Source organism: Bacillus sp. HY001, from assembly GCF_007558965.1.
GTDB classification, from domain to species: Bacteria; Bacillota; Bacilli; order Bacillales; family Bacillaceae_G; genus Bacillus_A; species Bacillus_A mobilis.
On record NZ_VLTE01000030.1, the window covers coordinates 1 to 57671 of the forward strand.

Annotated in this window: 63 protein-coding genes and 2 pseudogenes (1 of these 65 running past the window's edge); 24 read left to right on the forward strand and 41 right to left on the reverse strand. The window is 36.1% G+C overall.

Features of this window, described 5'->3' with window-relative positions:
- Together FOT98_RS14860 and FOT98_RS33560 are read right to left on the reverse strand one after the other, a co-directional pair.
- Window positions 1-296 (reverse strand): helix-turn-helix domain-containing protein (locus tag FOT98_RS14860; RefSeq protein WP_483861238.1); only part of this gene is annotated, 296 nt, incomplete at its 3' end.
- Window positions 259-339: pseudogene (locus FOT98_RS33560) on the reverse strand (IS607 family transposase); the annotation flags it as partial. The pseudogene FOT98_RS33560 and the gene FOT98_RS14860, both read right to left, overlap by 38 nt.
- A gap of 385 nt (window positions 340-724) precedes the next feature.
- Between FOT98_RS33560 and FOT98_RS14865 the strand changes: the two are divergent.
- The 7 genes from FOT98_RS14865 to gerPF all read left to right on the forward strand — a co-directional run bounded on the left by FOT98_RS14865 (window position 725) and on the right by gerPF (window position 2986).
- A complete protein-coding gene (locus tag FOT98_RS14865; protein WP_000462840.1) occupies window positions 725-904 on the forward strand; it encodes an aspartyl-phosphate phosphatase Spo0E family protein in 180 nt (59 codons plus the stop codon).
- Between the two features lie 96 nt (window positions 905-1000).
- Window positions 1001-1222, forward strand: coding sequence for a spore germination protein GerPA (gene gerPA / locus FOT98_RS14870; protein ID WP_001111187.1), 222 nt, complete (start codon window positions 1001-1003; stop codon window positions 1220-1222).
- A 14-nt stretch (window positions 1223-1236) separates the two neighbouring features.
- Window positions 1237-1443: a spore germination protein GerPB gene (gerPB, locus tag FOT98_RS14875; RefSeq protein ID WP_001012508.1), complete on the forward strand. Its 207-nt coding sequence runs from the start codon at window positions 1237-1239 to the stop codon at window positions 1441-1443.
- A gap of 67 nt (window positions 1444-1510) precedes the next feature.
- Window positions 1511-2125 (forward strand): spore germination protein GerPC, encoded by a 615-nt coding sequence (gerPC, locus tag FOT98_RS14880; RefSeq protein ID WP_063263235.1) that lies wholly within the window; start codon window positions 1511-1513, stop codon window positions 2123-2125.
- A 6-nt stretch (window positions 2126-2131) separates the two neighbouring features.
- Window positions 2132-2326 carry a spore germination protein GerPD gene (gerPD, locus tag FOT98_RS14885; RefSeq protein WP_001052807.1) on the forward strand — a complete coding sequence of 65 codons (195 nt, stop codon included), beginning with the start codon at window positions 2132-2134 and terminating at the stop codon, window positions 2324-2326.
- Window positions 2327-2341: 15 nt separating this feature from the next.
- Window positions 2342-2728, forward strand: a complete 387-nt coding sequence (locus FOT98_RS14890; protein ID WP_061676293.1) for a spore germination protein GerPE — start codon at window positions 2342-2344, stop codon at window positions 2726-2728.
- Between the two features lie 42 nt (window positions 2729-2770).
- Window positions 2771-2986: a spore germination protein GerPF gene (gene gerPF / locus FOT98_RS14895; RefSeq protein ID WP_001141570.1), complete on the forward strand. Its 216-nt coding sequence runs from the start codon at window positions 2771-2773 to the stop codon at window positions 2984-2986.
- A gap of 260 nt (window positions 2987-3246) precedes the next feature.
- Here the strand turns inward: gerPF and FOT98_RS14900 are convergent, their stop codons facing one another.
- Together FOT98_RS14900 and FOT98_RS14905 are read right to left on the reverse strand one after the other, a co-directional pair.
- Window positions 3247-3627: a hypothetical protein gene (locus FOT98_RS14900; protein ID WP_063263236.1), complete on the reverse strand. Its 381-nt coding sequence runs from the start codon at window positions 3625-3627 to the stop codon at window positions 3247-3249.
- Window positions 3628-3637: 10 nt separating this feature from the next.
- Window positions 3638-4806: pseudogene (locus tag FOT98_RS14905) on the reverse strand (hypothetical protein).
- A gap of 58 nt (window positions 4807-4864) precedes the next feature.
- Between FOT98_RS14905 and FOT98_RS14910 the strand changes: the two are divergent.
- Both FOT98_RS14910 and FOT98_RS14915 read left to right on the forward strand, forming a co-directional pair.
- Window positions 4865-5242, forward strand: a complete 378-nt coding sequence (locus tag FOT98_RS14910) for a DUF1433 domain-containing protein (protein ID WP_132133744.1) — start codon at window positions 4865-4867, stop codon at window positions 5240-5242.
- A gap of 146 nt (window positions 5243-5388) precedes the next feature.
- On the forward strand, window positions 5389-5766 hold the full coding sequence (locus FOT98_RS14915) for a DUF1433 domain-containing protein (RefSeq protein WP_144291083.1): 378 nt from the start codon (window positions 5389-5391) through the stop codon (window positions 5764-5766).
- An 85-nt stretch (window positions 5767-5851) separates the two neighbouring features.
- Here FOT98_RS14915 and FOT98_RS14920 read toward each other — a convergent pair whose 3' ends face one another.
- The 6 genes from FOT98_RS14920 to FOT98_RS14945 all read right to left on the reverse strand — a co-directional run bounded on the left by FOT98_RS14920 (window position 5852) and on the right by FOT98_RS14945 (window position 15606).
- Window positions 5852-6139 (reverse strand): RNA polymerase alpha subunit C-terminal domain-containing protein, encoded by a 288-nt coding sequence (locus tag FOT98_RS14920; RefSeq protein ID WP_063263213.1) that lies wholly within the window; start codon window positions 6137-6139, stop codon window positions 5852-5854.
- A gap of 12 nt (window positions 6140-6151) precedes the next feature.
- On the reverse strand, window positions 6152-9877 hold the full coding sequence (addA, locus tag FOT98_RS14925) for a helicase-exonuclease AddAB subunit AddA (protein ID WP_063263212.1): 3726 nt from the start codon (window positions 9875-9877) through the stop codon (window positions 6152-6154).
- Window positions 9874-13389, reverse strand: coding sequence for a helicase-exonuclease AddAB subunit AddB (addB, locus tag FOT98_RS14930; protein WP_063263211.1), 3516 nt, complete (start codon window positions 13387-13389; stop codon window positions 9874-9876). The genes addA and addB overlap by 4 nt, the downstream gene beginning before the upstream one ends.
- A 116-nt stretch (window positions 13390-13505) precedes the next feature.
- Window positions 13506-14069, reverse strand: coding sequence for a signal peptidase I (lepB, locus tag FOT98_RS14935; RefSeq protein WP_061676503.1), 564 nt, complete (start codon window positions 14067-14069; stop codon window positions 13506-13508).
- Between the two features lie 56 nt (window positions 14070-14125).
- Window positions 14126-14719: a TVP38/TMEM64 family protein gene (locus FOT98_RS14940; protein WP_048526648.1), complete on the reverse strand. Its 594-nt coding sequence runs from the start codon at window positions 14717-14719 to the stop codon at window positions 14126-14128.
- A gap of 305 nt (window positions 14720-15024) precedes the next feature.
- Window positions 15025-15606, reverse strand: coding sequence for a competence protein ComK (locus FOT98_RS14945; RefSeq protein WP_063263210.1), 582 nt, complete (start codon window positions 15604-15606; stop codon window positions 15025-15027).
- Between the two features lie 284 nt (window positions 15607-15890).
- Here FOT98_RS14945 and FOT98_RS14950 point away from each other — a divergent pair, with 284 nt between their 5' ends.
- The gene (locus FOT98_RS14950) at window positions 15891-16076 is read left to right on the forward strand and encodes a hypothetical protein (protein WP_063263209.1); all 186 of its coding nucleotides are present in this window, start codon (window positions 15891-15893) and stop codon (window positions 16074-16076) included.
- 119 nt (window positions 16077-16195) lie between these two features.
- Here the strand turns inward: FOT98_RS14950 and cspA are convergent, their stop codons facing one another.
- A complete protein-coding gene (gene cspA / locus FOT98_RS14955; protein ID WP_000301522.1) occupies window positions 16196-16399 on the reverse strand; it encodes an RNA chaperone/antiterminator CspA in 204 nt (67 codons plus the stop codon).
- A gap of 365 nt (window positions 16400-16764) precedes the next feature.
- On the opposite strand from cspA, the gene FOT98_RS14960 reads away from it, so the two are divergent.
- Window positions 16765-17556, forward strand: a complete 792-nt coding sequence (locus FOT98_RS14960) for a phosphotransferase (RefSeq protein ID WP_063263208.1) — start codon at window positions 16765-16767, stop codon at window positions 17554-17556.
- A gap of 269 nt (window positions 17557-17825) precedes the next feature.
- On the opposite strand, the gene aceA is transcribed toward FOT98_RS14960, so the two are convergent.
- The 8 genes from aceA to FOT98_RS15005 form a co-directional block, all read right to left on the reverse strand.
- The gene (aceA, locus tag FOT98_RS14970; RefSeq protein WP_000787360.1) at window positions 17826-19103 is read right to left on the reverse strand and encodes an isocitrate lyase; all 1278 of its coding nucleotides are present in this window, start codon (window positions 19101-19103) and stop codon (window positions 17826-17828) included.
- 23 nt (window positions 19104-19126) lie between these two features.
- A complete protein-coding gene (gene aceB, locus FOT98_RS14975; RefSeq protein ID WP_063261969.1) occupies window positions 19127-20716 on the reverse strand; it encodes a malate synthase A in 1590 nt (529 codons plus the stop codon).
- Between the two features lie 192 nt (window positions 20717-20908).
- The gene (locus tag FOT98_RS14980) at window positions 20909-21565 is read right to left on the reverse strand and encodes an S-layer homology domain-containing protein (RefSeq protein ID WP_063261970.1); all 657 of its coding nucleotides are present in this window, start codon (window positions 21563-21565) and stop codon (window positions 20909-20911) included.
- A gap of 322 nt (window positions 21566-21887) precedes the next feature.
- Window positions 21888-23153, reverse strand: a complete 1266-nt coding sequence (locus FOT98_RS14985) for a M48 family metallopeptidase (RefSeq protein WP_063261971.1) — start codon at window positions 23151-23153, stop codon at window positions 21888-21890.
- A gap of 134 nt (window positions 23154-23287) precedes the next feature.
- Window positions 23288-23476, reverse strand: a complete 189-nt coding sequence (locus FOT98_RS14990) for a hypothetical protein (protein ID WP_016088942.1) — start codon at window positions 23474-23476, stop codon at window positions 23288-23290.
- 11 nt (window positions 23477-23487) lie between these two features.
- Entirely contained in the window at window positions 23488-23787 is a 300-nt protein-coding gene (locus FOT98_RS14995) for a hypothetical protein (protein WP_001006046.1), read from the reverse strand.
- 31 nt (window positions 23788-23818) lie between these two features.
- A complete protein-coding gene (locus FOT98_RS15000) occupies window positions 23819-24175 on the reverse strand; it encodes a hypothetical protein (RefSeq protein WP_063261972.1) in 357 nt (118 codons plus the stop codon).
- A gap of 1 nt (window position 24176) precedes the next feature.
- Window positions 24177-25031: a CPBP family intramembrane glutamic endopeptidase gene (locus tag FOT98_RS15005; RefSeq protein WP_080467710.1), complete on the reverse strand. Its 855-nt coding sequence runs from the start codon at window positions 25029-25031 to the stop codon at window positions 24177-24179.
- 135 nt (window positions 25032-25166) lie between these two features.
- On the opposite strand from FOT98_RS15005, the gene FOT98_RS15010 reads away from it, so the two are divergent.
- Window positions 25167-25871, forward strand: coding sequence for a response regulator transcription factor (locus tag FOT98_RS15010; protein ID WP_063261974.1), 705 nt, complete (start codon window positions 25167-25169; stop codon window positions 25869-25871).
- Between the two features lie 9 nt (window positions 25872-25880).
- Window positions 25881-27623, forward strand: coding sequence for a sensor histidine kinase (locus tag FOT98_RS15015; RefSeq protein ID WP_063261975.1), 1743 nt, complete (start codon window positions 25881-25883; stop codon window positions 27621-27623).
- Window positions 27624-27916: 293 nt separating this feature from the next.
- On the opposite strand, the gene FOT98_RS15020 is transcribed toward FOT98_RS15015, so the two are convergent.
- Complete coding sequence (locus FOT98_RS15020) at window positions 27917-28819, reverse strand: AraC family transcriptional regulator (RefSeq protein ID WP_063261976.1); 903 nt, start codon at window positions 28817-28819, stop codon at window positions 27917-27919.
- Window positions 28820-28956: 137 nt separating this feature from the next.
- On the opposite strand from FOT98_RS15020, the gene FOT98_RS15030 reads away from it, so the two are divergent.
- Both FOT98_RS15030 and FOT98_RS15035 read left to right on the forward strand, forming a co-directional pair.
- Window positions 28957-29442: an RNA polymerase sigma factor gene (locus tag FOT98_RS15030; RefSeq protein WP_063261977.1), complete on the forward strand. Its 486-nt coding sequence runs from the start codon at window positions 28957-28959 to the stop codon at window positions 29440-29442.
- A 5-nt stretch (window positions 29443-29447) separates the two neighbouring features.
- Window positions 29448-30566 (forward strand): anti-sigma factor, encoded by a 1119-nt coding sequence (locus FOT98_RS15035; protein ID WP_063261978.1) that lies wholly within the window; start codon window positions 29448-29450, stop codon window positions 30564-30566.
- Window positions 30567-30600: 34 nt separating this feature from the next.
- Here FOT98_RS15035 and FOT98_RS15040 read toward each other — a convergent pair whose 3' ends face one another.
- Complete coding sequence (locus FOT98_RS15040) at window positions 30601-31578, reverse strand: HD domain-containing protein (protein ID WP_063261979.1); 978 nt, start codon at window positions 31576-31578, stop codon at window positions 30601-30603.
- A gap of 334 nt (window positions 31579-31912) precedes the next feature.
- Between FOT98_RS15040 and FOT98_RS15045 the strand changes: the two genes are divergently transcribed.
- Window positions 31913-32281, forward strand: a complete 369-nt coding sequence (locus FOT98_RS15045) for a DUF5412 family protein (protein WP_063261980.1) — start codon at window positions 31913-31915, stop codon at window positions 32279-32281.
- A 33-nt stretch (window positions 32282-32314) separates the two neighbouring features.
- Here FOT98_RS15045 and FOT98_RS15050 read toward each other — a convergent pair whose 3' ends face one another.
- The 9 genes from FOT98_RS15050 to FOT98_RS15095 form a co-directional block, all read right to left on the reverse strand.
- Window positions 32315-33421 carry a metallophosphoesterase gene (locus FOT98_RS15050; protein WP_063261981.1) on the reverse strand — a complete coding sequence of 369 codons (1107 nt, stop codon included), beginning with the start codon at window positions 33419-33421 and terminating at the stop codon, window positions 32315-32317.
- A 134-nt stretch (window positions 33422-33555) separates the two neighbouring features.
- Window positions 33556-34416 (reverse strand): alpha/beta hydrolase, encoded by an 861-nt coding sequence (locus FOT98_RS15055; RefSeq protein ID WP_063261982.1) that lies wholly within the window; start codon window positions 34414-34416, stop codon window positions 33556-33558.
- Window positions 34391-34618, reverse strand: a complete 228-nt coding sequence (locus FOT98_RS15060; RefSeq protein ID WP_063261983.1) for a hypothetical protein — start codon at window positions 34616-34618, stop codon at window positions 34391-34393. The genes FOT98_RS15055 and FOT98_RS15060 overlap by 26 nt, the downstream gene beginning before the upstream one ends.
- Window positions 34619-34750: 132 nt before the next feature.
- Window positions 34751-34933, reverse strand: coding sequence for a hypothetical protein (locus FOT98_RS15065; RefSeq protein ID WP_063261984.1), 183 nt, complete (start codon window positions 34931-34933; stop codon window positions 34751-34753).
- A 6-nt stretch (window positions 34934-34939) separates the two neighbouring features.
- The gene (locus tag FOT98_RS15070) at window positions 34940-35191 is read right to left on the reverse strand and encodes a hypothetical protein (RefSeq protein ID WP_000435468.1); all 252 of its coding nucleotides are present in this window, start codon (window positions 35189-35191) and stop codon (window positions 34940-34942) included.
- A 112-nt stretch (window positions 35192-35303) separates the two neighbouring features.
- Complete coding sequence (locus FOT98_RS15075; protein ID WP_063261985.1) at window positions 35304-36836, reverse strand: fatty acid--CoA ligase family protein; 1533 nt, start codon at window positions 36834-36836, stop codon at window positions 35304-35306.
- 161 nt (window positions 36837-36997) lie between these two features.
- Window positions 36998-37426, reverse strand: a complete 429-nt coding sequence (locus FOT98_RS15080; protein ID WP_063261986.1) for a hypothetical protein — start codon at window positions 37424-37426, stop codon at window positions 36998-37000.
- 252 nt (window positions 37427-37678) lie between these two features.
- The gene (gene lplA, locus FOT98_RS15090; protein ID WP_063261987.1) at window positions 37679-38668 is read right to left on the reverse strand and encodes a lipoate--protein ligase; all 990 of its coding nucleotides are present in this window, start codon (window positions 38666-38668) and stop codon (window positions 37679-37681) included.
- 9 nt (window positions 38669-38677) lie between these two features.
- The gene (locus tag FOT98_RS15095) at window positions 38678-39412 is read right to left on the reverse strand and encodes an MBL fold metallo-hydrolase (protein ID WP_063261988.1); all 735 of its coding nucleotides are present in this window, start codon (window positions 39410-39412) and stop codon (window positions 38678-38680) included.
- Window positions 39413-39592: 180 nt separating this feature from the next.
- Here FOT98_RS15095 and yhfH point away from each other — a divergent pair, with 180 nt between their 5' ends.
- Complete coding sequence (gene yhfH / locus FOT98_RS15100; protein WP_000567010.1) at window positions 39593-39721, forward strand: protein YhfH; 129 nt, start codon at window positions 39593-39595, stop codon at window positions 39719-39721.
- Window positions 39722-39760: 39 nt separating this feature from the next.
- On the opposite strand, the gene FOT98_RS15105 is transcribed toward yhfH, so the two are convergent.
- Window positions 39761-40777 carry a LacI family DNA-binding transcriptional regulator gene (locus FOT98_RS15105; RefSeq protein ID WP_000103724.1) on the reverse strand — a complete coding sequence of 339 codons (1017 nt, stop codon included), beginning with the start codon at window positions 40775-40777 and terminating at the stop codon, window positions 39761-39763.
- A gap of 197 nt (window positions 40778-40974) precedes the next feature.
- Between FOT98_RS15105 and FOT98_RS15110 the strand changes: the two genes are divergently transcribed.
- Window positions 40975-41916: a helix-turn-helix transcriptional regulator gene (locus FOT98_RS15110; protein WP_144291084.1), complete on the forward strand. Its 942-nt coding sequence runs from the start codon at window positions 40975-40977 to the stop codon at window positions 41914-41916.
- Between the two features lie 92 nt (window positions 41917-42008).
- Window positions 42009-42509 carry a DinB family protein gene (locus tag FOT98_RS15115; protein ID WP_063261989.1) on the forward strand — a complete coding sequence of 167 codons (501 nt, stop codon included), beginning with the start codon at window positions 42009-42011 and terminating at the stop codon, window positions 42507-42509.
- Between the two features lie 118 nt (window positions 42510-42627).
- Here the strand turns inward: FOT98_RS15115 and FOT98_RS15120 are convergent, their stop codons facing one another.
- Window positions 42628-43137, reverse strand: a complete 510-nt coding sequence (locus tag FOT98_RS15120) for a GNAT family N-acetyltransferase (protein WP_063261990.1) — start codon at window positions 43135-43137, stop codon at window positions 42628-42630.
- Window positions 43138-43260: 123 nt separating this feature from the next.
- Between FOT98_RS15120 and FOT98_RS15125 the strand changes: the two genes are divergently transcribed.
- The gene (locus FOT98_RS15125) at window positions 43261-43623 is read left to right on the forward strand and encodes a PH domain-containing protein (protein ID WP_144291085.1); all 363 of its coding nucleotides are present in this window, start codon (window positions 43261-43263) and stop codon (window positions 43621-43623) included.
- A gap of 28 nt (window positions 43624-43651) precedes the next feature.
- Here FOT98_RS15125 and FOT98_RS15130 read toward each other — a convergent pair whose 3' ends face one another.
- Complete coding sequence (locus FOT98_RS15130; protein ID WP_063261992.1) at window positions 43652-43957, reverse strand: DUF2087 domain-containing protein; 306 nt, start codon at window positions 43955-43957, stop codon at window positions 43652-43654.
- Window positions 43958-43993: 36 nt separating this feature from the next.
- Complete coding sequence (locus tag FOT98_RS15135) at window positions 43994-44209, reverse strand: hypothetical protein (protein ID WP_063261993.1); 216 nt, start codon at window positions 44207-44209, stop codon at window positions 43994-43996.
- Window positions 44210-44315: 106 nt separating this feature from the next.
- On the opposite strand from FOT98_RS15135, the gene FOT98_RS15140 reads away from it, so the two are divergent.
- Entirely contained in the window at window positions 44316-44762 is a 447-nt protein-coding gene (locus FOT98_RS15140; RefSeq protein ID WP_063261994.1) for a PH domain-containing protein, read from the forward strand.
- 152 nt (window positions 44763-44914) lie between these two features.
- A complete protein-coding gene (locus tag FOT98_RS15145) occupies window positions 44915-45634 on the forward strand; it encodes a hypothetical protein (protein WP_063261995.1) in 720 nt (239 codons plus the stop codon).
- Between the two features lie 28 nt (window positions 45635-45662).
- On the opposite strand, the gene FOT98_RS15150 is transcribed toward FOT98_RS15145, so the two are convergent.
- The 4 genes from FOT98_RS15150 to FOT98_RS15165 all read right to left on the reverse strand — a co-directional run bounded on the left by FOT98_RS15150 (window position 45663) and on the right by FOT98_RS15165 (window position 51890).
- On the reverse strand, window positions 45663-48476 hold the full coding sequence (locus tag FOT98_RS15150; RefSeq protein ID WP_063261996.1) for a YhgE/Pip domain-containing protein: 2814 nt from the start codon (window positions 48474-48476) through the stop codon (window positions 45663-45665).
- A gap of 215 nt (window positions 48477-48691) precedes the next feature.
- A complete protein-coding gene (locus tag FOT98_RS15155) occupies window positions 48692-49264 on the reverse strand; it encodes a TetR/AcrR family transcriptional regulator (RefSeq protein ID WP_000963378.1) in 573 nt (190 codons plus the stop codon).
- Window positions 49265-49536: 272 nt separating this feature from the next.
- Window positions 49537-51486 carry a M56 family metallopeptidase gene (locus FOT98_RS15160; protein WP_063261997.1) on the reverse strand — a complete coding sequence of 650 codons (1950 nt, stop codon included), beginning with the start codon at window positions 51484-51486 and terminating at the stop codon, window positions 49537-49539.
- A 2-nt stretch (window positions 51487-51488) separates the two neighbouring features.
- Window positions 51489-51890, reverse strand: coding sequence for a BlaI/MecI/CopY family transcriptional regulator (locus FOT98_RS15165; RefSeq protein WP_044792665.1), 402 nt, complete (start codon window positions 51888-51890; stop codon window positions 51489-51491).
- A gap of 229 nt (window positions 51891-52119) precedes the next feature.
- Between FOT98_RS15165 and FOT98_RS15170 the strand changes: the two genes are divergently transcribed.
- Entirely contained in the window at window positions 52120-52974 is an 855-nt protein-coding gene (locus FOT98_RS15170) for a hypothetical protein (RefSeq protein WP_063261998.1), read from the forward strand.
- Between the two features lie 82 nt (window positions 52975-53056).
- Here the strand turns inward: FOT98_RS15170 and FOT98_RS15175 are convergent, their stop codons facing one another.
- Window positions 53057-53356 (reverse strand): hypothetical protein, encoded by a 300-nt coding sequence (locus tag FOT98_RS15175; protein WP_063261999.1) that lies wholly within the window; start codon window positions 53354-53356, stop codon window positions 53057-53059.
- 137 nt (window positions 53357-53493) lie between these two features.
- Window positions 53494-55860 carry a DUF6359 domain-containing protein gene (locus tag FOT98_RS15180; protein WP_063262000.1) on the reverse strand — a complete coding sequence of 789 codons (2367 nt, stop codon included), beginning with the start codon at window positions 55858-55860 and terminating at the stop codon, window positions 53494-53496.
- Between the two features lie 241 nt (window positions 55861-56101).
- Between FOT98_RS15180 and FOT98_RS15185 the strand changes: the two genes are divergently transcribed.
- Entirely contained in the window at window positions 56102-57454 is a 1353-nt protein-coding gene (locus FOT98_RS15185) for a DUF4026 domain-containing protein (RefSeq protein WP_063262001.1), read from the forward strand.
- A gap of 39 nt (window positions 57455-57493) precedes the next feature.
- Here the strand turns inward: FOT98_RS15185 and hemY are convergent, their stop codons facing one another.
- Window positions 57494-57671, reverse strand: partial view of a protoporphyrinogen oxidase gene (gene hemY / locus FOT98_RS15190; protein WP_063262002.1) — the 3' portion only. 1244 nt of this gene lie beyond the right edge of the window; only the last 178 of its 1422 coding nucleotides appear in the window; the start codon falls outside the window, past its right edge; it ends in the stop codon at window positions 57494-57496.

Sequence of the window (57671 nt, forward strand, 5' to 3'; positions counted from 1 at the left end):
TGAGAACCATTTTTGTACTTTTCGAAAGAATTTTTCCTCGCCGTATCAAAATCTTTTGAAGCCTGTTTGGGAACTTGTGCATTGATGTCTTTTAACCACTCATATCTCTTTCGCTTCTTGATCTTTGTAAATCGTTTTTGTAAAGCTAACTGTGAAGCAGATTTTCCAAATAGCTTATAGTATCTATCACTCATTCTTTTACAATAGTTATAAGCGAACCTTGCAGCACCGGCATGATTTCTAAGCACTTTTTCTTGTTCAGGCGTTGGAATCAGTCTGACTTTCTTCGCCAATATCATCAGAAGTCAACTCCTTAATCATCTGATTGATTTTTCTACTCTCGCAACATTCACGCTCACCATTTCTAGCCACGTTGTAGTTCAATCAGCTTTAGGGATTGCCTGCAGTTAAACCTCACTACTGGCCAATCACTTGACTAGCTGGTCTTACTGACATATTTAATTAACTTTAGTTATAATTGGTTAAATAAATCGTAACAGTTAGTTACCCTTTAATTGTATTCGCATCCGTAAGAAAAAAACCTTCTCATGCACGCTAATTTTTACAATATTCTTCTCCTATCCTATTTGTTACTCCTTCATATTTGACATAAAATGTAGAAAATTTACTTTTTTTAGCGAAAGTATTTCTTTTTTATGGGGTTTTTGTATAATATGTACTACATATATACTAAAAATTTCATTTAGAGATGGAGCCGATTTCAATGTTTGAGCAAGCGATTGAAAAAAAACGTGAAAAAATGATTTATTTTGCGGAACGCTACGGAATGACTTCTCAAAAAACAGTGGATTGTAGCCAAGAACTGGACAGGCTCTTAAATGCAATTTGGCATGTACATACGGATTTTCACCCTAATCAAACACTCGATACACACACGCAATAACGCGTGTGTTTCTTTTATTTCAAAAAAACACACATTTTATTGAAAACGCCCATACAATAGTAGAAAAGAAAATTTTAAAAACGAAAGGTGTTTTGTATGCCAGCTATGGTCGGACATATTCGTATCGTCAATATTGGATCAAGTGGTATTTTTCATATTGGAGATGTATTTGCGATTAGGCCTATTAGTTATTCACGCGCTTTCGCCGGGGCCGGCTCTTTTAATGTTGGAGATAACGTTTCTGTCTACAATTATCAAAGCGCAACGACTGTTAATGACTCCGATGTAATTGATCAAGCGATAATTGGTTCAACTTAGAGGAGGCGATTGCATTGAATTTTTACGTAAACCAAAGCATCATCATTAACAGCATTAAAATTGATAGCATTACAACCTCTTCTGTATTTCAAATTGGTACTGCTGGAAGTATTAAAGCTCTATCTAAGTTCTCTAATACTGGCGGATTTACAGAACCCCTTCGCCCATTACAGGCGAAAGGACAAATTATTTCTATCAAACCATCAACTAGTTCTTCTTAAGACATCCTTGTCATAAATATATAGCAGGAATATATTTACCCTCCCTATTGAAAAGGAGGTTTCACAAATGAATCAAGATATATATACTTACTTACACCAACTTCAGCAAGCTCTTCAAACACAACAAGCAGCCATTCTGAATTTAGAAGAACAAGTGCGTCAGCTCCAAGAAGAGCTTAACGAATTAAAAAATCGCCCCTCCTCTTCTGTAGGAAAAGTGGAATACAAATTCGATCAATTAAAAGTAGAAAACTTAAATGGCACTTTAAATATTGGTTTAAACCCATTTTCAGCAAAAGGACAGCAAATTGAAGATTTCCAAGTAGATACAGAAACTTTGAAGGTCAACCCTGAGACTGACACAAATCCAGACTTTTACCAAGGGATTCTTCAAGAAATGCATCGTTACTTAGATGAAGAAGCATATAATCGAATTCTCCATTTTGAACAAGAAGAGAGAACGCCGCTCGATGAAATGTATCGACAAATGATGGTTGATGACATAAAAAAACAGATGGAGCATAGACTTCCTTATTATTTAACACAAGCGCAATCATATGAAGGAATTTCAACAGATCCAGACTATTTGCGAGATATTATTATTCAAGCAATGAAACATGATATCGACAAAGCCTTCCTCTCTTTTATTCAACACATACCGGGCAATTTCCGAAAGGAGTAAGTATGTATGAATCTTAACGTTGTAAATCGTGAATTAAAGGTCGGCCAGATTAAAATGAACGGTGTATCGTCATCTGCACTCTTTTTAATTGGGGATGCGAACCTCCTCATTCTATCTTCTATTCTTGATACACCATTTGAAACTGTAACAGAGGGGCCGTTTGTACCGTTAGTAACAGATGTCCCTCCTACCCCAGGTTAAGGAGACTGAGAAATTATGTTACATCATGTGTCTGTTGTCCAAAATGTTTCTATTATTTCTTTAGGGATTACTGCCGTGTTCCAAGTTGGAGATGCAAATCAAATGGAGTTAAAAAGTAGGGCTCTTGCCGTCCACCGGGAAATTCCTTGTTATATAAAAGGCGAAGGTCGCTTAGATGCATTTGAAATTTTTACTGATGAACATGTCACAATCCCAAAACGAACGACAGATGTAAAATTAAACATTGTAAATGAATGTCCTTTTATTGAAGTGAATGACGTTGAATTACGAACACTCTTAAATTCTGGTTGCTTTCAAATTGGAAATGTTGATTATGCTTTCAATAACTCTCGTATTATGCAAATCCGCCAATATATTACTGATGAACCTTCCGCTCCATAATTCATATAGTAATTAAAAAGCTTAGTAAAGTAGGTGGATGGTATGCCTTCCGTTGTTGGAAATCTCGTCGTTCAAAACAGTAATGGTTCTTTTAATTTAGGGGATTTTTATAACGTATCTCCGAAAGAAAATACGAAAGCTTATAATGGATCCGGAGCTTCCAATGTTGGATTTGTCGTGAATACTTTTAGCGGCGTTAGTGCAACAAATACGTTTGATTCTGATGTGGCCGATCAAGATCAGATTGGAACAGCGTAAAAAAAGAGGTGTTCCTTTGCAGTACCTCTATAGGTAGACAGTAAAAAAAGTGTCTCCGCTGCCTTTGGCACCAGAGACACTTTTTTAATCTTTGAATAAAACTCTGTATTTTTGCCATACGCAAACAAAATTCCCTTGATTTATATTTTATGAAGCCCTCGGAAATTGCTCCGTTGATCTCTAGTACAACCGTGCCTATTCTTACTCATATCTTAACAGAACCCGCTGAGCACTGAACTAGGATGATTGAGCAAAATACGTCATCTTTTCCCACAACTATTTGATAGTTGAACATATTGATTTAATAGGTTATGAGCTGTTTCTTTTTCATGTTTTTTTAATACCTCTTGTATTCCAGTACCTGTTTTACTTTCAAAACTTCCTTCTAATTTTGATGCGATATTACGGATACTAGTTTGTAGAACGTGAAATTCCCTAATATTTTTTTGTAAAGTAAGGTTGTCTTCCTTTATAATATCTAAAGATTTCAAGTCTACCTCTGTTTTTAGCATTACACGCTCCATTTGTCTTTCGAGTTGTTTTTTAGTGGCTTGTAATTCATCAATCATTTGATTGGCTAAGTCCCCTGTTGTATTAGCAATTTGACTTTCTATTTTTCTTATTTCTTCAATGAAATTCATTTTTCAACCCTCACTTTACCAATCCTTTGAAATTTTTATTCAATTGACCATCTTTGTCTCTTAACGAATTAGCTGCATGGATAATCTCTTCCCCAAACTGCTGTAATTCTCTTTGTTTCTTTTTTAAATTATGTATTAATTCTTCTGCAAGCTGGACATTATAAAAATATTCTTGCCCATTTTGAGTCGCCTTTGCGACTTCTCGAATTGCATCGTCTATTTCATATTCTGCTAAAAGATGATATTTCCCACCTGGTTGTGTTTCATATTTTAATTTTCTTTTTAATTGTGAGATTCCCTCCGCTTCTTTTTGTTGAAACTCCTCTATATTTCTAATTACAGTAGATAATACATCGCCTAATTGTTGTAATTCTCTTGCATGTTTCATAATTTCATCAGGCTCTAACTCTAATCGGACACTACCATTTTTACGGAACATATCTTTAAAAGTCTTCATAGGATGTTCCCCCATAAATAACACTGCAAGAACTCTATCTACTCCATTACTTTTTGTTGTAAATTGTTTACCAATCATAGGTGCTCCGAACTGTTCAAAATTTCCTACAGCATCTTTTTTATGTGTATAATCTACGGCCTTATTTTCCATAACTCCTTCATCTACCCGTTTTTTTGCTTTATCACTAAGTAAGCGATAAATATTTGGTGCAGCAAATGTTGTTGTATAGAAATTCCTCTCTGCAGCTACATATTGAGCTTCTGCGGCCCCTTTACTGTGTCCGGTAGTATGAACAGAAGTTGGTTCATATTTTTTATTCACTTTATCTACAAATTCTAGCGCACTATCAAATGATGTAGGTAGATTTTGTACCTTTCCATCTACCATACCTAAGTTTTTTTCATCCCAGCTGAAATCTGAAATGTGTCTGTAGACAAGTCTCCATCAAATTTCCCGAACTCTGTTCCACGGAATGAATAGATTATATTTTCGTAACGTTTTTTATTTGGTTTATATTCTTCTGCAGGCACTACAGCGATTGCTTGCAATCCGTTTTTTATTTTCTCTTTATCTGCATCTATCGTTTCTATAATTTTCCATTCCCGACCATTAAATCCTGTTATTTTTGCTCCCTTTTTTAAAATTTCGTCATCATAAACTTGATCTGATAGCTCAAAATAATCTTCATCTGTCGCAATTGGATTCTTTTTAAATTCATTCATATGTTCCAACTCATTTCATGGTATATTTTAACTATACTCAAATTCAAGGGGATATCCTATGAAAATTAAATTGGTAATTTTTACATTTGTTATTTTCATTATAGCAGGAGGGTATTTTACTATGGAATACTTAAAACATAAAGAACAAGAAGAAAAGTTTTGGAAAGTGCAAGAAGCAAGAGTAGAAAAGTATATACATTATAATATTAAGGATGTAAAAACAATTACATTTAAGGAACACAGTGTAAGTCCGATGGGTGTTCCTAGATTAAAAGGTTATATAAACAATGATGAAAAATTAGATTTTATAGCACGTATAAGCACGACCGAAAACTTTGAAGACAAATTCACATGTTCTGGAGAATTAGATGAATTGATAAAAAAACCAGCAAAATCTGTATCTGAAATTGAAAAACAAGAGAAAAGAGAAGAGTAGTCTTTGCACTACTCTTCTCTTTTGCGTCCTATAGCCCGTTTTTTTGCTATATCACTAAGCAAACGATAAATATTTGGTGCAGCAAATTAGGTCCCAACTCGTTTCATGGTATATTTTAACTATATTCAAACTCAAGGGGATATCCTATGAAAAATAAATTGGTAATTTTTACACTTGTTGTTTTCATTATAGCAGGAGGGTATTTTACTATGGAATACTTAAAACATAAAGAACAAGAAGAAAAATTTTGGAAAGTACAAGAAGCAAGAGTCGAAAAGTATATACATTATAACGTTAAGGATGTAAAAACGATTACATTTAAAGAACACAGTGTAAGTCCAATGGGTATTCCTAGATTAAAAGGTTATATAAACAATGATGAAAAATTAGATTTTATGGCCTATATTAGTACTACAGAAAATTTTGAAGATGATTTTACATGTTCCGGAGAATTAGATGAATTGATAAAAAAACCAGCAAAATCTGTATCTGAAATTGAAAAACAAGAGAAAAGAGAAGAGTAGTCTTTGCACTACTCTTCTCTTTTGCGTCCCGTTTTAAGAAGCATGCAACGGTACGTTTTTTATAAGGACTAAGGAAGTTATCTTTTTATTTAAATGATAACCCAGCGTCCTCCAAAGCCTTTCTAAGCTTCGGCATAGACGCTGGTCCAATACCGTGCAGTTTTAAAATTTCTTTTTCACTATACTTTGATAGTTCTTCTATCGTGTGAATTCCATGATGCTCTAGCGCATTTCGTGCTGGTGATGAAAGAAGTGAAAGAAATCCTGTTTTTGGCTTCTTTTCTTTCTCACAAGTCGGGCAAGTTGGACAATCACTACTTTTGTAGTATTCATGTCCTTTTTCACACGTTCTTAACGTTTTTTCTGTTGCCATTTTCAAGTCCCTCTATTCTTCAATTTCGACAACATGATTGCCATCAAAGAAGTATAAGCATTTCTCTTTCACTGGGTGTTGCAAGCTTTTCTCAAGTGCCTTTGCATATAACGAAAGCTGTACTTTGTATCGATCTTCTAAAATTGGCTTCGCTTGCTCGAATCCGCCTGGGAATTTCCCTTCAATCGTATCTGTTTTAAAGTCGATTAACGTAATGCCGTCTTCCTCTTCAATCATACAGTCGATAACCCCTTGGACAAGAATTGATTCCCCGCTCTGCCCTTGCCAATCTTGATATGCTTCTTCTGCTGCAAGCATCATCGTAAATGGTACTTCACGCTCAACACTTTTCGCCGCTAATACCCTTTTACCTAGGTCACTGTCAAAGAATGAAATGACTTTTTCAATTGCTATTTCTTCGGCTTGTTCGAATGTTAATAGTTCTTTATTAACCATGCCACTAATTTGTTCCCGAATTACTTCTTCTGTAATCGGCTTCTTCAAATCAACATGCTGCATAACAGCATGAACTGCCGTACCTCTTTCAGCGTATGTTAATCCTTTTTTCTCCATAAAACGAGGGCGCGTTTGAATTGGTGCACGCATTTTTTTAATAAAGGCGTTATCGCTACCTTCTTCAGATTGATAATTTCTCTTTATTTCCGTAACAGATTGTTTCGCACGGTGAGATGTTGCTTCCTCATATCCGTACTTCCACATTAATCTGTCATACACTTCTTCTTTTCGTTCACCTTGCAGGGGAACAGCTTTTTTCTCACGAAGTGCTTCTAGTAATTCTTGTTTCTCTTCTTGAACCGGTTCCGGCGCGAGTAACGTGCTACCGTCAACAACTTCTACTTTCCAGCTCGTGTCGTAGTCATAAATTTCACCTGGAATACTCCCTTGTCCTAATTCAAGAAGCATTTCACTATCACGATGTCTATATAATGAAGGTGCAATCCAATCTAAATAACAAGACGCTCCGGCACGTATATGGTCTGGCAATAACCATTCACTATGCTCCCTCGCATCAAGCCATTTTTCCATTTCCTTATTTGCATCCTTAACCGTTCCGATTAAAATTAACTTCTCTTTTGCACGAGTTAACGCTACGTATAATACGCGCATTTCTTCCGCGATTAACTCCATTTTCATTTTACGCTTAATTGCTAGTTGCGATAATGTCGTATATTTAATACGTTTACGAGGATCGATAAATTGCGAACCGAAACCGAAGTCTTTATGAAGTAAGAAGCGTTTCATTAAGTCCTGTGTATTAAAACGACGACCAAGTCCCGCTACGAATACAACTGGGAACTCTAATCCTTTACTTTTATGAATCGTCATAATACGAACGACATCTTCTTGTTCACCTAAAGCTCTCGCCGTACCCATATCGTCACCGCGTTCTAAAATACGCTCAATAAAGCGTAAGAAGCGGAATAATCCTCTAAACGATGTTGCTTCATATTGTCTTGCCCGGTCATAAAGTACACGTAGGTTTGCTTGCCTTTGCTTTCCAGCTGGTAAACCGCCAACAAAGTCGTAATAACCTGTCTCACCGTATACTTTCCAAATTAAATCAGAAAGTGACTGTTGGCGCGCGAATTCACGCCATCCTTGCAGTAAATTATAGAACCACTCTAATTTATCATGTAGTTCTTGCTCTTCCTCAAGCGGTGCCCCTTTTAAGAATGAGCTCATTACTTCATAAAACGAACCTTTCTTTCCGTGAGCACGAAGCGTCGCAAGTTCTTCATCATTTAATCCAACGATTGGTGAACGAAGCACTGCAGCAAGTGGAATATCTTGCATTGGATTATCAATCACGCGGAATACGTTCATCATAATATTTACTTCTGTCGCTTCAAAGTAACCAGTCGCAAGATCAGCGTATACTGGAATTCCTTGCAGCTTTAACTCTTCCATAATTTGCGGCGCCCACGGCATAGAGCGAAGTAAAATAACGAAATCGCGGTATTGTACAGGGCGCATACTATCCGTTTTACGATCGTACACTTCATAACCTGAATCAACCATCGCTTTAATGCGCTGCGCCATAAGACGGGCTTCAAGTTGCGCTTTTTCTACTTCTGCACCTTCTTCACCGTCTTGCACTTCTTCTTCTGTTTGCTGAATGCATAGTAGTTCTGCCGCTACATCTTCACCTTCTGGATAGCTAGCACCTAACTTTAATTCAGCGTCTGCATCGTAGTCGATTTCTCCGACTTCTTCACCCATAATTTGTTTGAAAATAAAGTTCGTACCCGCTAACACTTCATGACGACTACGGAAGTTTTTCGCTAAGTCTATCTTCATTCCGCCGCCCGATCCTTCTTGTGTGAAGCGTTTATACTTTCCTAGGAACAGGCCTGGTTCTGCTAGTCGGAAACGATAAATCGACTGCTTCACGTCACCTACCATGAACAAGTTCCCTTCACTCTCAGAATCTTTCGTTACGAATTTAATAATGGATTCCTGCACAAAGTTCGTATCTTGATATTCATCGACTAGTACTTCAGCAAATTTATTACGATATTGAAGCGCTACTGCTGATGGCTTCATTTCACCGTTTTCACTTTGTTCACTTAAAATTTGTAAACAGAAATGCTCTAAATCTGTGAAATCGACCATTCCTTTATCTCGTTTCATCGCTTGGAAACGCTCTGTAAATACTTTTACAAGCTGTACGAGTTTTTCTAATACAGGATGCATATCTTGAAAATCTCGTAAGAAACTTTCAGGTTTGCGGCTAAATAACTCTTCTTGTAATTTCTTCACTTCATCTTTCGCTTTATTACGAAGAGAGTCTACTTGTTTTACAATATCTTCATTGTAATCACTTTTCTTAATACGCTTTAACGTTTGCCACGATACGTTTTGCATCGCTTCATAAACGCTTGTCCACGATTCACGAGCAGCTGATGATAACGTTCCAAGTAAAACTGCATCAGCTTGCAAGGTTTCAACGCGAGGCGCCGGGCCGTCAGGAAGCATTGCGAGTTCGGTTGCTTTACGAATATGCTGTTCTGCTGTTTCAAGCTGGAATTTCACATCTTCCAATAAGTAAGAAGCATACACTAAATCTTCAATTGTTTTTCCTTCCACGTCGTATGCTTCTACTAATTTATCGAGCCATTTTTCCGGATTTGGATGCGCTCTTGATTCTGTATGAAGCGCTAAAATCATACGCTGTAAGTCATCATCACTACGATCACTCGTATAACGATCAACGAGTTCAAAGAATATCGTATTATCTTCAATTCCATACTCTGCTTCTAATATGTCATCTAATACTTCTTCTTTTAATAATTCGTTTTCTGTTTGATTCGCAATGCGAAAACGAGGATCAACATCAAGCATGTAGTAGTATCCTCTAATTACTTGTAAACAAAAGGAATGGATCGTCGAAATAGATGCTTTATTTAATAGGCTCAGCTGCTTTCTTACGTGCTGAGAGCCTGGCTCATCAATTAATACTTTTTCTAACGCTTCCCCAATTCTATTTTTCATCTCTTGCGCCGCTGCATTCGTAAATGTTACAACGAGCAGGCGGTCGACATCGACTGGATTTTCTTCACTTATAATCTTTTTAATAATACGTTCAACTAATACCGCTGTTTTCCCTGATCCAGCTGCTGCTGCGACTAAAATATCACGTCCGTTCGCTACAACTGCTTTCCACTGGTCATCTGTCCACTGACTACCTTCTGGTTTTTCAGGCCAATTTTCAATCATTCTCCGCCAACCTCCTCTCTAATTTTCTCCATCGCTTCGCTATCTTTCATATCTTTTAGCGTACGGAATTGATTATCTTCAAGTGATTCATCGAACTGACAAACAGATTTGAAGTTACAGAACGTACATGCCGCTTTATTCCCCTTTTTGTAAGGAGCAATATCGATAACGCCTTCTGTAATATCTTTTCCGATATTTTCAAACGTATGGTGTACGTATTTTTGCAATACGTTAAACTCTTGTTCACTTGCAATGCTCGAACGCGCACTAAAGCTACCGTCTTTTTTCAGACCCGCAGAAATAATATCAGAGCTTCCTGTTGAAAGTTTGTTATCCATTAAACGAACAACATCAGCATCGCCTAGCACGAGTCCTTTCATTTTAAATTTCTTTAAAATTTCTTTTTCGATTTCCGCTTCAGATGCATCACCCTTCATCTCAACAATCGGGTTATGAATATGGAAGTACAGTACACCAGCAGGTGAAGCCGTGCCACCTTTTTTCATCCACGTATGTGCATTTGAAGTAACAACATCTAAATACGTTAACATTTGAAGTGCCAATCCGTAATACACTTCCGTTAAGTCTAATGCTTTTGAGCTTGATTTATAGTCAATAATACGTAGGAACGTACCACTTTCATCTTCTGCCTTATCAACACGGTCAATACGGCCAACTACTTCCATCTTCACACCATTTGGTAATGAGAATTCCATTGGCGGAAGTGATCCTGTACCGCCCATACCGAATGGCACTTCTAAATCAACTGGTACGAAACCACTTGATTTCGCGTGCTCACGAAGAATGATTGAGGTACGGAAAATGATTTGTTGTAGTTTTTGCTTTAAATAGAAATGACGGTTTGAACTTAATAAAATTTGTCTTTGTAATAACGGTGCAATCTCTTCTATTACTACAGCAGAAAGATGCTCACACTCTTTTATTGATAAATCCGCCCAAGTACGGTTTTCACGTAATAGCCTGTCTGCAATTCTCTTCAGCGCTGCATGGAATAGCTCGCCAATATCCGGTGCATCCAGCTTGAAAATATCACGCTCTCTTAATGATAAACCGTGCTGCGCGAAATGAGCATATGCGCAACGGTTAAATAGTTCCATACGAGAGACGCTTCCTTTTATTGTGTCTCCGTATAAATCTCTACTTACAACTGAACTTAGCTTTTGCGCACGATTTCGGTAAAATAGGCTTGATAATACGCGGCTACTTTTTTGCTTCCATTCATCTGAAGTAACGTAGAAGTTATATACGTCCCACCAAAAGTCTAAATTCCCTTCAAATCCGTATCGCTTCCACGTTTGAAGTTGCTGCATTACATATGACAACGTTACTTCTGGCGTTGCTACGTATGAAATTTGTTCCGAACGTGATAAATCATTTACGTCATTCGTAATAAATGTATCTTTCACATCAGGGAACATTCTTTTTATTTTCTTAATAAAGCTAGACGCAAGTAACGTCTTTCCTTCTTCATCTGCTAGCGGACAAGAAATATATAATTTCTCAGTCGCTCTCGTTACCATTTGGTACATAACGAACTGTTCTTCTAATAAAGTTTGTCTCGTCGTTGGTGCTAATTCGATACCTGCAGCACTAAGAACATCTCTTTCTTCATCAGACAGCATACCTTCATCCATAGGTGCTGCTGGAATTACTCCTTCATTCACGCCAATGACAAATGTTGCTTTCACATTTGATAATCTAGAACGATCAATATTCGCAATTAACACTTGATCTAATGACGGTGGAATGTTTGCGAATTGAAGCGCCTCAAGACCTGTCGACATAACATCTGTGAACATAGAAAGTGACATTTTCTCTTCGCCAAGCATTTCAACGAACGTATCAAGAAGACTCATTACTTCTTCCCATACTTGCTCATGATCTGTCGCGAATAAGAAATCTCCACTCTCTTCTGCACGAATACGTAATGCTTCTAGTTTTTTCGGAACATCAAGCTCTTCTAAAAATAAGTAAACCGCTTCGCACATTTGCATAACTGTTCCAGCACGCTTCAGCCTTTTTTGCATACGAATCACAGGCGTTCTTACAACGTCGCGTAGTCGATTTATTTTCTCTTCCATTTCACGTTCACTGTCTGTAATCATCCCGTCTGTATCGTCAAGAGAACGATAGCGACGATACATCCACGGATCCTCAGAAGTCCATCTCTTCCCTTGTACACCGTACGCTAAACAGTAGTTTTCAAACTCATCCATCTCTTCGCGCATCGTTTCTTTTCTTACGTCTAATGGATATAAAAGCTCTGTTTTCACGCAGCGAAACACTGCATCATAACGCCAATTCCCGCTAATAATCTCTAGTGCAGAACGAATACATTCTACTAGCGGATGATGTGACATCGGGCGTTTTTCATCGATGAAGTGCGGAATATTATAATCTGTAAATAACGTTCGCATCACATCGTAATAACTTTCTCCATTACGAAGAAGAACCGCAATATCTCGGTAACGATAGTCTTCATCCGCCACAAGTCTACGAATTTCACGGGCAACACCCTCTACTTCAGCTCGTAAATTCGCTGCTGTATGAATCGTTACACTTGCTTCCCCGTGAAACTTTTCATTCGGACGCGCTTCATAATGCGTTTCTAAATGCGCTAATGCTTGCGAATGAAAACGTGGTTGTTCCATAAGTGGAATCGTTTTTTCAATTTCTATCTTCTCTTCACGCGCCACTTGCTTTATTTTTTCATACGTTAATGTCGTTTCATAAAATAAATCTAGTTCATTTACTGGCTGCGCTAACGTTTTTTCATCTATCGTTAACGTGATTGTAACCCTCGCTCCGCAAATCATAAGCTGTCTTACAATTTCTAGCTCTTGCGGTGAGAAAGAATGAAATCCATCTATATAAATTTCAGCCCCATTTACATATTCAGATTGCGGAAGCTTTTCCACTAGCAATTGCAGGTAGTCTTCTGAATCTAAATATTTTCCGATTAAAGCACGCTCGAAATCATCATATAATAGTTGTAAATCATACACTTTATTCGCTAATAGCTTTTGTTCGGCACTGCTACTATGTGCATCTAATTGTTGCCACATTTCATATACGTTAGATGGCGTCACGTTATAACGTTTAAACTCCGCAATCATACTACCAAGATGTTCAAAGAAACCGTTTTGCTCCGCTGCTTTTTGGAACACTGATAATCCATCTTTACGAGACTCTACAATTTTACGAAGTAGCATATGTACGCCCGCTTCATCAATGTGAAGACGACTCGCTCCGCCAACTTCTTGCAGTACCTTCCACGCTAACCGTGAAAAACTAAAAACTTGTGCCCGAATAGAACCTCTAACATCCTCACTACCAATTAACGCCTGCTGCGTTTGGAATGTCATCTGTTCTGGCACAAGATATAATATTGTTTCCCCTCTTGGGCGCTGCTTTAACTCTTCTTGCACTTCGTGTAAACAAAGTGTACTTTTTCCACTTCCCGCTCTACCAATCACAAATCGAAGTGACATGTAACCCCACCTTTCACTTACATAACGAACGTTAGTTTGCTACCATAATTGTATTATAGGACACGAAAAAAGACAAACGGAGTAGTTTGTCTTTTACTATACTTCTACCTATTATATCAACCTTTTGAAAAATTCGTTTGCACCTCTTTAATTGGCCAATATCGTAAATCAACTTTACCGACAACTGTATCAGCTTTTACAAATCCAAAGTGTCTACTATCCCAGCTTCCGAGGCGGTTATCGCCTACTACAAAAATATATCCAGGTGGCACCGACTTTTCTTTCGTCAACTCTTCTAGTTTAAAATCACCTGTTAGTTGTCGTCCATTTATCTCTTTCTTATACGTCTCTAAATAAGGTTCATCCACGAATTGTCCGTTTATATACAGTTTATCATGCTTATATTCAATTTGATCCCCAGGTAAACCGATAATTCGTTTTACATAGTCCTCTTTTTTATTCGCATGAAACACAACAACATCAAACCTGTTCAAGTCCCCCACTTGATAACTCACCTTATTTACAACGAGCATATTGCCATCTTGCAATGTCGGCATCATTGACTTCCCCTCTACAACGTACGTTGAAAAGAAAAACGTTCGAAAAAATACAGCTAATAATACACCAATTAAAATTGTTCGTATCCACTCTATGCCTTCTTTTTTCAAAGTTTTCTTCATCCGCTTCTCCCCTTATCCTTTAATAATGAAGCTTTCCTTTACAAAGAAGACTATTCTTAATGTAGTTCTAACTTTACTTCGATTTTCTTGCCGACATACCATAAAATAAAAATACCAATTGCTACAATGACTGATTTCACCGGATTATGAATAAATGACATTAAATCATGACCGATATACGTTAAAATAAAAATCATCACAAGTTTTCCGAACGCGAGTGCAAGGCCAAACTGTTTTACACTAATGCGAGATAAACCAGCAACAACATTTATAAGCGCAGACGGTGTAAACGGAAAACAAAATATAACGAAAATCGGCGCAAACCCTTTCCTTTCAATCCATCCCATTGCCTTTCGCACTCTCTCATGCTTATTTACAAAAGAAAAGAAACGACTTCGGCCAAAATGGCGGATAATGAAAAACACAAGTAAAGCACCTATTACTGATCCAAGCCAAGAATAAAGAAAACCGAGCCAAAATCCAAATGCAACAGCATTCGCCAGTACAAATACGATGAGTGGCAATGCCGGAATCAATGCTTCTATCATCGGTAAACCAATACCAAGAAGTGGTCCAAACGCTTTATAACTTTCAACAATATGATCCATATTTTCTGGTGAAAAATACTCTTTGATTGTCTGAAAATCCATTCTACACTTTACCCCTTTACTCTAAGTACTACCTCTACTGTATCATTGCTTATATGAAAGAGGAAATGGTAGATACGACATATGGAGATGTAATTATTAAGTTTCCATATCTTTCATTAGAATTCCTTCATTATTATGCTATGATAATCTATCAATATTCGACAGGACGTGTCGCGATTTTGGAAGTGGTCCTTTTGTTTTGGTGGCAAATTCCTTGGTAACTGAAATTATATTGGCGATTTCTCGAATATATCGACTTACCGACAAAAACTGACAAATAAAAGGATGGGGTTCCCCCCATCCTCTTACACTTCGCCTTCCTTAACGAAATACACTTTCTCATATGCTGGTTTCAGTCTAGATTCTTCAGTTTTATCAATCTCTTTAAAACAGGGGCTCCCTTGTTTTTTCCTACGATCTTCATATTCAGTACGCAATTTTGCCGTACGATTTAGTTGATTTTCAAAACTACTTTTTGATATTTCTAATTTCACAGCAAAGCCATTTATAAATCTAACAATAACATTTCCGTCCTTTGACTCTTTATTACTTTCAATATAAAAATGAGACAACCACGCGCACTCTTTTCTAGAGTATGAATAAGTGGGGAAAAAATAAAGTTGATCTGTCGGACTAATCGCAATCGGTGCTTTATGTGTAATATGAGTTAACTCTTTCGTTCCTTCTTTTCTGCCTAAGAAACTAGAACCATGCTTGCGGCAACTTCTTTCTATAATATCTAGAGGCTTTTGAAATACGAAAAAGGAATCTTCCCTCTCAACAACTCGTGTAACAATTTTCTTCTCACTTAGAATAACAGGAAGTAAGGCCATTGTATTTTTATTTACCACATAGTTTTCAACATAACGTTCTACTTTACTTTCCATATTCTACTGTCTCCTTTTTTCCATTTATATTAGCAGCTGCATATATAATTTTAGCATCTATGAAAAGGAAATGGTTTACAGATTTCGTTTTTTTACAATACTTTATCATTTATCAAACATCTTTTAAATTATAAAATAACTATATAGTGATTTTTAATAATAAAGTCGATACAAAATGTATTTATACTACCTATAAATATTTACAACTGCTTCCTCATTTCGCATCATTACGACAATTAACTTTGCTATAATTAAAAGATAAATCCAATATATGGAGGTCCACTATGGAAGAAAAAGAAGTGCAACCAACGATTCAAATGAAAAATAGTAGCATTGTGATCGTGAAAAACTCATCCAGCATTATATTCGGACTATTTTTCATTCTACTATTCTTCGTAAAGCCTTTTCGAAAATCGAAATGCCCTGAATGTAAGAAACGCGAAAAGAAAAAGATTGGAACAGAAGAGTAAAAGGCCTTCCATTTCGGAAGGCCTTTTACTCTTCTTCGTTTTGTATACTATTCCATCGTATATTATAACAAAAAAAGGGATGGCAGCAGCCATCCCTTTTTTCCATAATAAACTATAAATTATAGTTTGATTACGTTTTTAGCTTGAGGTCCACGGTTACCTTCTTCGATTTCGAAGCTAACTTTTTGACCTTCTTCTAAAGATTTGAAACCTTCAGTTTCGATTGCAGAGAAATGTACGAATACATCGTTTTCGCCTGGAACTTCGATGAAACCGAAGCCTTTTTCGTTGTTAAACCATTTTACTTGTCCTGTTACTGCCATGATTATTTCCTCCTAAGAAAATACAAATTTTTAAGTTTTTAGTCTTCCTGTCTAAAAAAAGAATCCACACATTATCAAATACGAAACATAAACTAGTTCTCACATACTTTTTCTCGTTCGTTTTCAGCACTTGATAACATATGGATTGCTTAATTTAACTATTCAACTGGGACTATCATAGCACATTAAAATAAAATGTACAATCTTTTTTGAAAATAACTGACAAATTAAATTGATTATACATTCGTAAATAATTGATTTTAGTATGTGCGGATTTCACTTTAAAATGAACACACATACCATTTGAATACGATTACATCCCTTATTCTGAAGTGTTACAATATAATTATATTGGAGGGGATTATATGTCAAACTACGCCAACGAAGAAAAGCTTACAGGGGGAAATGTATCAAATGTGTATCGTTCTGAAAATACTGTTCGGCGAGAATTAAAGCCAGGTAGTGCAAACATTCATACATTATTACAACACTTAAAAAACAAAGGGTTTCATCATTCTCCAAAGTTTTTAGGTGTAGATGAAAAAGATAGAGAAATTTTATCCTTTATTGAAGGAGAAGCTGGGAATTATCCGTTAAAAGAATATATGCGGTCTAATGCTGTTTTAAAAGAAATAGCAAAGATGCTCCGCCTTTATCATGATGCAGTAAGTGACTTTCCGTTATTAAATGAATGGAAACCGATGGATCATACTCCAAATAACATGGAGGTTATATGCCATAACGATTTTGCCATATATAATATTATTTTTAATGACGAGAAACCAGTCGGCATTATTGATTTCGATGTCGCTGCTCCTGGTCCAAGAATTTGGGATATCGCTTATACGCTGTATACTTGTGTGCCTTTAAGTAGAACGTATTATACAGAATCGGGTGAGGCAGTTCATTATGACTCATCGCAACATGCTGGCCATATGAAAGAAAGAGTGAAATTATTTGTCCAGTCCTACGGTAAAAGTATGGATGAAGATTACTTAGGAATGGTGTTACTACGATTAGAAGCTTTATGTACATATATGAAACGAAAAGCGCAAGAAGGCGATGTGAATTTCCAAAGAATGATTGATGAGGGACATTTAGAGCATTATGAAAAAGATATGGCGTTTATTCGTGATCATGGAGCTGAGTGGATGTAATCATATTGTCTTTTTTTGTCGGTAAGTCGATATCCTTTGTCGAATCGTCGATATATTGAAATAATCGTTGATATATCGAAAAAATCGTCGATATATTTTAATTTACTCGCGCATCGTTTAAAAAATAATAAGGGGCAGTAAGACCCCCACCTCAAAATGCAGCGAAAGCAAAGAATTTAGGTGGGGGATCAACTGCCCATAAAAGTCCGATTGGTTCAACTAATAATCAGTGGGGGATGAAGAAAACCCCCACTGATTAAAGTTTCACTTTATTTTGTAAACTGTGCTTCTTCTGTAGATCCTTTTAGCGCTGTCGTTGATGAAGTACCGCCTGTAATAACTTGTGCTACTTCATCAAAGTAACCTGTTCCTACTTCGCGTTGGTGACGTGTTGCGGAGTAGCCGTGTTTTTCTGCTGCGAATTCTGCTTGTTGTAGTTCAGAGTATGCTGCCATGCCGCGCTCTTTATAGCCACGTGCTAATTCAAACATGCCGTAGTTTAATGAGTGGAATCCAGCAAGTGTTACGAACTGGAACTTATAACCGTAAGATGCGATTTCTTTTTGGAAACTCGCAATTGTTTTCTCATCTAGTTTTTGTTTCCAGTTGAATGAAGGTGAACAGTTATATGCAAGTAATTTCCCTGGATGCTCTTTATGAATTGCGTCTGCAAATCGTTTTGCATCTTCTAAATTCGGTTCAGACGTTTCACACCAAACGAGGTCTGCATAAGGAGCGTATGCTAAACCACGTGCAATTGCTTGATCAAGACCCGCTTTCGTACGGTAAAATCCTTCTGGAGTTCTTTCTCCTGTAATAAATGCTTTATCAACTGGATCAATATCGCTCGTAATTAAATCTGCTGCATCCGCATCTGTTCTTGCAACAATAATGGTCGGTACTCCCATTACGTCTGCTGCAAGGCGTGCCGAAATTAAATTACGCACCGCAGTTTGCGTCGGTAATAATACTTTTCCGCCTAAATGGCCGCATTTTTTCTCTGAGGATAATTGATCTTCAAAGTGCACACCTGATGCACCTGCTTCAATCATACCTTTCATCAGTTCGAATACGTTTAATTGTCCGCCAAATCCTGCTTCTGCATCTGCTACAATCGGTACGAAATAATCTGTATCATCGCTTCCTTCCATATGCTGAATTTGATCCGCACGTTGCAGCGTTTGATTAATTCGTTTTACTACAGCAGGTACGCTGTTCGCTGGATATAAACTTTGGTCTGGATACATATGTCCAGAAAGGTTCGCATCTGCTGCTACTTGCCACCCACTTAAATAAATTGCTTTTAGTCCAGCTTTTACTTGCTGCATCGCTTGGTTCCCTGTTAATGCGCCAAGTGCGTTAATGTAATCTTCCGTATGAAGCGATGACCAAAGCTTTTCAGCACCGCGGCGCGCTAATGTATGTTCAATATCAATCGATCCGCGCAGGCGAATTACATCTTCTGCCGAATATGGACGTGTGATCCCTTTCCAACGCGTATCTAATTCCCAGCTTTCTTGTAATTTCTCGATTCTTTCGTTTTTCATTTGTTCCATCCCCTTTTCAATTTTTATAAAATTTCATAACCCGGTAATGTTAAAAATGGTACGAATTCATCATTACGAACGAGATTTGTAAACAATGTTGTCGCCTCTTGGAATCTCCCTTTCTTAAAGGCTTCTTTACCAATCTCTCTTTCTATTTTTGTTAGCTCTTCTTCTTTTAGCTCTTCCATCAGTTCAAACGTAATATTACGACCGTCATTTAGCTTTCCACCTTCATGGCGAATCCATTGCCATACTTGTGCTCTAGAAATTTCCGCTGTTGCCGCATCTTCCATTAAGTTATAAATTGGTGCGGCTCCCCGGCCGCTTAACCAAGATGCGATATATTGAATGCCTACGCTAATATTTAGGCGAAGTCCCTCTTCTGTAATCGTTCCCACTGGTACTTCTAATAAATCCTTTTCTGTAACATGTATTTCTTCACGTTTTCTAAAAATTTGATTCGGTGTTTTCATAATGTGATTAAATACTTCCATCGCGACTGGTACAAGTCCCGGGTGGGCAACCCAAGTCCCGTCATGACCGTCTAAAGCTTCGCGCTCCTTATCTGCACGCACTTTTTCAAAAGCTGCTTCATTTGCTTCTGGATTGTTTTTAATCGGAATTTGCGCTGCCATTCCTCCAATAGCTGGTGCATTACGGCGGTGACACGTTTGAATAACTTTCAAAGAATACGCGCGCATAAACGGCGCCGTCATCGTGACTTGCGCTCTATCTGGAAGTAAAAATTTATTATGATTACGGAAACTCTTTAGAAAGCTGAAAATATAATCCCATCTTCCGCAATTTAACCCAGCAGAATGATCTTTAAGTTCATACAAAATTTCATCCATTTCAAACGAAGCGTGAATCGTTTCCAGTAGCACCGTTGCTTTAATTGTTCCGTTTGGAATACCGATATATTTTTGAGCAAATACGAAAACATCATTCCATAACCTTGCTTCTAAATGACTTTCCATTTTCGGTAAGTAAAAGTATGGACCGCTTCCTTTTGCTAAAAGAGCTTTCGCATTATGGAAAAAATAAAGTCCAAAATCTACTAAGCTACCAGACATATTCTTCCCGTCAACTTGCATATGTTTTTCTTCTAAATGCCATCCTCTTGGACGCACAATTAATACTGCTGTTTTACTATTTAAACGATATTCTTTTCCGTTTTCACTTTTATGTGAAATCGTTCCCCGAACTGCATCCCGTAAGTTTATTTGGCCTTCAATTGCATTCTCCCAAGTTGGTGAATTCGAATCTTCAAAGTCTGCCATAAAAAGATGTGCTCCTGAATTTAAAGCATTAATAACCATCTTTCTATCTACTGGTCCAGTAATCTCTACGCGGCGATCCTCTAAATCTTTTGGCAACTTGGCAATTGTCCAATCCGCTTCACGTATGCGCTTTGTTTCTTCTAAAAACTTCGGAAACTCTCCTGCATCAATTCTCTTTTGTTTCTCCGCACGCTTTTGTAAAAGTTCTATGCGGCGCTCATTGAAATTTCCATGTAGTTCCTTCAAAAAACTAAGCGCCTCAGGTGTCAATATTTCGTTGTACGCTGGTAACATTTCTCCGGGCATTGTAACCCGTGAAGTTTGCGTCGACATATTAGCATCCCCTTCTTAAACTGTTTTATAACAGATTTAATTTTATGTTTTATATTATATAACAAATCTTCAGAAAAGGAAGTTTTTTTTGAAAATTCATTTCGTTTTTTTTCAAAATGCCTTTCTTTCGCACTTTATTCCATACAAAAAAGGCCACTGTTATACAACAATGACCTTTTTGTATGATATTCTCTATTTCCAATCCTCTTTCAAATGATAATTAATAATCGCATTGTTTATAAACTGAGCATATTGCGCTCTCGGTACAGGGCCATTTAATTCATACATCCCTTTTCCAGTCCCTGTCACAACTTGATTAGATTGCAGCGCACTAATGGCCCCTTCTGCCCAATGCCCTTTTGGTACATCTTTAAATGTATGTTTTTGTTTTGCTTTGAAAGTATATGCTTTTTGAAGCGCTACTGCCATTTCAGCTCGAGTAATTGGCGCTTTCGGTCTAAAGTTTCCGTTTGCATCACCTTTAAAAACACCACGTTTTGTTAGCGCTAAAATTTCCTTTTGGAAATCAGTTGAACTTCCGGAAATATCTTTGTATGGATTCGCTATTGCCCCTTCGTCTTTCATTTCAAGTGTTTTGTAAATAACACCAGCTACTTGTTCACGTGTTGTAAGATCTCCAACACCATACTTTCCATTTCCGTATCCAACTATTATTTTATTATAAGCTAAATCTAAAATAGCATCATATGCCCAAAATCCGTATGGAACATCATCAAATACGATCATTTCCGGATATTCTTCCGCTTTTACAGTGGCCACATTCGTTCCTGCAAATATACCGCCTACCATTGTCGCAATCATCATTACACCCAATATTTTTTTCTTCATTGTCCTCTCTCCCTATTTCTATTTTATGTTAAATAGAAAAATAATAGATAATACGAAGTTATCCATACTACATATGAAGTATCTTCAAATAAAATGAACTTCATTATTTCAGGAGTATTAATTTGTTGGTGAATGTAAGATAAAATGCAAATCTTCTAGAAGAACCATTTCGACTACCTTTCTGCTTTATACCTCCTTCTTTCTTATTTCAAAAAGGAAGCTGTCACATCTAAGGTGCTATATATTAAAAATTCTACAATCTCTTTGTGAACTCCTTTACATTTTAAAATTTCATTTTATTGACACAAAAAGAAGCAGTACACTACTGCTTCTTTTCTTTTTCATATTGTTCAAACGTATGAATTCTTTCAAAAATTGGTGGATGTGTGTATAAGAAAAACTTCACTAATGCAGGCGGATTTACTTGGCTTAAACTCGTTTTTGATAAATATTGAAACGTTTTTACACCAGATGCCCCATCTTTTGTCATGTCTAAAGCATATTGATCTGCCGCTCGTTCTTCTATACGAGAAACATAGTTTGTTGCTGGCTGCGATGCAAAAGAGAGTACAGAAGAAATTAAGAAAAATAAAGGTAAAATTGAGAAACATGCTACTTTTGACATTTGCAGCGTATCTCCCCATTTTCGAATGCACATATTTATAATACGACTAATGAGATACATCCCTATAAACGATAGCAGCACATAACTGGCAACACCCCAATATATATGTTTCATAACATAATGCCCCATTTCATGGGCCATTATAAATAAAATCTCTTTATCTTTTAATTGCTTAAGTGTTGTATCCCACATTACAATACGGGCGTTAGGGCCAATTCCTGTTACATATGCATTTAACGCATTCGTTTTCTCTGACATATTTACTTCATACACGTGTTTAGCAGGAATGTCAGCTTTGTCTGCTATCGCTAAGATTTTCGTTTCTAATTCTTTATTTTTTAGCGTCGAAAAGTCGTTATACAGTGGATCAATTACAACAGGCTGTATAAATGTTAAAAAGATTGTAAATGGTACAGAGAGCGCCCAGCCTGCTAGCCACCATCTCTTCGGGAATTTACGGATAAGCCATAATAGAACGGTAACTACAATTAACATCGTCGCATAACTTTCCCAAAAACCGATAACGTGATCTTTTATCCAGCTTTGTGTACTTTGCGTTGAAATGCCGTAATCAACGGACACTTTTCGGCTAATCCATTGCATCGGTAGGGCAAGAACTGTTGTGAGTAATGATAAATAAAAGAAATAAATCGCAACTTGCAGGACACTTATTTTCGTCGTTTCCTTCGACCATTTCTCAAACTTTTTCGAAACACCGAGCACAAGTACAAATAATAATATAATCCATTCTAGAGGCGTCGCTAAAAAGTATAGTAAATTTTTCACGCGCGAATAATCTTGGCTTAGCGTAAGCTCTCTTGCATTCATAAACGTTTCTGGATCTGCACCCGTTCCTTTATACATGTCCGGAATCAGTTCATGATTCCATCCAAATAAATACCAATATATAAGCAATGCAAACCCAACGTACAAAAAAAGCGACCACCCAATAACCTTCCTCACGCTATTCCCTCCTCTATGCTGCCTGTCTATTATTATTGTAAGTTCGTACATGCTAAATTAGAACAAGCTTATTATGCGAATTGCTCGCGAGCCTTTTATTTACATAAAAAAACTCTTCCACAAATAGAAGAGTTTTACCTACCTTTAGACACTTTCTTCGGTTCATACTCTGGGATAAGAAACGTACTTACAACCCAGCATATTAAACCAGCTCCTTTTATATAGCGTATATATTCATAGTCTTGAAAAAATAAAGTCGTTACAATAAGCGTAAAAAATCCAATTAAAACTAGTACGTATCCTATTTGCTTCTTAGATAACATAACGTTCCTCCTTAAGGAAGTACATCCACTAACAAACTAAAATCTTGTAAAGAAAAAGAACTATATTTCATAATACCTTGCACAGCTAAAAGTAAAATAAGACCGGTCACACACATATAATTAACGCTTTCTTCACTCTTTTTTTCAGCAACTATTCCGCCGCTTATACATAATATTCCTAACAAATGGAGTGCTAAATACATAAAGAAATAAGCTTCCTCCCAGCGAAGAATAACATTGACTGTCGTTATCAGCACAATACTAAGCAAAATCAAATAAAAAAACTTATTTGATGATATTGTTTCATTCATATAATTTTATACATCCCTTTCAAATTTAGAATTAATGATGTTTCAAAGCTATAAAGTAAATAATTGTTTTCATACTATAAAACAAAAGGTAAGCCACTATTACTTTCTCGAATATTTTATGAACCCACATATACTTCTCTTCATTTCTTCTGAAGATGCGCTTCATCATTTCTTCTACAATTAAACCAAATATTAATAAAACCCCTAACACAATAAGAAGAGAAATAATATTTTCTTTTAAATGAGTACTAGAAAATAAGTAATACTCTGGAAACACAATTGTATCTACTACAGGTTGCACCCAATGACACACGCTTTTATCACACATATCTGTAAGAGACGTAGACTCTATAATTTCTTTCAATATTTTTTCAAACGTTTTCTTCATCTTACTTACCCTCCACTACGTCTGAAAAACTCTTTTCCTGCTCTACATATATAGCCGGCATTTCTTTATTCCAATATTTGCGGTTAACAAATAAAAAGATGAGTACTAAGTTTAATCCCGTCATAAAAATAATAAGCCCTGGAAAGAACGTCGTATAATTTGAGAAATCTGCAAAACTCATGATCTCTTCTTTATTTATTAAAAAAGAAGCACCGATTACAAATGCATTGTTTAACATGTGAATAGCAATTGGCATGAGTAAGCTATTCGTACGAATATATACGATTGATAGTACAACGCTAAATACTACTGCACCTAGGAAATCAACATGTAACAACGCAAACAACATCGCTACTACAATGATTGCTATACCCGTTCCCCATTTTGCTGCAAAGCGTTGCAGCAAAAATCCCCGAAAAACAAACTCACCAATAATTGGTGCGATGAATACGACCATAATAAACTGATATACAAATCCCCCTGTGCTATCTATAATCGGTTCACGTAACGCGTTCATAATAAATTCCGGTGTAATCCATGCAAAGCTATACATGTACAAAATAAGATATCCGTAACTAAACACGGCTAACATAAGTGCAATGTATAAAACTTGCACCAGGTTAAATGTTTCATTTTTATTAATAAATAACGAAAAGGAAACACGGTGTTTTCTATACGCAAAAAAAATCCACGTAATCGGAAGGATATAGAATATAAGAATATTTATAAAAGTAGAATTTTGCATATGAAATGTATTTTCTATCAATTCATTACTGACCCTTGCAACTAAAGTTAATAGTGCAAATACAATTAAAAAATATCTAGCTCGCATCGTTTGAAACGGATTCACACTCATCTCCTCCCCTATGTTACTTTTATCATATCATTTGATTCTTAATTTTTTGAGAAAGAAAACCTTAAAATTTCCTTAAAAATTCCATAAGTTACAGAAAGATGATATGATATTCGAGGAAATTAGGAGGGATTTTTTATGTATGAAGCAAATATTTTGCTCGTTGATGATGAAACAGCAATTTTACAATTACTAACTACCATTCTTGAAAAAGAAGGTTTTTCTCATATTACAACTGCAACATCCGCTGAAATAGCTTTATCTCTCACCGAGCAAAACAATTACGATTTAATTATTTTAGATGTCATGCTTCCTGGACAATCTGGTTTTGATATTTGTCCGATCATTCGCCAGAAAACAGATTGCCCTATCTTCTTCCTCACAGCTAAAACATCTGATTTAGATAAAATATCTGGATTTTCACACGGTGCAGATGATTATATTACGAAGCCATTTAATCCACTTGAAGTAGTAGCTCGTATGAAAGCACAACTCCGTAGACATATGAAACAAGCTGTACCACACGAACAAAAAGCACACTCCAGTTCATTTGGCAGATTTGAAATTGATCGATATTCTGCAGAACTTACAGTAAATGGACATGTTGTCGAATGTTCCGCCCAGCTATTTCAGCTATTACTCTTCTTTTGCGAGAATCCGAACTACGTATTTTCGAAAGAAGAAATATACGAAAAAGTTTGGGGCGCACCTGCTTATAATGGCGATGACAATACGGTTATGGTCCACATTCGAAAACTACGTGAAAAAATTGAACAAGACCCAAGTAAACCAGAATATATAAAAACTGTTCGCGGACTTGGCTATAAGTTCATTACAAAGTAGGGTGACGATATGAACTTTAATAAACGACTTATTATCCAGTTTATTCTGCAACACGTATTTGTTTTAGTTACATTACTGATTGCTGTAGTAGCTGCTTTCACTTATTTAATTTTTCTTGTTACGAGCACTTCATACGAACCAAACATTCCAGACTCTGATAATTTTGTGATTGCAAGATATATCTCTTCAGAAGATGGCGATATTTCGTTAAAAGCTGAAGTAAAAGATTTAATTAAAGAGAAAAATGATTGGATTCAAGTTGTAGAGGAAAACGGAAAAGTTCTCTATCACTTTAATACGCCAAATGACGTACCGACATCTTATACGAAAACATCCCTATTCTCATATATACAGAATCATATAGAAAGCCCTTATACATTTACATATTGGGAAATTGAATTAGAAGAAAAAAACGTACTTGTTATTTACGGCGGTACGTTAAAAAGCAATGTATTACTGAAATCAATTCAGAAAGAGCATCCTTCTGTATCTACGGATTCTTTCACATTAACAGAAGAAGAAAAACAGTTACTTTCTAAAGAAAACGCAACGCTTCAACTCTTTAATAGTGGCGGCGAAGAAGTATTCTCCTATCCAAATGGAAAGAAAAAAACGTTTTCTGCCATACAAGCTGCTCTTAACGCAAAAGAACCGTGGAATCATAAAGAAAACACGTCTAGCTTTTACGACACAAATAGCAATCATCTTCTCATTGTAACTGCCAAAAATGAGCACTACTACCCAGATGATGAAATAGACGATGTATTTGCTAAAAAGTTTCTAATCGGATGCGGACTAATCCTTCTTATCGTATTTGTTTATTTAGTCATTCTTTCTATTTGGTACGGTAATAAATTTGGAAAACCGTTATTACATGCGATGCGCTGGCTTAAAAATATAGCTGGTGGAAAGTACGAAGAGCCTGTTAGTAAAAAAGGGAAACCTGTCAGGTTCCGGCGATCTGGTAAAGAGAAATGGTCATTCCGCTTATTTAGTGATGTAACAAATTCACTAGAGCACCTTTCTATTACACTCAAAAAAAATGATGCGATGAGGCAAGTATTGCAACAAACTCGTGAAGAATGGATTACTGGTCTCACACATGATTTAAAAACGCCACTAAGTTCTATTTATGGCTACGCATTATTACTAGAATCACAGCAATACAACTGGACTGATCGTGACATTCAACAATTTGGCAGCGTTATGAAAGAGAAATCTCAATATATGACGACGTTAATTGATGACTTAAGCTTAACGTATCAATTAAAAAATAACAGTCTTCCTGCGCAGCACGTAAATATTGAAATGAATCAATTCGTCCAAAAAGTATTATTACAATTTATTAATAATCCAACACTCCAAAATCAAAATATTGAATTCGTACCGAGCTCAAACAAAATTCAATATTTCATTGAAGAAAAATGGTTCCAGCGTATTATCGAAAACTTACTCGTAAACGCCGTAAAACATAATAATGAAACGACAAATGTCAGCGTAAAACTTTCCCAAAACGCTACTTCATTTACACTCTCTATTTCAGATAACGGAAAAGGAATGGATGACAAAACGAAAGAGCTTCTCTTTGAGCGATATTACAGAGGAACAAATACAGAAGAAAGCAACATCGGAACTGGACTTGGCCTCGCTATTACGAAGCAGCTCGTTCATGCTCATAACGGAACAATTTCGATTGATAGCGAACTTGGAAAAGGAACGACGATTATACTTGTGTTCCCGTTTCATTCGTAGGAAAGGCGCTATGTGGCGTCTTTTTTAGTGGAGGAGTTTGGTGGTAAATGAAATTATATTACTCGACTTTTATTCTTGTTTATTGCGATAGTTCGGTGGTACATGAAATTATATCGGCGATTTTCTGAATATATCAGCGCAACTCGAATTATATCGGCGATTTTTCAAATATATCAGCGCAACTCAAATTATATCGGCGATTTTCAAGATATATCGACTTACCGACAAAAATCGCCAAATATAGCAACCTATATTAGAAAAGCGAACCACTCAGTGGTTCGCTTTTCTTTCTATTACTTCTTCTTCACCGGTATCCAAAGTTCAATTTGGGCGAACTCGCTTTTATCTGCATGAGAACGCTCATCGTATAGTTCAAATTCATTAACGCCGCAATGTTCGTATCCTGAATGCGGGAACCATTCTGAGAATACTGCGTTCCACGTTTGGTGAATAGACGATACCATTTCTTCATGAGGAACTTTCGGCGTTGTAAATACAGCATATGTCGCTGCTGGGAAAGTACGCTTCGCAACTTCGTTTGGTACATTTTCAAAGCCTGTAACTTCCATTCCGATAATATACGTGAAGTCCCCTGTTTCTAAATTAAAATCAGTACATAATCCAAGCTCTACCCATTGGCTCGTATCTTTACGATTCGGAATTGTCGTTCCAAGATCTTTTTGTAAATATTCTTGCCAAAATGCTGGAATGTCTTGATGGTTTTTCCCTTCTTTACTTGTCGTCTTCAGTTCATAACCCGCCACTAAAAATTCTGGTTTATTTACAATACGATATTCCATTTGTATGCCTCCTAAATACGGATTTAATTTTCTTTGCTTTACATTCACGCTGTAATACATCGGCGTTTCAATTTCTTTTTTTCGATATTCACTCGGTGTCATTTGAAATATTTTTTTAAAGGCTCTCGTGAACGTTTCGTGAGATTGAAAGCCATGCTCAAATGCGATATCAATAACTTTTTCATCCGTATGAGAAAGTTGATAAGCTGCCCGGGCTAACCTCCTCTTTCGAACATACTCCATTACTGTATCACCTACTAATGCCTGAAATACACGATGAAAATGCGACTCAGAAAAACCTGCAATACGTGCTAAATTGCGCAGCGTCTGTTTTTCCATTACATCTTCCTCAATATAATCAATTGACCTTTGAATTTGTGTTTCATAGCTTTCCATCTCTGTTCACCCGCCTTATATGTATTATGATAAAAGAGAATCCTATCCAATTCTTGACGTTTTTTACTATAATTCCATAAAAAATTGTAACTTTTTTATATGTATTTCGTTGTTATGTATGAAGGGAGGGAAATGTAGTGAAACGCAAACAGTCATTAGAAGACATTTACTCCGAGCATATGCACGACTTATTTCGCTATCTTCTCTCCCTAACCGGAGATTCCCACTACGCGGAAGATCTCATGCAAGAAACGTTTTACCGAATGCTCGTCCATATTGACTACTATAAAGGAGAAGAAATTAGGCCTTGGTTATTTACGATTGCCTACAACGCCTTTATCGATTGGTATCGAAAAGAAAACAGATATAAAACAACGACAGTTGAAGAGTTCCATTTACCAAACGTACCAAGTACAGAGCACTCTTATTTCGTAAAACATGAGATTGCTAGTTGGTTAGACAACTTATCTTCCCTTCCCCTTGAAAGACGAAATGTCCTGCTACTACGAGATTACTACGGATTCTCGTATAAGGAAATAGCAGAAATGACTGGTCTCTCACTAGCGAAAGTGAAAATTGAATTACACAGGGGACGAAAAGAAACGAGAAACATAAAGGAGTGATAAGGATGGGTTGTACAGAGTTTAAAAAACTATGGGAGAAGTACGAAAACGGAACGCTCACGCATGATGAACAAGAAGAGTTAGAAAGTCATATTGAGACATGTGAAGAGTGTGAAGTTTACTTAGATGAGTTGCTTTCAAAGAGTGAACCGATAAAGAAAAGACTACCACCACAAAATCTTAAAATCCCATTTTGGAAAATAAAATGGAAACAGCGTTGGCAAACCGTTAGTTTTGTCCTTGCTGTTTGTATAGCAATCTATTTTGTTGGTCATTTCTCATCATCTTTTTACTTCTATAATATGAAAAAATTAGCTGAAGTAGATGAGATTCCAGCACTCGCACTAGAAGCAACAATGCCAAATAGTCGTTCCGTTGGAGAAAGTACGAAGGTTAAACCTTTTTTCCGTACAGAAAATGAAATGAGTTTCTATAAAACAATCGGTAAAAAAGAATTTCCAATTGGTACAGTAACAACACGTAGTTTCTTATCGTCTGTTACTGTCAAAAATCCATCTTGGGAAAACAGAGCCTATTCAAAAAAACTTTCCTTTGTTCATCCAAAAATCAAGGAAGCTGCTTCTTTGAAAGAATCATCTAAAAAAGTGTGGGATACACTTGGAAAGATACATGAGGGAACAGTTGCAGAAGTAGCGCTATCTTTTGACAAACCTTATACGTTACAAGAAGTCGAATCAATTCTATATAGCGCATTTGAAGCACAAGAAATGCCGCCAACTCCGTTATGGTACGCTTTAGACACAGGACAAGAAAGAATAAATGAAGACGATTTTATCTTGCATAGCGGAGAGATTATCGGATTTCGAGAACATATAGATCTTCCTGAAGATGAAACAAAAAAGCTACACACAAAAGAAGATGAAGTAATCGAAATGATGCGCATTCTTTCTGAACATAAAAAAATTGTGAGTGAAGCTACTCGGACTCGTGAAAAAGACCTGAACTTAGATAAGCGCTACCAGTATGTAAAAGATAACGGCGTTAAAGTATACGGCATGGTCATTACTGGCCCGTCGAAAGAATTATTGAAATTACAAAACTCACCGAATGTGCGTTATGCGACTCTTGGAGATATTGAGGTTTGGAATTGGTTTGATTATTAATGAGGAAAAGGAGAGCAAAGATATGCTCTCCTTTTTAATTCGAAATCACTTTCACATGCATCCCTCTCACCGCTTTTTCATAAGCAATTTCGCTCATCTGTTTTATGTTTTCTGATACGACAGACGATCGAACAACTTCACCTTCACGAAGAAATGGAGGATCAATAAGACGGACTTTATTTTTCTGATACAAATCATAATCGTTTCTATCTTCTTTTACTTTTACATTCGAATGAACTTTTCTTAATAAAGCATGTACTTCTGGCTCACTACATTGCTGCAATTTCGAAATAAGCTCATCATCTTCAAGAAGGAAATCATCTGCATGAATAACCTTTTTATGAAGAGCTAACTTTAACGTCTTAGCTAACATATCATTTCCGTAAATATTCATTGGTTTCATAAAGAAATCGATTACTTCTTTGTAATACGTTTCTGTAAACCATTCTGCTACTTCGATACTTTGAACAACCATCTTCCCATCTACTGCGATAACATCCTCTAAAAAATTGTGAACTTCTTCTAAAGAAACATACCCATATGTATACATATCTCGTAATGTATAATCGACTCGGTCTGCGCATAATTCTGGTGCTGATTTTTCGAGTAACGTCCATTTCGAATCATCTAACAAAATATCTTCATAGTTATAACCATGCTTCGCAAGAATCGCTGGAATTTCTGAGTTTTTCACGACAGAACTAAATATCTCTTCATGATAACTTTCATCCTCATTATGAAAAACGTAATCAATCACGTGGGAAAAAGCAGTATGTGATACGTCATGCAGTAAACCTGCAATTTGTTCTTCTACTGAACCACCTAGTTTTTTCACTAACAACATAACACCAACTGAATGATCAAAGCGTGTTACATTCCATTTCTCGCTCATTAAATAACTTGCGCCATTTTGATGAATACCTTTTAGTCTTTGCACAGGCTTGCTTAAAATTAATTCTTCTACTACTTGATCTACTTTAAACTCACCGTATATAACATCTGATATAACCACTTATAATCCCCCTTTATTTCAGCAGAGTCTTCTAATCGTACCTTTTTTATGAAATCGACATCAACATAAATACTAAATTTAAATATTTTGATAATAAATTATTAGTGTTGTATATTATACATGTCTGTTATTTCTTTTAATTCATTTATTTTTATTGAGCGCTCCTTATGTGGAGCCTTTTTTTATTGAAAAATGTGTGGACTTTCATTCCAAATCGTGAACAGAATGCTAGAAATAGAAACGTACATATTCCGGCGAGAAAAAGGGTAACATTGCCAGTTTTATTCCTTTTTGATTTAATACAGGTATAGCTATTAAGGGAAAGAGGGGGAGCATGAAAAAGATTTTCTTCACCATTCTATTCATCATTATTGTATTAATTAGTTTAGGATATTGGAAATTCTTCACTTTATCTGGGGTTTCAGGCGGTGAACAGATTCAATCCATACACTCCCCAGATAAAACGTATACTTTACATATATACAGACATAATGGCGGCGCAACGACTAGTTTTGCTATACGAGGAGAGCTTGTAGCAAATAATAAAAAGTTTATGAACAAGAAAAATATATACTGGAATTATCGTGAAGAAGATGCAACTGTACAATGGTTAGACGATCATACAGTGATGATTAATAAGCATAAATTACATGTAGAGACGGACACGTATGATTTTAGAAAAAACGAAAAAGAAAAGGACTGACTTTTATCAGTCAGCCCTTTTCTCTTTATCCCGCTATTCAAACGTAACTTCCACCTGCACAATCTCAGATCTACTCCCAAGCCTAAGCGGTGGTCCCCAGAATCCGAAACCAGAAGAAACAATGGCGTGGAATGCACCTTTTTGTGCATATCCCCAGTCTAATTCGTACATTCTTCTCGTTACAATATGATTTGGCGCCATTTGTCCGCGGTGCGTGTGGCCGGATAATAGTAAATCAACGCCCGCCTCTGCTGCTTGCTTCAACTCGAATGGTTGGTGATCCATTGCGATAACTGGCATAGTTTTATCTACCGTACTCATTAGATTTTCAAAGCTTTGACGATCTCGCTCTGTTTTATCTCTTCTTCCAACGAGATAAAAATGGTCTTCAATTGTAATCACTTCATCTAACAGAATACGAATATCAATCTTATCCATCTCTTGTAAAAATTCAGGAACCGCTCGTCCGTAATATTCGTGGTTTCCTAACACACCATATACGCCTAGTGGAGCTTTCATTTGTTTCATAATTGGTCCCATATTTTTTTGAATGAACACACCTGGATGATCATCGATAATATCTCCTGGCAGTAAAATAATATCAGGCTCCATCTCATTTACATGACGGACAAGTCTTTTTAAATGCGACACGCCAGATAATTTACCGAAATGCATATCAGAAGCCATCGCAATGCGTAAGCTTTTACGTCCCTCTACTTTTTTCGGGATGTGCACCTCGTACTTTCTAACTACTGGGCTATATGCGTTGAATACTCCATACGCAAAAATAAAGATGAACGCAAGTAACACGGCCGTTCCTGTCCAAATAATTGCCGCTTCTTTCTCCACCGAAAACTGTAAAAGAAAGACCGTAATATCCGCTAACGGCAATAACATAAGCGCATATTGTATGACCGCAAACCAAATTGAACCTATCGTTCGTAGAAATGGCAGAAACTTAAATACTTGCACGAGAATGTACGCATATGAAATAAAACCGACTACGAAAGCGTAATAGCCCCAAGATTCCCATCCAAACACCGCACTGAGCCAAACCCAACCGTTCCAGCCGGTGTAAAACATGAGTAATGTGTATACAAGTAACATAGTAAATATATTGAAATAACGAAGATTTTTCACAGCCAGCCTCCTTCTTGATTTCTTCTATTATATCTTGTTATGCACGTTTAACGTAAATATTAAGCACAATAAAAACCTCTAACTGCTAGATGCAAACCTAACAATTAGAGGTGCAATTCAAAACAAAATTACTTTTACAGATTTTCGTTATAGAAACTTGTTAATTTTTCAACTGCAATTTTTACTGGTTCTGGTTGGTCGTATAAATCATAATGACTCGCACCTTCCACAACAAGTAAATCTTTTTTCTCTGAAGCTGCTTTCTCATACAACTCGTGACCATCTTTATAAGAACTGAATGCACCTTGCTTACTGCCGACAATAATTTGCAACGGCTGTGTTAATAGTGTATCTGCTAAATGGAACGCATCAAAGCCAATTACCGATCCCATGCTCGTAAAGTTTAACTTATTTGGCGAGTTAACACTTTGCCCTCGCGGTGTTGTATAATACTCAACTGCTTCTACAATATCTATATCCGTCATACCTGCTGCCTTTAATTCCTCCTGATTTTTAGGAATCCAGTTTGTAATCATCGCTTCTGCTCCGCGTGCTTCAGCAGTACGTTGTTTACCAATCGCCTCTAACACCCCAATTGGATCAGCTTCACGATTTAATCGGCCAATATTTGCACCAACAACTGTGCCAACCGCTTTAATGCGGCGCTCTGTCATTGCGGCATTTACCGCATAACCACCGCCCGCACAAACCCCTAACACACCGATACGTTCTTCATCTACATAAGGAAGAGTAGTCAAATAATCTACCGCTGAGCGAATATCTTCAACGCGCGCAGCTGGTTCTTCCATATATCTCGGTGCACCTTCACTTTCACCTTGATAAGACGCATCAAACGCAAGCGTTACATAAGCTTGTTCTGCTAATTTCTCCGCATATAATCCTGCTGTTTGATCTTTACAGCTACTACCTGGATGCACACAAACAATCGCTGCATTTTGTTTCTTTTCCTCAGCACCTACAGGAATATTTAAAATACCTGCAACTTGTAATTTTTCTTAAAGCTCCTTGACTATTGCTCTTTTCTTCATTCCATCTCTGGGTATCATCCATCTCAAAACTTGGATTTTGAATTAGGTTTTCACCTGTCCCTAACTCCCTCGTTGTTTCAATTGGGTTTCCAAATTGATCATGTTGTTTGAAAGATGATGTATTTGCTGCTTGGTTCCACTTTTTCATATATAAAGGCCCTTAGTTTGTACAATAGAAAAAGCACACAATCCATTCACAAAAGTGAATGGATTGCGCCTTTTTATCTCACTCTATTTCATTTATTTCTTTAACTTAACCGTCGTGCTGCTTCCTCACAGCTTACCGCCTTATCTGGAGCCCAGCCAAATGTTTGTTTAAGTCAGTGCATTCTTTTGGTAGTTCCATATTTTCATTTGTTTGCTCTTTATAAGTTTTAAAAATAACATCGTATGTATCAGCTACTTTTATATGAATATACGCAACATAACCACCTAATTGATAATGATTATCAATAAAGAACAAAAAATATCATTTCCTACACAAATATGCCTTTCGTTCATTTTTAAATAGTAAATAATGTGCCGTATGAACTTTCCGTTCTAAATAATCAATAGAATACGAGCTTGATGGATCAACTAAATCACCTATCGCACCTGAAAGATGATCAATGACTTGCTGCAAAATTTCTAAGTTTTTCTTCTCACTTTCCGCGTTCATTTCATCCATAATGTCACAAATAAGATATTGAACTCTCCGCAAACGTAATTCCTTTTGCTCCACGTATATCTCCTCCTTATTAGTCATATTACGGTTTAAATATATGGGGTTATAGCTTAATCAATTCTAAAAAATACAAAGGCAACCATCTTCATCAAGATGGTTGCCCCTATTTTTATACTTGCATCGCTTTCTCTTTTAACGCTCTTCTTAACAATTTACCCGTCGTATTCTTCGGCAATTCTGTTAAAAATTCGATACTCATTGGCACTTTATATTTTGCTAAATGTAACGTGCAATAATGCATCAGTTCTTCTTCTGTTACTTGAGCTTGTTTCAGAACGACGTAAGCTCGTACTGCTTCTCCTAAGTTTTCATCAGGAACGCCAATTACGACAACTTCTGCTACAGATTCGTGTGTGTATAATACTTCTTCTACTTCACGAGGATATACGTTGTAACCACCAACTAAGACGATATCCTTTTTGCGATCAACGATATAGAAGTAACCTTCTTCATCCCTTTTCGCTAAGTCTCCTGTATATAACCAGCCGTCTTTCAATGTCGCTGCTGTATCTTCTGGTGCGTTATAGTAGCCTTTCATAACGTTAGGTCCGCGAACAATTAATTCACCGACTGCACCAACAGGTACTTCTTCCCCAAGTTCGTTCACAATTTTATTTTCTACATGCCAAATATTTGTACCGATTGACCCTGGTTTACGCGGACGATCTAGCGGGTTAAAACAAGTAACTGGTGATGCTTCTGATAAACCGTATCCTTCTGAAACGATAACGTCAAAACGTTTTTCAAAGTTTTGCAGAAGAGCAACAGGCATGGATGCACCACCTGAAATACAAAGGCGAAGCGTCTTCACATCTTCTGCGCTTGCTTCTTCGAATAAATATAAATAATTGTACATCGTCGGTACACCAGCAAAAATCGTTGGCTCATACGTACGACAAATACGGAATACTTCTTTCGGGCTAAATTTCGGTAACATTAAAATAGTCGCTCCGTTCACAATCGGTGCATTGACCGCCACTGTTAAGCAAAATACATGGAACATTGGCAGTGCCGCAACGACGCGATCAGCAGCAGTAAATTGTAAATACGACGCCACATCGTTCGCATTACTATATAAATTTTTATGTGTTAACATAGCGCCTTTCGGTTTTCCAGTCGTGCCTGAAGTGTACAGAATAACCGCTACATCTTCTTCATCTAACTCTGGGCCTTCGTAAGTTAAATCTCCAGCCCCTATCATCGTCGTAAACGTTTTCATTTTTTCGGTTTCTGTATGATTAAAATCTGATGAGGTTTCGCATATGATGATGTTTTCAAGTGAAGGAAGTCTTGTTGTAAGAGATTGTATAACAGGTAGAAGGACGTCGAGTACGATGATTGTTTTTACATCTCCATTTTGTAAAATGTAATGCATTTCGTCTGCTGTATAAATTGGATTAACTGGAATAACTGTTGCTCCAGCTTTCATTGTTCCGTATAAACCGACCAAAAAATGTGGTGAGTTTCCAACAACTAATGCGACATTGTCCCCTTTTCCAATGCCCATTGCTGCTAAATTGCTAGAAAACCTTGTGACCATTTTGTTTAATTGGTCATACGAGACCGACTGATCCATAAATATATAAGCCGGTTTATCCCCCTTCTTTTTCGCCGTTTCAGCCAAAGATTGAACGAGATTCACACAAACCCCACCTTTATAAAATTTAGAATATTTAAAAATTCTAAATTAATTATATTAAAAGAAAATTAAAGTGGCAAGTGATATTCCATTAACTGCATATACAACGATCACCTCCTGTTGACTCTCTTTGGAAGGATAAGGGAATTCTATTTATTAGCACACTATGAAACGAGTGCTAAAATCATTTCAGGATAATATGCATTCATCTTTTCTCTCAGCATTGCAAGTTCTTCTTTATTTAAGCTCGTATACTCCCCGTACAAGTTAAGAACGTCCGCTCCATCTTCATGAAAAAACAATGTAACATATAATGTCGGTAATCCGTTATTGTCCTCATCTATCGACAAGACAAGATCTGGCGTTTTATTCACTGTACTAAACGTTTCATTTCTTTTCCATTTCTTATTTTGAAACATAGTTTGTATATCATCTATCTTTCGTTTGTTATCTGTATGCGTAAAATATATAACATGATCTTTCGCTGGCTTTCCAATAGATAAAAGTGTCCGACTTGAGGAAGTTTCATCGTTACAAGCTGTCATTCCGATGACGAAGCTAAGCAGTAATACAACGTACATTACTCTTTTCATTTCGAACCGCCTCCTTTGAATATATATATTCCTTTACGAGGGGCAAATGTACTGTGATTTTATGGTGAATGAAATGATATCGACGATTTTTCGAATATATCAACCGCAACTCGAAATATATCAGCGATTTTCCAAATATATCGACCGTAACTCAACTTATATCAGCGATTTTTAAAATATATCGACTTACCGACAAAACGTGACAATCTAAGTAAAAAAAGAGGCTGCCCATTACGGTAGCCTCCCTCATTTTTAGAAGAATAAATGTAAGAAATCTTCTGTTGTAATATTACCGAAATAGCGTACGATATCTACGCCTTCTAAAGCTGCAGTGAATGCATCTTTATCAAATTGTACACCTGTTAGACGCTCTTCAATGTCATGTACATCTAGTGAACCGAAGAAGTCACCGTAAATTTTACATTCTGTTACTGTTCCTTTTTTCACTTCAAGACGAACATCAACTTGTCCAACTGGGAAGCGGTGTGAATGTTGTAAGTTGAACTTCGGAGATTTTCCGTAGTTCCAATCCCAATTTTGGTAGCGCTCTTCAGATAGTTTATGGATTTCTTTCCAATCATTTTCTGTTAATTCGTACGTTGGAATTTCTGTTTCCCCTTCGAAAATTGTTTCTAGAAGAAGTTGTCTAAACTCTTCTGTCGTCATTTTTTCGTTTAAGAACTCTGTAATGTTCGCAACGCGGCTACGGATTGATTTGATTCCTTTTGATTGGATCTTATCCATTTTTACTTTTAATGCTGATACGACGTGATCGATTTCAGAGTCAAATAGTAACGTACCGTGACTGAACATACGACCTTTCGTTGAGAACTGCGCGTTACCTGAAATTTTTCTACCTTCAGCTAAAATGTCGTTACGACCACTTAGTTCTGCATTTACGCCTAATTTACCAAGCGCTTTCGTTACAGGCTCTGTGAATTTTTTAAAGTTGCTGAAACTGTCTCCATCATCTTTCGTAATAAAGCTGAAGTTTAAGTTTCCTAAATCATGATATACTGCGCCTCCGCCTGATAGACGACGAACGACATGAATACCTTGTTCTTTTACGTAATCTGCATTAATTTCTTCTACTGTGTTTTGGTTTTTACCAATGATAATAGAAGGTTCGTTAATGTAGAACAGTAAATATGTTTCGTTAATATCTAAATTCTTCACACAATATTCTTCAATTGCTAAGTTTATTCTAGGATCTGTAATTCCTTTATTATCAATAAATAACATCGTATCACCTCATGAGTTCCATACGTAGCCACTATGCGCTAGCGTAATATGGCCACTGAAAATTTGTTTTGCTTCTGCTACTAAATCAGATGTGTTGCCTGTATGCGGTAAGTGCGTTAATAAAAGTTCTTTTACATTTGCATCTTTCGCAATACTTGCTACTTCTGTACTATTCATATGCCCTGCTTTTGCCGCTTCTTGATGTGCATACATATTACACTCACAAATGAAAAGATCAGCATCTTTTGTGAATGGAATAAATTCAGGAATATAACTGGAATCTGCGCTATATACTACAGCGTCACTACCAGCTGTAATACGCATCGCAAAGCATGTAACAGGATGAACAGTTTTTAAGAATGAAATCGAGAACGGTCCAACTTGAAGTGTTTCTTCTGGGTTGTACGCGATTCCTTTCGTATGTGGTTCATGCGTTAAAGAATGGAATCCATTCTCGTCAAACGTATGACCGTATATTGGTAATTCCGGTAGTTGCCCCTTCGCCCCGCTCATAATTAATCTCGCATATTGCAATACCCCAATGTCTGCAACATGATCGTGATGATAATGCGAAAGTACAACTGCATCTATATCAGATGGTGTTATATATTTTTGAATCTGTGCTAGTACACCACTACCACAGTCTACAAGTAAACGAAAACCATCGTGTTCAAACAAATACCCCGACGTTGCTTCTCCCGCTTCTGGAAAGCCGCCCCAAAAGCCGACAACAGTCATTTTCATATGTATCCATCCTTTCTAAAACCGAGTAGAAATGCATGTTTCACTTACATCCTACATTGTTAACTATAATCCATTTCCTAAACTTTTTCATTAATTTTCAATTTTGTTATAAAACAGTTGTTGACTTTTGTTTTTTGTACTAATACAATGATAGTAAGAAATGGAAATGGAGGGATTGACATGATCGATCAACCAATGGAGTTTTTCAGAAATTTACCGACGAAAACTTGTGCGCACTGCGGGAAAGAAATTGATGAACAGCACGAAGCGTACCATAACAAATGTGATGACTGCGTTCACGAAGAATAGTAGTTTATGAACATAAAAAAACCTAGCAGACATAGTCTACTAGGCTAATAACATCGTATCTTTCTTCATCGTTGAACCTTTCACCAAGAGCTCCAGTTCAAACTCATACAATTCTTTTTGTCGATAATTTTTCGTATGGATTTTATCCATCATCAGGTCGACAACTTTTCGGGCCATCTCATCGATTGGCTGTTCAATTGTCGTAATACCTGGCTCTGTAATCTGTGATAATATTTGATTATCAAAACCGATAACAGCGAGATCATCTGGAATGCTCCAGTCATGGCGTTTTGCCTCTGAAATAATTCCAGCTGCAACCTCGTCGCCTCCTGCCAAAATCGCGGTAGGATTTTTTTTGTCTTTTAATACTTCATGGAATATTCTCTTTCCATCGTCCCAAGAGAAAGCGTTTTCAAGAAAATCGATCGCTTCTACTTGGCGGCTCTTCTCTGTTATGGCACGTAAAAAGCCCATTTTTCGCTGTTGGCTAACCACTTTGGTTTCGTTTCCACGGCAAAAAATAAGATTACGATATCCTTGTTCTAACACATGCTTAGCAGCTATGTATGCTCCTTGTGCATGATCAAACTTCACTGTTGGAACATTTGCTTCCTCAATATATTCATTACATAACACGATTGGACCGTGCTGTAAGTATGGCTCTACATCTTCCCACGGATTTTCTAGTGAACATAGAATAATCCCATCTACTTGTTTCGTAGATAATAATTGTAAATACTCCATCTCTTTTTCCGGTAAATATCTTGTTTGACAAATAATCAGTTTATATTTATGTTCAGAAGCAGCAATCTCGATTGCTTCGATAAATCTACTGAAGAAAGGATTTGTAATCCTTGGAACTAGCACCGCAATTGTTTCCGTCTTTTGTTTACGAAGCCTTCTCGCCGCAGAATTAGGAACGAAGCCTAAATGCTTCATTGCTAATTGAACCCTTTTTTTCTTCTCATCTGAAACATATGGATGATTATTAATCACCCTAGAAACCGTTGTCCTTGATAACCCCGCTAATTTCGCCACGTCCTCTATAGTCGACACGAAATTCTCCCCCTTTGCATGAAAACGTTTTCTTAAATTGATTATATAGTATATTATTGGAAACTGCAATATGGGTTGTTATGATTTTACTATATTAATATTATACATAGGGAAAAGTCTGTTAATGGGAGGAGAGTTTATACTGCTTTTAGAAGTTTACAGTAGGCATATTTATAAAAGATACAGGGGGATATTTCATGAATCGGACGGATCGTTTATTAGCTATATTAATTGAATTACAAAGAAGACAAACTGTTACAGCACAAAGCTTAGCTGAAAAATTTGAGACAAGTATAAGAACGATTTATAGAGATATGGATGCACTTAGTGAATCTGGCGTCCCACTTTTCGCCATGCCTGGCCAAGGTTATTCATTAATGGATGGTTATTTCTTACCACCCATTCAGCTTACGTCTGAAGAGGCTGTTACTCTTTTATTAGGCGGTGATTATATCGAGAAAACTTTCACTTCTTCTTTCTCTGTCCACGCAAAATCAGCAAAAGAGAAACTTGAGGTCGTCCTCCCTACTGATCAACAAAAGAAAGCCCGAGAGTTACGAGGGACTTTCCGTTTCCTTTCTCCTATATTTTCACACAAACAATCTGAACAAGAAAAACTTGAAAAACAACTTATCCTGTTGCAAGAATCTATCCAAAAAGAACAGGCTATCTCTTTTTCTTATCGTAAACCAAGAGAAACTACAAAAATAAAACGGACCGTTCATCCTTACGGTTTAGTCAATATTTCAGGAATTTGGTACATCGTTGCTCATTGTGTACTTCGAGAACAAATACGTAATTTTCGCTTAGATCGAATGGAGGAATTACAGCAAGTACAAGAATTCTTTACAAAACCCGAAGACTTTTCTTTGCAAGAATATCAGCCTGAAAGCAACCGTACTGTGATGATTCATTTATTATTCCCAGCCCATATTGCACATAAAATTATTGAATCACGATACTTCTTCATAGATTCATACGAGCATAGAGACAATGGTTTTCACGTCTTTTTGAAATCGAGAAACATAGACGAAGTATTTCAATGGGTATTAAGCTGGGGAAGCCAAGTGCAAGTACTTGAACCAAACGTTCTATCTGAGAAAATTCATGATGAAGCAAAGAAAATGTTAAAACTTTAATTGTTGCATTTCACTACTGACATAATGTTGTCAGCATTACTTCTTTATAGTAGGGAGTAACAAATACATTTTCATAAAAAGGAGTTAGTGATATGAAGAAATTTGAAGAGTTAGCAACGTACTACATAGAGGAATTAGAAAAGTACTCTATAGAACAATTTAGGATGAAGCCTTCTCATGAGGTATGGTCTCTCGGTCAAATGTATAATCACTTAATTTCAGCTACACGCATGCAGTTAGATGCAATCTCAAAATGCACAACTGAATTGCCTTCTGTAACTAACAAGAAAACAGATATGGGAGAAAAGGTATATATGATGGGATCTTTCCCAGACATAAAAATCAAATTACCAGATCATCCTGGATATACGCCTGAAAATCCAGCTAATAAAGAAGACGTACAGAAACAGCTTCTAGAATTAATTACAATTGTTAAAAACATTGAGCCAACACTTTCTTCTATCCCTAGTGATTGTAAAGTCGAACATCCTGGGCTTGGTTACTTACATGCAGCAGAATGGTTCCAGCTTATTTCTATGCATTTCGCACATCATCTTCGTCAGAAAGAGCGATTGGAACTTAAGGTTTGCTAAGTGTAAACCTTCCACTAAAAAGAGACTGCCAATATTGGCAGTCTTTTCAATAAAATATGCAACGTCTATAGGATAACTCATAAAGTCTCACTGGCTATCAATAGAAAACTCCCTTATTTTATTCAATATAAAGCCCCATCAATACGTCATCTCCATAAGATCCATCTTCATATTTAATTTGCTTTATTTGTCTTCCTTCTTCTATAAATCCCATACGTTTATATACCTTAATCGCCCTATCATTAATAGAAACTACGCCTAAGCAGATTTTCTCTAAACCTTCCTGTCCTTTAGCCCAGCTAATAAGAAATTCAATTAGTTTCGTACCAATGCCTTGATTACAGTACGCCTCTCTAATCCCCATTCCCATTGTACCTGCATGTCGTAGACGTTCTAGTTCGTAGCGGTTGAAAATTAAAAAGCCAACGACCTTACTATCTACTTCATAAACGATATAAAGATTCCCTTTTTTATTGCCTTTCCGTATCTTTTCTTTTTCTGCATCAATATCATTTGGTAATTGATTTGGAGATACTATAAAAAACTTTGTAGTAGTTTCCGATAATATAATTTCTTTTCTGATATCTATAATTGATTCTGCATCAATCTCTTTTGCTAATCGTATCACTGAATCACCTCTTACCTTTTTCCTAAAAAGTAATATTTAAACTATAAAATACTCAATATGCAATATTACATATTGAGAACCTTTTCACTTTTGATACAATATTTTTAAGTCTATATAAAAGGAATGTACACAATGAATCCAATCTTAACAGCTACAAAACAACTATTACATAAAGAAGAAAAGATTTTATCAACTTTAAATTGTTCACTTACTGGCTATATTATGACACATAATGTTCCGTATCCTGGCATGCTACTGGCTACTAATAGAAGGCTTCTCTTTCATGGACAATCTAAAAATACATTCATTGCCGAATTTAAGTATGAAAAAATTGAATCTATAGAAACGAAGAGAAGAATCTTTGATAAAAAAATAATATTTTACTATGAAGATGAATATATAACGCTTGGATATATTACAAGTTCAAATGTTGAAGAGTTCATAGACTTACTACAAAGAAACTGCAACACTAACACAGACTCATAATCAGTGGGGGATCTCCCCCGCTGATTCATTATGTTAACTCCTCCCACTTCGTCCAAACTTCTCTCCCGTTTATATGGTACATATTATCCTCTCGCTCCATAAACCCGTGTACAATAAACTCGCGTCTAATTGTACAAAAATCATCGTGATATTGCTTTATGAATGTATTCATTTCTTTTTCCGTATATTGATTTTCAGCGTTTAATTTGCTAATTAAATGCTCCAACAATACTAGTTTTTTCTTCTTTTGGCCTGGAATCGATTTTAAGCGGTCCTCTTTATCGAAAAAGTTACGAATCGTCGTATCTCTGAATTTGATTTCATTTTCGGTCATGTTGTTATCCCCCATCGGTTTTTATGTAATACAACTTTATTGTTTGTCCTTACCATTCTTCTTCATTCTTTCACTTACAACATCCATAAAGTAATATCCGCTAATTAGCACATAGTAAACTAAAAGTATTCCTAGTGCATCTTTCATATTTATATATTTTTCTTTATGAAACAAGATAGGTGAAAGGGCGTAAACAAGAAAGATGATTAGCGGATTTAAGATAAAATAAAAAGTAAGATTTCCTTTCATCATATCAACTCCTATGTACTATACTTCTGTTCAAATGGTTGCAATTCCTGTCCTTTTATTTAGCCCTACATATGAAATATGGTAAAATTAAGGAGATGGAGGGTTACAAATGACATTTCACTCTAAAATGGATACATTCTTCTTATCTATCATCAGTTTCGCTATTTTCACCACTGGCGCTGTAACAATACTTCCTCTCATATTTGATGATGAGGCTACTACAACAGATGCATACATTCTACTATCTATTTTCTTTCTATCTTCTGGTTTCCTATTATGGTGCTCCTTTTCAATTACATATACATTCTATGAAGATTACTTATTCATAAAAGGTGGCCCATTTCGAAGTAAGATTCCGTACGGTCATATAACGAAAATCTCAAAAACAGATAACATTTTAGTTGGGTATCGTATTCTCTCTTCGAAAGATTGTTATGAGATTTTTTACACATCGGAGGTTTTGGGAAGTGTAAAAATCTCACCGAAAGATCCCGAAAGATTTGTAAGCGAACTAAAGAAAAGATGCTCCTTTGGAAGTAATAACAACGATGAGTAATATTCAAAAGACCATACACCAAATATGCAATGTTGCATATTTGGTGTATGGTCTTTCTCGATATAATAATATCTTTATAGAATGTATTTCAAATAAACTAAAAATGGTAAATTATGTTATAATTAAATTATACATACTTTGGAGGATACATAGTGAAAAAAGCTATTATAGTAGTAAGCATTCTATATCTTATTTTAACCGTACATACAGGAGCTGTTCTTTTAGGAAAAGAAGATTATAGAAGTGCTATCAATACATTAAAAGAAACGAAAGAAGTCACTTCATTTCAATCTGCAAAAGACGGTGTGATTTTATTAAAAGGAGCATTAACTACTGCGCAACCTATTACAGAGGAAAAACTTCAAAATAAAGAATTCGCACTCCTTGAAATTAATACGTATAAACGACGAAAAGCAAATTGGATAAACATTGATACAGAGCAACATATTGCAAAGCAGCTCTTACTAAACAATGAGGTTCTTCCTGCATTAAAAGAAATCCGTTTTTCGATGGAACCAATTACACTGTCAGGAAAAGATATTTCCATCGAAGATTACTCACTAAAAAAGGACGATACTCAATTAACAATTAAAAGTAAAGGATACCGATATACGGGAATAGAAAACAAATCAGACACTCTTATTTTTGGCATAAAAAAGGGGGATACCCTTGAAGGGTATAGTGGTTCTGAAATTCTAATAGGAAAAACAAAAGAGGACATTGCTAGTAATATGAAACTATATACTTTTGCTGAAAAATATGGTCCATTTGTGTGGATTGTAGCTACAATTATTCTTATAAGTATTGTTATATACTTGTTCCGTAAAAACAGAAAAACAAATGAACTTTCTCAACCAATAAAACAAAACTAATAAAAAAGCACCGAAAAGGTGCTTTTTTCTACGCTTCAATCGATTGATTTTCCGCAATATTTCTAAATTGTCGTTTGTGCATCCAAGTTAAGGATGCAATTGTTCCAAGTGATAATACAACAATGAAAATCATGAGCACCCCTACGTTTTGCCACATGAAATTAAAGTCTCCGCTTGATACGACTGCTTTCAATCCTGATACAGAGTATGTCATCGGTAACCAAGCATTGAATGGTTGTAAAAGCTTCGGAATCAATTCTAGTGGGAATGTTCCAGCACTTGTTGTAAGCTGAATAATTAATGTGATGATGGCGATGAAACGCCCTGCATCACCAAATGCCGTTACTAAACATTGAATTAATGCGATAAATGCTAAACTTGTAACGATGCTAAAGAGTATGAAATACGGAATACTTTGTACTTCTACACCTAAGCCGAATAGTAATATAATATCTGCTACAATCGCTTGAATAATACCGACTGATAGTAGTACGCCGAACTTACTAATAAACCAACTAAATCCTGATTTCGGAACGCCAACTGTATCACGTAATGGATAAACAATAGATAATAGTAATGCCCCAACAAATAAACCGAGTGATAAAAAGTACGGTGTAAATCCAGTTCCGTAGTTAGGAACTTCCGCCATTTTCTCCGTCTTCACTTTTACAGGACTTGCAAACATATCATACGTTTTATCCGTCCCTTTCACTTCACCAGTTTTCTCTGCTCCTTCGCCAAGTTTCTCAGCAAGTTCACCGGAACCATCATTTACTTTTACGAGGCCGTCCGTTACTTTTCCGGAGCCGTCTGCTAGTTTATTTACGCCGTCGATTAGCTGGGTTGAGCCGGTTGACATTTTATTTAGGCCACCATTTAGAGTACCCAAGCCAGTTGTTACTTGATTAGATCCATCTGCTAATTGATTTACTCCACCTGCCATTTGGTTTGCTCCTACAGATAATGATCCTAAACCACCTGTTACTTGGCTTGAACCTTCTGCTAATTGATTTACTCCACCTGCCATTTGGTTTGCTCCTGCAGATAATGTTCCTAAACCGCCTGTTACTTGGCTTGATCCATTTGCTAATTGATTTACACCACCTGCCATTTGATTTGCTCCTGCAGATAATGTGTCTAAGCCGCTTGTTACTTTACCCGAACCATCTGCTAATTGATTTATCGCATCAATTAATTGACCGGATTCGTTTTTAAATTTATTTGCGCCTTCTTTAGCAGTATTTAACTTTGCACCAAACCCTTGAAACTTTTCAACAAACCCTTTTTGTGCACTGGATAATTGATCAATACCAACAGTTAAAGATTTTAATTCCGCTGGATTCGGTAGTTTGCTTTGCCCATCACCTGTTTTTTGATTTATTTCACCTTTTAATTGTTTTACTTCTTCATTTAATTTATTTGTTCCACCCGCTACTCCAGCAGCTTTTTGCTGAACTGTCGCTGTATTTTTTACAGCATTTGTTATGAATGGTTGTAACTGCTCTTGATACTCTTTTGGTAAACTTTCAATTTGCTTTTGTAAATTCGCTACATCTTGCGCTGCATTTTTTGCATCTCCTGCTGTTGATTGCGTAAGTTCATTTAACTGATTTACATTCGCCCCAGCTCCATCTATTTTCTCATTTACTGTATTCAATATAGAAGGGCCTTTTGACTGCATTTCCTCTAAAGCTGCAGCAGAACTTTTCACTTTACTATTTAAATCTTGCAAACCTTTTTCAATTTTTTGAGAGGCTTCCTCTAATTGTCTTTGCCCCCCAACCAGTTGTTCCATACCATTTGATAGATCCGTTGTTCCTGTTTTTAATTCACCGGATTTACTTACTAATTTGTTCAAACCACCGGTCACTTTCTCAGATCCATCATGTAATTCACCAATTCCTTTTTGCATTTCACCCGTTTTGCTATTTAACGTATTTAAACCGTTCGTTACTTTTCCGGAGCCATCTACTAATTTTCCGATACCTGTTTGCATTTCACTTGTTTTACTATTTAACGTATTTAAACCGTTCGTTACTTTTCCGGAGCCGTCTACTAATTTCCCAATACCTATCTGCATTTCACCTGTTTTGCTATTTAGCGTATTTAAACCGTTTGTTACATTGCCTGATCCATCTACTAATTTATTAGATCCATCTGCTAATTTCCCAACTCCATCCTTCATCTCTCCAGACTTCCCTTGAAGTGTATGAAGGCCATCCGTCACTTTACTTGAACCATCATGTAGCTCACTTGATCCGTCGTGTAGTTTGTTTGCTCCTTCCGCCCCATCTGCTAATCCTTTTGAGACGTCTTGAATGGAATCAAACATTTTCTCTGCATATGTTTTCGTTAACGTACTTGATACTTCACCTTTAATTTTTTCAATCGCTGTTCCGCCAATTTGTGAAGATAAGAAGTTTAAACTTTCATTTGGAATGTATTCTAAGTTTAATGGTTTTGGATCATCTTTTAATAACGTTGTAGCATTACTTGAGAAGTCATCTGGAATGCGTACTAACATGTAATACTTTCTACCTTCCATTCCTTTTTTCGCTTCTTTTTCACTTACAAATTCCCATTTGAAACTTGTATTGTCTTTTAAATTATCAACGAGTCCTTTTCCGACCTCAATTGGTTTCCCATCAAATACTGCACCTTTATCTAAATTGACTACCGCCACTGGCAAATCATCTAACTGTTTATACGGATCCCAAAAGGCCCATAAAAACATACCTGCATATAAAATTGGTACGAATAAAACTGCGATAATTGGAATTAATATTTTTTTACTTTTTATAATTTCAGTAAACTCTTTACGAAGTAACTGATTCCATTTCATCATTTCTCCCCCTTTTCTAAATGACCGAATCGTTCATTCGGTCATTTTCTCCCAAATAAAAAGGCTATACCTATTCATACATATGCCTTATCCCCGAATTTATACTATGCAACTGTTTCTTCATATGAAGTGAATATTTCTATTATCCCTCCCTAAAATAAATGTATGACCAAATTGTTCAAGTGGTCACTTTTTATAATAATAAAAGGATTATCTTAGTTTGACAATCCTTTTAATAAATAAAGTTCGAATAATTCTGCGATTTTTTCTTTTTCTAGCGGTTCATGATTTTTTTCCCAATCAAAAATAAGCGATACGTATAAGCGAAGCATAATAAATGCTGTAATTTCTGGATCACATTTGCTAATCTCACCTTTTTCAATCGCAATCTTTAAATACGATTGAATGACAGAAACAATTTCCACATCTACTTGTTGCATCACTTCTTGTACTTCTTTCGTTCCCATATCGCGCTCTTCTTGAATTAACTTAATCATGAGCTGATGTTCTTTTCTGAATTCTAATATGCTATATAATGCTCTATGTACATTTTCAAAAAATGAAACATCTGAACGAATTGCATTTTCTGCAACTTGCTTCATTTCTGTAATTAAATTAGAAATAATTTCGCCAAATAGCTCTTCTTTATTTTTGAAAAAAGTATAAATCGTTCCTTTTCCTACATTCGCTAACTTCGCTACTTGATCCATCGTTGTTGCTTTATAACCGAACGCTGAAAAAGACTTTGTTGCAGCTTCAATAATAGAACGTTTTCGATCTATCGCCACATCGTCACCTCCAAAAATGACCAATTGGATAATATAGTCAATCAGTACATCTTTGATATTACCACACGCTTACATTCTATACAAGTTCTCTTTTTTATTATTTCCAGTATAAAAAATTCCAGTCAGTGTATATCATACTGTCCATAGTGTATCAAAAAGAATGCTTATATGGAAAGCAAGAATATATTCATAATAATTGCTGGCTAGATCCCACTAGAAATTCAATAAAATAGACAGTGTTCTTAAAACAAAAGTTTTAAGAACACTGTCTTTTATTTTGACATAGAAAGTAATATTTTCTCCATCTCTTTCTTAGTTAGATCATCATCAATTATCTCTTCGTATATCTTTGTATCTCTTGTAAAAATATCATTTACTATGACAATTTGATAATCACTATTCTTACCTTGTGCTGGTACAAACATTTTGAGTCCTTTTAACTTACTCTCTCCTTGAGAATATTTATTATAGACCATTTCTTTCCCGTCTAAACTATAACTTTCTAGATTCTCGTCTCCAGGCATCATGTAGTGTAGTGGATCCTTGCCACCATTAACATTACCATCCATATACATCCTTGACTGGTAAATTGTAAAACCATATTTTCCTTTTGTATATTCTGATTTAATAACTAATTCTACATCTCTTCCAAAATATGAATCGGCCCATTCTCTCTTTAATTCATAACCTTCAGGTATATAAGTTGGCTTCTTAATTTGATACGGTACATGTTCTTTTGCTTCTTCCATAGTATATGTTAAAGACTTCTGCAATTTATCATCAAAAGGTTTTAATTTCTTCTGAATACTAGCTAGTCTTTCTTGATCAGGTTTATTCAAGCGTTTAAGATTCATTTCCTTTGTATCTCCATCATAATTCTCAGGCACATTTTTCTTAACCATTGCTTTTTTCTGAATTTCCCTAGCCTCTTTAAATAATTGGACATATTGTTCAAATTCTTTTTTTGTAAAATTCTTTTCTGCCAAATACAAAAAATCTGTATCTCTTTTATATGACTTTATCGACATACCCCATTCTCTACTTGCATTCTCTGGTGTACCATATACTGTTTCTATCGCTTTTTCAAATGCCGCTTTAGATTGCTTGTTTTCTACAACCTTTTCCTTCTGTCTTTCATCTCCCTCGGTTATCCTTGCATTCAATAAGAATCCCCCTGCTATAACTGCTATAGCAATAACTCCAAGTAAAGACAGACGATACGATTTCTTTTGGAACTTTTTAATCATAACGATTCTCCTTTTTAGTGTTCGTTTATTTCTGCTTAAATTTGCTAGGCTTGGTACTTGATAGGAATAGTGTTCTAAAAGGGTAATAATTGTATGACCGTATGCAATTTGCTCCTCTTTATCTATAAACGTAAGCGCATATGCATCGCAGGCTAATTCTTGATCTTCTCGCATACAGAAATAGGCGTACCAAAGAATAGGATTGAACCAATTTAATAAGATTAAACTGTACATAATCCAATTTACAGCTACATCGCTTCTTTTAATATGAGCTAACTCATGGTAAAAGACATATTGTAATTGTTGCTCATTTAATGCTTTCATATGTTTTTTTGATAGTAATACTTTCGGGCGGAAGAAACTAAACACAGTTGGACTCGCAATCTTTCCTGCAAGGCGTAATGAAACTGCCTTCTTCATTTTCATAGACTGCTTACAGCGATTAAACGCTGTAACGACCTGTTCATCCGTAATATCTGGTTGTTTCTTTATGTAAGAATATAAACGTCTATTTGTAATAAACGTGATGACTGCTAATACGATTACTCCAGCTAACCAAACATATAGAGCAATTTTGTATAAAGAAAGTGGAGTCTGTTGTTCCGCACTCGCGTTTACTTCAGGTTCACGATTCTTTGTCACAGTTTCAGAATTTGATTCTAATTCCACTGTCTGTTTCATCTCGTTATTCACTGTATTCTCAGGTGAAGATGTATTTTTTTGAATAACTTCTGATACACTAGAACTATAGGAAAATAATGAATAAATGCTATAAGAGCTATCTGGTGACCACGGTAAAAGTAGTCGTATCATTAGTACGATCCACAGCATATATTGCCACCGGGGCGTTAACTTATTTCTAAATAGCACTTTTATACATAAAATAAATCCAACTAATATACTGGCCATAAGTGACGTTTCTATAAGCCAATCAAATAAATGAGGAAGGTATACATTTATAAGCATGTCTATCATCGTTATCTATCCTTCCTCTTATTCTCCTCTGTCTTTTCATCTAAAATGCGTTTCAGTTCATTAATATCATCTGAAGACAATTTTTCCTCTTTTAAGAAATTAACAAGTAATGGCTTGAACGCTGCGCCGCAAAAACGCTTTAGCAAAGATTTCGTTTCAACTTGTAAATAATTATCTTGTGATACTAACGGATAATAAGCATACATACGCCCTTTATCTTGATGGTAAGAAACGGCTTCCTTTTGTACTAACCGATTAATTAATGTGCGAATTGTTTTCGGTTTCCAGTCCATTGCATCTTCTAGTTCTTCTATAATTTCATTCGCTGTTTGTGGAGAATTAGACCAAAGTACTTTCATAATTTCTAATTCAGCTTCAGATATTTTAGGTAATTGATTTGTCATAATATATTTCACTCCTCCGTATTACATTTGTAATCTACAATTAAGATTACAAATGTAATACTTAATTGTCAACCATATTTTAGAAAATACAATTTCTGTTAAACCTTACTTAACGACAACGAATTTCCCTTTTTTCAAATAATCAAATAAAAAAACAAGAAAATCTTTACATTTAATAGTAATATAGAAAATAGACAAGTTTATCAAAATAGTGGAGGCTTTTTCAGTCATGATGCGTGCGCTTCGTTTAAATATAAAGCAAGCTTTTTGTAATCGTGTTTCTTTAATTATTATGTTTAGTGGATTCGTTCTTATTTGTATTTATCACTATTATTATGTACTTCGTTATTTAGGAGACGCAGCGAATGGTCCTATATCAACAGATATGAAATGGATCGGATTTCGCGACAATGAAATGGATGTTTATTTATTATTAATGCCCGTTATTGCGAGTTTCCCCTTTAGTACAAGCTACAATTCGGATAAATCAGATGGTTTTAAACCGTTCGTGAGTAAAGGGATTTCTTTCTTTCCTTATTCAGTAACGAAATATATCGTTACGTTTTTTTGCGGAGGATTTCTTTATACACTTCCATTCATCTTATCGTTATTATTTTGCAAATTAACCATTCCAGACGGAGCACCTACGGCTGGTTCAGGTATCATAAATGATGATGGGATGTTCGCAAACCTATATTTAGATGCACCTCTCGCTTACATTACTGTATATATCGGAATTAATTTTTTATTTGCAGGTTTAATGGCCCTTTTAGGACTTGCTGCATCTGTATGGTCACAAAAAGACTATATGGCGATTCTCTTTCCATTTGCAGTTGCCTCCATTCCGTACGTCCTGCTAAATACAATATTCCCTACAATAGGCGGAGCACCTTTTCATTTATATGACCCAAAGCAACCATTACAAGGCATGTCACCGTACATTTTAACGATGCAATGTACCTTCTTCCTTCTCGTTAGCTTATTCATGTATATACAAGGAGTAAAGCGGGATAGAAAAAAATATAGAAGAAGACTGCAAAAAAGAGATCGGTGTAGAAAAGCGTTTCAAGCAATTTCAGACTAAATGGTTGAACGAATAAGAGCGTAATTTCCTAAGTTAGGGAATTACGCTCTTATTCTCATTACTCATATAATCAGCTTCCCCTTTACGGTGTCCCTGCCAATCCCCATAAAATAACGAACAACGCAAAATAAATCGCTTTAATACCTACAACTGAACATAATAAAATAATTGCATATTTACTTAATTCTCTTCTTGCACCTATTAAAGTAAAAATGACTGCCAAACTAAATGTTATATAGGACGATGCTGTATGTATTAAGTTATACGTGATATCTAAATTTTGAGTAAGTCCTGTTACCTCAGCTACAAATTGGAACATGACGATTATACTAAATAAAATTGCTAACTGATTCATTAATTTTCCATTTATTTGTGCTGGCATCGTTGCCCCCCTCACAAAGTCTGAATGTTCAATTAATTTTATCACTAGATTACATAAAAAGGAATCACCTCTTTATACCATTCTATGACGCTACAAAAACAAAAAAGAACGCTTAGTTCCCTAAGCGTTCCCCTCATTTAAGAAGCTTTCTTCAAATCAATTTGAGCAAGTACCGGATCATGGTCACTTACACGTCCGTGCTCTTTCATAATGTTTGAGTTTAAGTGCACTGGGTCTACAATTGTGTGTGGTGCGATGTTGTTTGTTACTAAAATATGATCTAACACTTGTGCATTTCCTTCATGAATGTACGTGTAGCGGTTCTCTTTCGGCACTGTGTTTAACATATTTTTTAAGTTTGTTCCTTCTAGTGCTTTTAATGGTTTAGCAAACTCAAAATCGTTCATATCCCCTAACACAACAACTGGTGCATTCGTGTTCTTTTTCTGAATTCCTTGTACGAATTGGTTTACTTCTTGCGCTAACTGAATTCGTTTTTCTTCACTCTTTAATACGAGCGGCTGCACCTTTCCAAATGGCGTTGCATCTCCTATTTTTGAGTTTAAGTGATTTGCAACGACAACAACGTTTTGTCCTTGGAACGTAAATTCTGCCGCAAGCGGTTTACGTGTACTTTCAAATAATGGATTTTCGTCTCCAATGCGAACAACATTTTTATCAAGTAACTTCGGTACTGCTGCTAATTTCACACGTGATGGGTTGTAGAAGAAGCCAACGCGAATATTCGCTCCTGGTGCTCCTCCGTCTAGATTATTATGCGGAGCAATTTCTACATACTCATACTTTGGTCCGCGAATCTCTAGAACTGCATCAATGATACGTTTTGCGCTTAAAGAAGCATCTGTTGTACCATCATTAATCGTTCCGTTATTATCTTGCATTTCCTCTACACCGATAATATCTGGCATTTTTAAATTGTATTTAATAGAATACGCTAACGCTTTTACTTTTTCATCTGTTGTTTCTTTTTTATTCGCCGAGAAGTTTTCAATGTTATATGTAGCAACTGTTAACTTATCAAGACGAGGCTGAATATTTGCGCCTACTTGCTTAAATCCACCGTCCACTACAGATGGTAATTCCGTTATTGGCGAAATGCGGAACGAACCGTAATCATATCCGACTACACCTGTTATATCTCCAGTGAAAGTATCTCCTACTTTTGCCACATAATCACGAGGTACTTTGACAGAAAGACGCTCTGGGTTTAATTGATTGTCATCTAATACAGGTGTGCCGTATTTTGTTACGACTTTATTTCCGCCATTTTCTACTGTTACATATAAATTTCCGTTTTTCTGAGGTGCAATAATTTTTGGCGTTGGCATCGTAACGCGCATACCTTCTATACTTTCATAAAAGTCGATTGCATCTTCATTTGGATCAAATAAACCGAATGCATCATTATCGATAATTTGATCTGGGATTTTCACACCGTTTTCTCCAAGTACAATCGGTGCTGGTAAAGGTTGATCTTTTGCAATTACAGCAACGCGGCTCGCCTTAATTTCCGTCGTCGTTAAATCTGTGTCAAACCTTTCTGCATATCCTGGACCAACATATTCTTCTACTTCTCCATCAACTTGAATTAGGTCCCCTACCGCTACATTCGCATCTTTTTTGTACACATAAATACCTTCTGAAGTAGCTGGATCATTATCCGGCTGATTATCTTCTATATAAAAACCATTTTTATCAAGCGTTGTTACAACGCCTTCCACATTGTATACTTTCTTCCCTTTGTAAGGAGAAATATGTGATTTTCCTTGAATATCATGAATACGTACTGGTTCATTATTTACGATAATAAATGAAAATGTTGAAATCGCTGAAGAAGTAAGCCCTTCTTTCTCTGCGATTGCTTTAATTACACTATTTTCATTCACTACAATTTGTCCGTTATAACGAACACTCTTATTTGTAGGATTAGAGCCATCTAACGTATAGTAGATTGTTGCTCCTTCTGTATTCGTTGTTAATGTTACCGCTGTTCCCTTCGCAACTTCTCCGCCACCTGGTAAAGCTACTACATCGCTAACACGGTTTTGTCCTTCCCCTTGAAACTTATGAGCTGTTACTGATTTTAAACCTGGGCTACTAAAATATAATTCAAGCGTCCCTGTTAAACTAACTTTCTTCCCGATATTTTCAGGATGATCTTTCACATTTACTGCCGCTCTCACATCGCCTTTTGGCAACTGAACAGGCATGATTTTGTCTGGATTCGTTTCATTTGGCGAATCCGCAATTGCTACGTTTGTATCATCAAACTTAGCCGGATCTTTCGTGTATTTAGAAGGACTTTGCGTATATCCGACAATATATCCTTCCACTATCCCCTTCGTTTTACCTTGCTGCTTAAATACTTGAATTGCTTTTTCTACTGACATAGAAGTCGTTTCTTCTGCTTGTACTAAAGTTCCAGTAAATGAAAGCAATAGTATAAATGATAAAAAGACACTTAACAATTTCTTCACAGCCATTTTCCTCTCTCTATTTCATATTTTTCCAACATGTCTATCATAACAAATGATTCGTTATATAGAACCATACTTCGACAAGTTTTACAAAAAATTTATTTAATTTACAAGCTTTCAAACTATAATACAAAATAATAATTTTACACCTTCTAAGAATGCACTCTATAATGTTAGAGAGAGAAAACAGAAAATATCGAAATTTTATTGGCATGTAAAATGGATTCATTTGAATAGGAGTGATTGGATGGAAGTGCAAACAGAAACATACCGCGCAGCTATGAATGGAACATTAGAACGTCATTTTTCAGATATGATTGCCGTTATACCAACTAGAATCACAATTGAGCAGTTAAAACAGCGGTTAGAAACGATCGCTACTAAAGTTGACGAATTGAAAATTGTTTATAGTGATGAGACAAGCATTATTGTTGAGTTGCATATGGATGAAACAATCATACCGTATGAACTGCATATTGATGAGGCGAATGACCCAGAAGAATATAAAATGTACAATAAACAAGATTCTACAATCGTAGATCGTCATTTTGAAGATGCTGCTTATGGTACTGAAATTTTCACTCGTACGCTATTTGTAGGCGATGTGCTGGACTGCTTTTTCCAGCAGTTACAGTTTTTATGGAACCTAGCTCCAGACTTGTTATTTGTAATCGATTCAAGTGCCGCAATGAAAGTGATATCTAGAAGCTATATTGAATATCACGTTGAAAATGAATTGTTGCCTGACATTCCTGATTTATACGTTATTCATTCTGTTTATGAAGACGGTAAAGACGGTGAGCCTACGCAATATTGGTTTCATACACATGGCCTTTTAAGAGCAGGCGTAACAGAAATAGAATTAATTATTCCAAATCGCATTTCTTCCTACTACGGTATTGGCGATCTTTTTCAAACGTTTGCTAATAACGCCGTTGAAAATGGACAAGTCCCTATGAATGAGCCTATCGTTATCGCGCATAGTCAGCAAGGTTCTATACATACAGTAGCTGTTCCATGGGAAAAAGGATTATCTTATATTGGGCATAAAACGAGTATGGATCAATTATCTTCAATTGAGGATGAAGAAGTGAAACTACAACCAATAGATGCGCAAAACGTATTTCTTGGCGGAATGGATGACCGAGATGAATACCATCAATCTCCATCCGTTCTCTTATTCAAATTAAATACTTCAGAAGAATATATTGAAAGTTTTTTCAAAGAATACGAGGAAGCTACAGGTCTCATGTTCTATAAAACAAATAGTGAAACCGATCGTATGGCTTACAATGCGAAGAATACTTTCGGGTATTTCAGCAACATTTTTCACATTGAACAATCAAATGAAGATTTTCGTTTCCTCGCTAAGTTTGGTGTCTCTTACGAAGAAGGAAAAAGTGAACATATGTGGTTTGAAATGCAAAACATTACGGAAGATTTCATTCAAGGAATACTCATTAACGAACCATATTTTATAAAAGATATGAGTGAAGGAAATAGTTATCATTTAGATTTTGATAACTTAACAGAGTGGATTATTTATGCAGGGGATGCCGTTATAAAGCCAAATAACTTATATATGTTTGTTGGCGAATAAGTAACAAAACGCCTTCAATATAATTGAAGGCGTTTCACTTTATTGTGCGATTAATTCCGTATCCATTACTTTCTCCAGATGAGATAGTACACGCTTTGCCGCTAACTCACCTTGATCAATACAGTCCGGAAGACCAGAACCAGCGTAAGAACTACCTGCCAAGTATATACCTGGCAACTCTTTCTCCATAAATGTCGTGAGTTTCTTCATTCGCTCG

Bases quoted from the DNA above. Each gene is read 5' to 3' on its own strand.
- FOT98_RS14865 (WP_000462840.1), top strand. From the start codon at position 725: ATGTTTGAGCAAGCGATTGAAAAAAAACGTGAAAAAATGATTTATTTT.
- gerPA (WP_001111187.1), top strand. From the start codon at position 1,001: ATGCCAGCTATGGTCGGACATATTCGTATCGTCAATATTGGATCAAGT.
- gerPC (WP_063263235.1), top strand. From the start codon at position 1,511: ATGAATCAAGATATATATACTTACTTACACCAACTTCAGCAAGCTCTT.
- gerPD (WP_001052807.1), top strand. From the start codon at position 2,132: ATGAATCTTAACGTTGTAAATCGTGAATTAAAGGTCGGCCAGATTAAA.
- FOT98_RS14890 (WP_061676293.1), top strand. From the start codon at position 2,342: ATGTTACATCATGTGTCTGTTGTCCAAAATGTTTCTATTATTTCTTTA.
- gerPF (WP_001141570.1), top strand. From the start codon at position 2,771: ATGCCTTCCGTTGTTGGAAATCTCGTCGTTCAAAACAGTAATGGTTCT.
- FOT98_RS14900 (WP_063263236.1), bottom strand. From the start codon at position 3,627: ATGAATTTCATTGAAGAAATAAGAAAAATAGAAAGTCAAATTGCTAAT.
- FOT98_RS14910 (WP_132133744.1), top strand. From the start codon at position 4,865: ATGAAAATTAAATTGGTAATTTTTACATTTGTTATTTTCATTATAGCA.
- FOT98_RS14915 (WP_144291083.1), top strand. From the start codon at position 5,389: ATGAAAAATAAATTGGTAATTTTTACACTTGTTGTTTTCATTATAGCA.
- FOT98_RS14920 (WP_063263213.1), bottom strand. From the start codon at position 6,139: ATGGCAACAGAAAAAACGTTAAGAACGTGTGAAAAAGGACATGAATAC.
- addA (WP_063263212.1), bottom strand. From the start codon at position 9,877: ATGATTGAAAATTGGCCTGAAAAACCAGAAGGTAGTCAGTGGACAGAT.
- addB (WP_063263211.1), bottom strand. From the start codon at position 13,389: ATGTCACTTCGATTTGTGATTGGTAGAGCGGGAAGTGGAAAAAGTACA.
- lepB (WP_061676503.1), bottom strand. From the start codon at position 14,069: ATGAAGAAAACTTTGAAAAAAGAAGGCATAGAGTGGATACGAACAATT.
- FOT98_RS14940 (WP_048526648.1), bottom strand. From the start codon at position 14,719: ATGGATTTTCAGACAATCAAAGAGTATTTTTCACCAGAAAATATGGAT.
- FOT98_RS14945 (WP_063263210.1), bottom strand. From the start codon at position 15,606: ATGGAAAGTAAAGTAGAACGTTATGTTGAAAACTATGTGGTAAATAAA.
- FOT98_RS14950 (WP_063263209.1), top strand. From the start codon at position 15,891: ATGGAAGAAAAAGAAGTGCAACCAACGATTCAAATGAAAAATAGTAGC.
- cspA (WP_000301522.1), bottom strand. From the start codon at position 16,399: ATGGCAGTAACAGGACAAGTAAAATGGTTTAACAACGAAAAAGGCTTC.
- FOT98_RS14960 (WP_063263208.1), top strand. From the start codon at position 16,765: ATGTCAAACTACGCCAACGAAGAAAAGCTTACAGGGGGAAATGTATCA.
- aceA (WP_000787360.1), bottom strand. From the start codon at position 19,103: ATGAAAAACGAAAGAATCGAGAAATTACAAGAAAGCTGGGAATTAGAT.
- aceB (WP_063261969.1), bottom strand. From the start codon at position 20,716: ATGTCGACGCAAACTTCACGGGTTACAATGCCCGGAGAAATGTTACCA.
- FOT98_RS14980 (WP_063261970.1), bottom strand. From the start codon at position 21,565: ATGAAGAAAAAAATATTGGGTGTAATGATGATTGCGACAATGGTAGGC.
- FOT98_RS14990 (WP_016088942.1), bottom strand. From the start codon at position 23,476: ATGTTATCTAAGAAGCAAATAGGATACGTACTAGTTTTAATTGGATTT.
- FOT98_RS14995 (WP_001006046.1), bottom strand. From the start codon at position 23,787: ATGAATGAAACAATATCATCAAATAAGTTTTTTTATTTGATTTTGCTT.
- FOT98_RS15000 (WP_063261972.1), bottom strand. From the start codon at position 24,175: ATGAAGAAAACGTTTGAAAAAATATTGAAAGAAATTATAGAGTCTACG.
- FOT98_RS15005 (WP_080467710.1), bottom strand. From the start codon at position 25,031: ATGAGTGTGAATCCGTTTCAAACGATGCGAGCTAGATATTTTTTAATT.
- FOT98_RS15010 (WP_063261974.1), top strand. From the start codon at position 25,167: ATGTATGAAGCAAATATTTTGCTCGTTGATGATGAAACAGCAATTTTA.
- FOT98_RS15015 (WP_063261975.1), top strand. From the start codon at position 25,881: ATGAACTTTAATAAACGACTTATTATCCAGTTTATTCTGCAACACGTA.
- FOT98_RS15020 (WP_063261976.1), bottom strand. From the start codon at position 28,819: ATGGAAAGCTATGAAACACAAATTCAAAGGTCAATTGATTATATTGAG.
- FOT98_RS15035 (WP_063261978.1), top strand. From the start codon at position 29,448: ATGGGTTGTACAGAGTTTAAAAAACTATGGGAGAAGTACGAAAACGGA.
- FOT98_RS15045 (WP_063261980.1), top strand. From the start codon at position 31,913: ATGAAAAAGATTTTCTTCACCATTCTATTCATCATTATTGTATTAATT.
- FOT98_RS15060 (WP_063261983.1), bottom strand. From the start codon at position 34,618: ATGAAAAAGTGGAACCAAGCAGCAAATACATCATCTTTCAAACAACAT.
- FOT98_RS15080 (WP_063261986.1), bottom strand. From the start codon at position 37,426: ATGAAAAGAGTAATGTACGTTGTATTACTGCTTAGCTTCGTCATCGGA.
- lplA (WP_063261987.1), bottom strand. From the start codon at position 38,668: ATGTTATTTATTGATAATAAAGGAATTACAGATCCTAGAATAAACTTA.
- FOT98_RS15095 (WP_063261988.1), bottom strand. From the start codon at position 39,412: ATGAAAATGACTGTTGTCGGCTTTTGGGGCGGCTTTCCAGAAGCGGGA.
- yhfH (WP_000567010.1), top strand. From the start codon at position 39,593: ATGATCGATCAACCAATGGAGTTTTTCAGAAATTTACCGACGAAAACT.
- FOT98_RS15110 (WP_144291084.1), top strand. From the start codon at position 40,975: ATGAATCGGACGGATCGTTTATTAGCTATATTAATTGAATTACAAAGA.
- FOT98_RS15115 (WP_063261989.1), top strand. From the start codon at position 42,009: ATGAAGAAATTTGAAGAGTTAGCAACGTACTACATAGAGGAATTAGAA.
- FOT98_RS15125 (WP_144291085.1), top strand. From the start codon at position 43,261: ATGTACACAATGAATCCAATCTTAACAGCTACAAAACAACTATTACAT.
- FOT98_RS15130 (WP_063261992.1), bottom strand. From the start codon at position 43,957: ATGACCGAAAATGAAATCAAATTCAGAGATACGACGATTCGTAACTTT.
- FOT98_RS15135 (WP_063261993.1), bottom strand. From the start codon at position 44,209: ATGATGAAAGGAAATCTTACTTTTTATTTTATCTTAAATCCGCTAATC.
- FOT98_RS15140 (WP_063261994.1), top strand. From the start codon at position 44,316: ATGACATTTCACTCTAAAATGGATACATTCTTCTTATCTATCATCAGT.
- FOT98_RS15150 (WP_063261996.1), bottom strand. From the start codon at position 48,476: ATGAAATGGAATCAGTTACTTCGTAAAGAGTTTACTGAAATTATAAAA.
- FOT98_RS15160 (WP_063261997.1), bottom strand. From the start codon at position 51,486: ATGATAGACATGCTTATAAATGTATACCTTCCTCATTTATTTGATTGG.
- FOT98_RS15165 (WP_044792665.1), bottom strand. From the start codon at position 51,890: ATGACAAATCAATTACCTAAAATATCTGAAGCTGAATTAGAAATTATG.
- FOT98_RS15170 (WP_063261998.1), top strand. From the start codon at position 52,120: ATGATGCGTGCGCTTCGTTTAAATATAAAGCAAGCTTTTTGTAATCGT.
- FOT98_RS15175 (WP_063261999.1), bottom strand. From the start codon at position 53,356: ATGCCAGCACAAATAAATGGAAAATTAATGAATCAGTTAGCAATTTTA.
- FOT98_RS15180 (WP_063262000.1), bottom strand. From the start codon at position 55,860: ATGGCTGTGAAGAAATTGTTAAGTGTCTTTTTATCATTTATACTATTG.
- FOT98_RS15185 (WP_063262001.1), top strand. From the start codon at position 56,102: ATGGAAGTGCAAACAGAAACATACCGCGCAGCTATGAATGGAACATTA.